59 protein-coding genes and 1 riboswitch (2 of these 60 running past the window's edge) are annotated in these 57,671 nt (G+C 37.2%); of the genes, 13 read left to right on the top strand and 46 right to left on the bottom strand.

Annotation, left to right across the window (positions count from 1 at the left end; all coding sequences use genetic code 11):
* The 9 genes from SPK86_RS06585 to SPK86_RS06545 form a co-directional block, all read right to left on the bottom strand.
* Nucleotides 1-403, bottom strand: partial view of a methionine ABC transporter permease gene (locus tag SPK86_RS06585; RefSeq protein WP_330948936.1) — the 5' portion only. 266 nt of this gene lie to the left of the window's left edge; 403 of the gene's 669 nt are visible here — the first part of the coding sequence; its start codon is at nucleotides 401-403; its stop codon lies beyond the left edge, outside the window.
* Nucleotides 393-1,424, bottom strand: a complete 1,032-nt coding sequence (locus SPK86_RS06580) for a methionine ABC transporter ATP-binding protein (protein WP_330948935.1) — start codon at nucleotides 1,422-1,424, stop codon at nucleotides 393-395. The genes SPK86_RS06585 and SPK86_RS06580 overlap by 11 nt, the downstream gene beginning before the upstream one ends.
* A 106-nt stretch (nucleotides 1,425-1,530) precedes the next feature.
* Nucleotides 1,531-1,640: riboswitch (SAM riboswitch) on the bottom strand.
* A 67-nt stretch (nucleotides 1,641-1,707) separates the two neighbouring features.
* A complete protein-coding gene (locus SPK86_RS06575) occupies nucleotides 1,708-2,028 on the bottom strand; it encodes a thioredoxin family protein (protein ID WP_284141720.1) in 321 nt (106 codons plus the stop codon).
* A gap of 111 nt (nucleotides 2,029-2,139) precedes the next feature.
* Nucleotides 2,140-2,490, bottom strand: a complete 351-nt coding sequence (locus SPK86_RS06570; RefSeq protein ID WP_330948934.1) for a toprim domain-containing protein — start codon at nucleotides 2,488-2,490, stop codon at nucleotides 2,140-2,142.
* A 100-nt stretch (nucleotides 2,491-2,590) separates the two neighbouring features.
* Nucleotides 2,591-2,974, bottom strand: a complete 384-nt coding sequence (gcvH, locus tag SPK86_RS06565; protein WP_284141718.1) for a glycine cleavage system protein GcvH — start codon at nucleotides 2,972-2,974, stop codon at nucleotides 2,591-2,593.
* Nucleotides 2,975-3,144: 170 nt separating this feature from the next.
* Entirely contained in the window at nucleotides 3,145-3,504 is a 360-nt protein-coding gene (locus SPK86_RS06560) for an arsenate reductase family protein (protein WP_284141717.1), read from the bottom strand.
* Nucleotides 3,505-3,705: 201 nt separating this feature from the next.
* Nucleotides 3,706-5,490 (bottom strand): acyl-CoA dehydrogenase family protein, encoded by a 1,785-nt coding sequence (locus tag SPK86_RS06555; RefSeq protein ID WP_330948933.1) that lies wholly within the window; start codon nucleotides 5,488-5,490, stop codon nucleotides 3,706-3,708.
* Nucleotides 5,491-5,534: 44 nt separating this feature from the next.
* Complete coding sequence (locus SPK86_RS06550) at nucleotides 5,535-6,710, bottom strand: acetyl-CoA C-acetyltransferase (RefSeq protein WP_330948932.1); 1,176 nt, start codon at nucleotides 6,708-6,710, stop codon at nucleotides 5,535-5,537.
* 17 nt (nucleotides 6,711-6,727) lie between these two features.
* Nucleotides 6,728-9,127 (bottom strand): 3-hydroxyacyl-CoA dehydrogenase/enoyl-CoA hydratase family protein, encoded by a 2,400-nt coding sequence (locus SPK86_RS06545; protein WP_330948931.1) that lies wholly within the window; start codon nucleotides 9,125-9,127, stop codon nucleotides 6,728-6,730.
* A gap of 249 nt (nucleotides 9,128-9,376) precedes the next feature.
* Between SPK86_RS06545 and SPK86_RS06540 the strand changes: the two genes are divergently transcribed.
* A complete protein-coding gene (locus tag SPK86_RS06540) occupies nucleotides 9,377-9,607 on the top strand; it encodes a hypothetical protein (protein WP_330948930.1) in 231 nt (76 codons plus the stop codon).
* 37 nt (nucleotides 9,608-9,644) lie between these two features.
* Entirely contained in the window at nucleotides 9,645-9,971 is a 327-nt protein-coding gene (locus SPK86_RS06535) for a spore coat protein (RefSeq protein WP_284141731.1), read from the top strand.
* Between the two features lie 201 nt (nucleotides 9,972-10,172).
* Here SPK86_RS06535 and copZ read toward each other — a convergent pair whose 3' ends face one another.
* Genes copZ through SPK86_RS06520 form a run of 3 tightly spaced genes read right to left on the bottom strand, consistent with a single transcriptional unit; the run spans nucleotide 10,173 to nucleotide 13,101 of the window.
* On the bottom strand, nucleotides 10,173-10,379 hold the full coding sequence (gene copZ, locus SPK86_RS06530; RefSeq protein ID WP_284141730.1) for a copper chaperone CopZ: 207 nt from the start codon (nucleotides 10,377-10,379) through the stop codon (nucleotides 10,173-10,175).
* Nucleotides 10,380-10,398: 19 nt separating this feature from the next.
* Nucleotides 10,399-12,786 carry a heavy metal translocating P-type ATPase gene (locus SPK86_RS06525; protein WP_330948929.1) on the bottom strand — a complete coding sequence of 796 codons (2,388 nt, stop codon included), beginning with the start codon at nucleotides 12,784-12,786 and terminating at the stop codon, nucleotides 10,399-10,401.
* A gap of 15 nt (nucleotides 12,787-12,801) precedes the next feature.
* The gene (locus SPK86_RS06520) at nucleotides 12,802-13,101 is read right to left on the bottom strand and encodes a metal-sensing transcriptional repressor (RefSeq protein ID WP_284141711.1); all 300 of its coding nucleotides are present in this window, start codon (nucleotides 13,099-13,101) and stop codon (nucleotides 12,802-12,804) included.
* A 212-nt stretch (nucleotides 13,102-13,313) separates the two neighbouring features.
* Here SPK86_RS06520 and SPK86_RS06515 point away from each other — a divergent pair, with 212 nt between their 5' ends.
* Genes SPK86_RS06515 through SPK86_RS06490 form a run of 6 tightly spaced genes read left to right on the top strand, consistent with a single transcriptional unit; the run spans nucleotide 13,314 to nucleotide 17,018 of the window.
* Nucleotides 13,314-14,255, top strand: a complete 942-nt coding sequence (locus SPK86_RS06515) for a metal ABC transporter solute-binding protein, Zn/Mn family (protein ID WP_330948928.1) — start codon at nucleotides 13,314-13,316, stop codon at nucleotides 14,253-14,255.
* A gap of 14 nt (nucleotides 14,256-14,269) precedes the next feature.
* The gene (locus SPK86_RS06510; RefSeq protein WP_284141709.1) at nucleotides 14,270-15,028 is read left to right on the top strand and encodes a metal ABC transporter ATP-binding protein; all 759 of its coding nucleotides are present in this window, start codon (nucleotides 14,270-14,272) and stop codon (nucleotides 15,026-15,028) included.
* Nucleotides 15,029-15,042: 14 nt separating this feature from the next.
* On the top strand, nucleotides 15,043-15,888 hold the full coding sequence (locus SPK86_RS06505; protein WP_330948927.1) for a metal ABC transporter permease: 846 nt from the start codon (nucleotides 15,043-15,045) through the stop codon (nucleotides 15,886-15,888).
* 4 nt (nucleotides 15,889-15,892) lie between these two features.
* Entirely contained in the window at nucleotides 15,893-16,306 is a 414-nt protein-coding gene (locus SPK86_RS06500) for a Fur family transcriptional regulator (RefSeq protein WP_284141707.1), read from the top strand.
* A complete protein-coding gene (locus SPK86_RS06495; RefSeq protein ID WP_284141706.1) occupies nucleotides 16,291-16,683 on the top strand; it encodes a fluoride efflux transporter FluC in 393 nt (130 codons plus the stop codon). The genes SPK86_RS06500 and SPK86_RS06495 overlap by 16 nt, the downstream gene beginning before the upstream one ends.
* On the top strand, nucleotides 16,680-17,018 hold the full coding sequence (locus SPK86_RS06490; RefSeq protein WP_330948926.1) for a fluoride efflux transporter FluC: 339 nt from the start codon (nucleotides 16,680-16,682) through the stop codon (nucleotides 17,016-17,018). The genes SPK86_RS06495 and SPK86_RS06490 overlap by 4 nt, the downstream gene beginning before the upstream one ends.
* A 406-nt stretch (nucleotides 17,019-17,424) precedes the next feature.
* On the opposite strand, the gene SPK86_RS06485 is transcribed toward SPK86_RS06490, so the two are convergent.
* Entirely contained in the window at nucleotides 17,425-18,513 is a 1,089-nt protein-coding gene (locus tag SPK86_RS06485; protein ID WP_284141704.1) for an NAD(P)-dependent alcohol dehydrogenase, read from the bottom strand.
* A gap of 137 nt (nucleotides 18,514-18,650) precedes the next feature.
* Between SPK86_RS06485 and SPK86_RS06480 the strand changes: the two genes are divergently transcribed.
* Entirely contained in the window at nucleotides 18,651-19,559 is a 909-nt protein-coding gene (locus SPK86_RS06480) for a LysR family transcriptional regulator (RefSeq protein WP_330948925.1), read from the top strand.
* A 438-nt stretch (nucleotides 19,560-19,997) separates the two neighbouring features.
* On the opposite strand, the gene SPK86_RS06475 is transcribed toward SPK86_RS06480, so the two are convergent.
* From SPK86_RS06475 to aceB, 9 genes are all read right to left on the bottom strand, one after another.
* The gene (locus SPK86_RS06475) at nucleotides 19,998-20,804 is read right to left on the bottom strand and encodes a VLRF1 family aeRF1-type release factor (protein ID WP_284141160.1); all 807 of its coding nucleotides are present in this window, start codon (nucleotides 20,802-20,804) and stop codon (nucleotides 19,998-20,000) included.
* Between the two features lie 94 nt (nucleotides 20,805-20,898).
* Nucleotides 20,899-21,837, bottom strand: coding sequence for an AAA family ATPase (locus SPK86_RS06470; RefSeq protein ID WP_330948924.1), 939 nt, complete (start codon nucleotides 21,835-21,837; stop codon nucleotides 20,899-20,901).
* Nucleotides 21,838-21,897: 60 nt separating this feature from the next.
* Nucleotides 21,898-23,091: a hypothetical protein gene (locus SPK86_RS06465; RefSeq protein ID WP_330948923.1), complete on the bottom strand. Its 1,194-nt coding sequence runs from the start codon at nucleotides 23,089-23,091 to the stop codon at nucleotides 21,898-21,900.
* Entirely contained in the window at nucleotides 23,042-24,289 is a 1,248-nt protein-coding gene (locus SPK86_RS06460; RefSeq protein ID WP_330948922.1) for a DUF58 domain-containing protein, read from the bottom strand. Before SPK86_RS06460 ends, SPK86_RS06465 begins: the two co-directional genes overlap by 50 nt.
* Nucleotides 24,290-24,494: 205 nt before the next feature.
* A complete protein-coding gene (locus SPK86_RS06455) occupies nucleotides 24,495-25,982 on the bottom strand; it encodes a BCCT family transporter (RefSeq protein ID WP_330948921.1) in 1,488 nt (495 codons plus the stop codon).
* A gap of 348 nt (nucleotides 25,983-26,330) precedes the next feature.
* The gene (locus SPK86_RS06450; RefSeq protein WP_330948920.1) at nucleotides 26,331-26,909 is read right to left on the bottom strand and encodes a nitroreductase family protein; all 579 of its coding nucleotides are present in this window, start codon (nucleotides 26,907-26,909) and stop codon (nucleotides 26,331-26,333) included.
* A gap of 193 nt (nucleotides 26,910-27,102) precedes the next feature.
* The gene (locus tag SPK86_RS06445) at nucleotides 27,103-28,269 is read right to left on the bottom strand and encodes a C40 family peptidase (protein ID WP_330948919.1); all 1,167 of its coding nucleotides are present in this window, start codon (nucleotides 28,267-28,269) and stop codon (nucleotides 27,103-27,105) included.
* A 370-nt stretch (nucleotides 28,270-28,639) separates the two neighbouring features.
* Nucleotides 28,640-29,917 (bottom strand): isocitrate lyase, encoded by a 1,278-nt coding sequence (aceA, locus tag SPK86_RS06440; RefSeq protein WP_284141153.1) that lies wholly within the window; start codon nucleotides 29,915-29,917, stop codon nucleotides 28,640-28,642.
* Nucleotides 29,914-31,518 carry a malate synthase A gene (gene aceB / locus SPK86_RS06435; protein WP_330948918.1) on the bottom strand — a complete coding sequence of 535 codons (1,605 nt, stop codon included), beginning with the start codon at nucleotides 31,516-31,518 and terminating at the stop codon, nucleotides 29,914-29,916. Before aceB ends, aceA begins: the two co-directional genes overlap by 4 nt.
* Nucleotides 31,519-31,866: 348 nt before the next feature.
* Between aceB and SPK86_RS06430 the strand changes: the two genes are divergently transcribed.
* On the top strand, nucleotides 31,867-32,898 hold the full coding sequence (locus SPK86_RS06430) for an FUSC family protein (RefSeq protein WP_284141151.1): 1,032 nt from the start codon (nucleotides 31,867-31,869) through the stop codon (nucleotides 32,896-32,898).
* 103 nt (nucleotides 32,899-33,001) lie between these two features.
* Here SPK86_RS06430 and SPK86_RS06425 read toward each other — a convergent pair whose 3' ends face one another.
* The 6 genes from SPK86_RS06425 to SPK86_RS06400 form a co-directional block, all read right to left on the bottom strand.
* The gene (locus SPK86_RS06425; protein ID WP_284141150.1) at nucleotides 33,002-33,640 is read right to left on the bottom strand and encodes a response regulator; all 639 of its coding nucleotides are present in this window, start codon (nucleotides 33,638-33,640) and stop codon (nucleotides 33,002-33,004) included.
* 2 nt (nucleotides 33,641-33,642) lie between these two features.
* Nucleotides 33,643-34,674 carry a sensor histidine kinase gene (locus tag SPK86_RS06420; RefSeq protein ID WP_330948917.1) on the bottom strand — a complete coding sequence of 344 codons (1,032 nt, stop codon included), beginning with the start codon at nucleotides 34,672-34,674 and terminating at the stop codon, nucleotides 33,643-33,645.
* On the bottom strand, nucleotides 34,671-35,402 hold the full coding sequence (gene liaF, locus SPK86_RS06415; RefSeq protein WP_330948916.1) for a cell wall-active antibiotics response protein LiaF: 732 nt from the start codon (nucleotides 35,400-35,402) through the stop codon (nucleotides 34,671-34,673). The genes SPK86_RS06420 and liaF overlap by 4 nt, the downstream gene beginning before the upstream one ends.
* Before the next feature lie 157 nt (nucleotides 35,403-35,559).
* Nucleotides 35,560-36,201 (bottom strand): PspA/IM30 family protein, encoded by a 642-nt coding sequence (locus tag SPK86_RS06410; RefSeq protein ID WP_284141147.1) that lies wholly within the window; start codon nucleotides 36,199-36,201, stop codon nucleotides 35,560-35,562.
* Nucleotides 36,202-36,215: 14 nt separating this feature from the next.
* Nucleotides 36,216-36,563 (bottom strand): lmo0954 family membrane protein, encoded by a 348-nt coding sequence (locus SPK86_RS06405; protein ID WP_284141146.1) that lies wholly within the window; start codon nucleotides 36,561-36,563, stop codon nucleotides 36,216-36,218.
* Between the two features lie 155 nt (nucleotides 36,564-36,718).
* Nucleotides 36,719-37,303, bottom strand: a complete 585-nt coding sequence (locus SPK86_RS06400; protein WP_284141145.1) for a DUF1836 domain-containing protein — start codon at nucleotides 37,301-37,303, stop codon at nucleotides 36,719-36,721.
* A 138-nt stretch (nucleotides 37,304-37,441) separates the two neighbouring features.
* Here SPK86_RS06400 and trhA point away from each other — a divergent pair, with 138 nt between their 5' ends.
* The gene (trhA, locus tag SPK86_RS06395; RefSeq protein ID WP_284141144.1) at nucleotides 37,442-38,089 is read left to right on the top strand and encodes a PAQR family membrane homeostasis protein TrhA; all 648 of its coding nucleotides are present in this window, start codon (nucleotides 37,442-37,444) and stop codon (nucleotides 38,087-38,089) included.
* Between the two features lie 399 nt (nucleotides 38,090-38,488).
* Here trhA and SPK86_RS06390 read toward each other — a convergent pair whose 3' ends face one another.
* From SPK86_RS06390 to SPK86_RS06340, 11 genes are all read right to left on the bottom strand, one after another.
* A complete protein-coding gene (locus tag SPK86_RS06390) occupies nucleotides 38,489-39,544 on the bottom strand; it encodes a M42 family metallopeptidase (RefSeq protein WP_284141143.1) in 1,056 nt (351 codons plus the stop codon).
* A gap of 91 nt (nucleotides 39,545-39,635) precedes the next feature.
* Nucleotides 39,636-40,274 (bottom strand): arylformamidase, encoded by a 639-nt coding sequence (gene kynB / locus SPK86_RS06385; RefSeq protein WP_284141142.1) that lies wholly within the window; start codon nucleotides 40,272-40,274, stop codon nucleotides 39,636-39,638.
* A gap of 13 nt (nucleotides 40,275-40,287) precedes the next feature.
* The gene (locus SPK86_RS06380; protein WP_284141141.1) at nucleotides 40,288-41,631 is read right to left on the bottom strand and encodes a sodium-dependent transporter; all 1,344 of its coding nucleotides are present in this window, start codon (nucleotides 41,629-41,631) and stop codon (nucleotides 40,288-40,290) included.
* A gap of 46 nt (nucleotides 41,632-41,677) precedes the next feature.
* Nucleotides 41,678-42,532 carry a tryptophan 2,3-dioxygenase gene (gene kynA, locus SPK86_RS06375; protein WP_284141140.1) on the bottom strand — a complete coding sequence of 285 codons (855 nt, stop codon included), beginning with the start codon at nucleotides 42,530-42,532 and terminating at the stop codon, nucleotides 41,678-41,680.
* A 46-nt stretch (nucleotides 42,533-42,578) separates the two neighbouring features.
* Nucleotides 42,579-43,862, bottom strand: a complete 1,284-nt coding sequence (gene kynU, locus SPK86_RS06370) for a kynureninase (protein WP_330948915.1) — start codon at nucleotides 43,860-43,862, stop codon at nucleotides 42,579-42,581.
* A gap of 131 nt (nucleotides 43,863-43,993) precedes the next feature.
* On the bottom strand, nucleotides 43,994-46,024 hold the full coding sequence (locus SPK86_RS06365; protein ID WP_330948914.1) for a heavy metal translocating P-type ATPase: 2,031 nt from the start codon (nucleotides 46,022-46,024) through the stop codon (nucleotides 43,994-43,996).
* Nucleotides 46,025-46,047: 23 nt separating this feature from the next.
* Nucleotides 46,048-46,251 (bottom strand): SHOCT domain-containing protein, encoded by a 204-nt coding sequence (locus SPK86_RS06360; protein ID WP_284141137.1) that lies wholly within the window; start codon nucleotides 46,249-46,251, stop codon nucleotides 46,048-46,050.
* 283 nt (nucleotides 46,252-46,534) lie between these two features.
* Nucleotides 46,535-47,422, bottom strand: coding sequence for a tetratricopeptide repeat protein (locus SPK86_RS06355; protein WP_330948913.1), 888 nt, complete (start codon nucleotides 47,420-47,422; stop codon nucleotides 46,535-46,537).
* Nucleotides 47,423-47,818: 396 nt separating this feature from the next.
* Nucleotides 47,819-48,070, bottom strand: coding sequence for a hypothetical protein (locus SPK86_RS06350; RefSeq protein WP_284141135.1), 252 nt, complete (start codon nucleotides 48,068-48,070; stop codon nucleotides 47,819-47,821).
* A gap of 406 nt (nucleotides 48,071-48,476) precedes the next feature.
* The gene (locus SPK86_RS06345) at nucleotides 48,477-48,677 is read right to left on the bottom strand and encodes a hypothetical protein (protein WP_284141134.1); all 201 of its coding nucleotides are present in this window, start codon (nucleotides 48,675-48,677) and stop codon (nucleotides 48,477-48,479) included.
* Between the two features lie 511 nt (nucleotides 48,678-49,188).
* A complete protein-coding gene (locus SPK86_RS06340) occupies nucleotides 49,189-49,374 on the bottom strand; it encodes a YolD-like family protein (protein WP_330948912.1) in 186 nt (61 codons plus the stop codon).
* Nucleotides 49,375-49,815: 441 nt separating this feature from the next.
* Here SPK86_RS06340 and SPK86_RS06335 point away from each other — a divergent pair, with 441 nt between their 5' ends.
* Together SPK86_RS06335 and SPK86_RS06330 are read left to right on the top strand one after the other, a co-directional pair.
* Entirely contained in the window at nucleotides 49,816-51,465 is a 1,650-nt protein-coding gene (locus tag SPK86_RS06335) for an AAA family ATPase (protein ID WP_330948911.1), read from the top strand.
* 57 nt (nucleotides 51,466-51,522) lie between these two features.
* Complete coding sequence (locus SPK86_RS06330; protein WP_330948910.1) at nucleotides 51,523-52,377, top strand: DNA adenine methylase; 855 nt, start codon at nucleotides 51,523-51,525, stop codon at nucleotides 52,375-52,377.
* 89 nt (nucleotides 52,378-52,466) lie between these two features.
* On the opposite strand, the gene SPK86_RS06325 is transcribed toward SPK86_RS06330, so the two are convergent.
* The 7 genes from SPK86_RS06325 to SPK86_RS06295 all read right to left on the bottom strand — a co-directional run.
* Nucleotides 52,467-53,408, bottom strand: a complete 942-nt coding sequence (locus SPK86_RS06325) for a peptidoglycan recognition protein family protein (protein WP_330948909.1) — start codon at nucleotides 53,406-53,408, stop codon at nucleotides 52,467-52,469.
* Complete coding sequence (locus SPK86_RS06320) at nucleotides 53,408-53,662, bottom strand: holin (RefSeq protein WP_330948908.1); 255 nt, start codon at nucleotides 53,660-53,662, stop codon at nucleotides 53,408-53,410. The genes SPK86_RS06325 and SPK86_RS06320 overlap by 1 nt, the downstream gene beginning before the upstream one ends.
* 33 nt (nucleotides 53,663-53,695) lie before the next feature.
* Nucleotides 53,696-53,926 (bottom strand): BhlA/UviB family holin-like peptide, encoded by a 231-nt coding sequence (locus SPK86_RS06315; RefSeq protein WP_443089762.1) that lies wholly within the window; start codon nucleotides 53,924-53,926, stop codon nucleotides 53,696-53,698.
* 74 nt (nucleotides 53,927-54,000) lie between these two features.
* A complete protein-coding gene (locus SPK86_RS06310) occupies nucleotides 54,001-54,516 on the bottom strand; it encodes a hypothetical protein (RefSeq protein WP_330948907.1) in 516 nt (171 codons plus the stop codon).
* A 68-nt stretch (nucleotides 54,517-54,584) separates the two neighbouring features.
* Entirely contained in the window at nucleotides 54,585-54,806 is a 222-nt protein-coding gene (locus tag SPK86_RS06305) for a hypothetical protein (protein WP_330948906.1), read from the bottom strand.
* A complete protein-coding gene (locus tag SPK86_RS06300; RefSeq protein ID WP_330948905.1) occupies nucleotides 54,803-55,228 on the bottom strand; it encodes a DUF1617 family protein in 426 nt (141 codons plus the stop codon). The genes SPK86_RS06305 and SPK86_RS06300 overlap by 4 nt, the downstream gene beginning before the upstream one ends.
* Nucleotides 55,225-57,671, bottom strand: partial view of a phage tail spike protein gene (locus SPK86_RS06295; protein WP_330948904.1) — the 3' portion only. It continues 541 nt past the right edge of the window; only the last 2,447 of its 2,988 coding nucleotides appear in the window; its start codon lies off the right edge, out of view; the stop codon is at nucleotides 55,225-55,227. The genes SPK86_RS06300 and SPK86_RS06295 overlap by 4 nt, the downstream gene beginning before the upstream one ends.

The raw sequence follows: 57,671 nt of genomic DNA, 5'->3' as shown, positions 1-57,671 counted from the left end.
TTTTAGCTCCCATTGCTTTCGAAGCTTCAACAACTCCTTTATCTACCTCCTTCAAGGCGATCTCCACTAATCTGCCATAAAAAGGAGCTGCACCAATAATAAGTGCAGGTAACGCTGCATTCGGTCCACGGATTGTTCCCATTAAAAAGTTAGTAAATGGAATTAAAAGCAATATTAATATAATGAAAGGAATAGCGCGAAAGATATTTACAAAGGAAGCAACAATTAAGTTAATAAATTTATTTTCCCATATCCCGCCTCGCATCGTGAGATAAAGCAGAAGTCCAAGTAAGATTCCGAAAATAAAGGTCCCCACTAAAGCAAGGATGGTCATATAAAATGTTTCATAGGTTGCCTGCCACAGTTCTTCTAGCTTCAAGGCAGGAAACAAATTAGTGAGCATCGCGAATCACCTCCACTTCGACGGAAGTATTTTTCTGGATAAAGGTAACTGCTTCTTCCATATCAGAAGAATCCCCTTTTAATTGAACAAATAATGTTCCATATGCTCCGCGCTGTGTTTGTGTTATTTTTCCTTGTAAAATATTAATATCAATTGGATATGCTTTTGCCACCTGACTAATCAGCGCCTGATTTGTTGTTTCACCGATAAAATGAAGGCGGATTATTTTTCCTTCATTGTATGTGTTTATTAAATGGTGAATGGACTCACTTTCATCTGCTACTCCCATTACTTGCTCTACGAATTTTTTCGTGACCGTTTGCTGTGGATGCAAAAATACGTCTAACACATCACCTTGCTCTACGATGCGCCCGTTTTCCATGACAGCTACACGGTTACAGATTTTACGAATAACATGCATTTCATGAGTAATTAAAATAATCGTTAATCCAAGCTTTTCATTGATATCAACTAATAAATCAAGAATCGCGTTCGTTGTTTCTGGATCTAGTGCAGATGTAGCTTCATCACAAAGTAATAGCTTCGGCTTGTTTGCTAATGCTCTCGCGATTCCGACCCGTTGCTTTTGACCGCCACTTAATTGGGAAGGATATGCGTTTTCTTTACCTGATAAGCCAACAAGATCGATTAGCTCTTGCACTCGCTTCTCGCGTTCTGCAGTAGGAAAACCCGCAATTTCCAATGGAAATGCGATATTGTCCTTTACTGTTCGCGACCAAAGTAAATTAAAATGCTGAAAGATCATGCCGATATCCTGTCTAGCTATACGTAAATCCTTTTTATTTAATTGCGTTATTTCTTGATTATTGATTTGAATCGATCCTTCGGTTGGTTCTTCAAGTCGATTTAAAAGACGGATAAACGTACTTTTTCCTGCGCCACTGTATCCAATAACACCAAAAATTTCTCCTTCTTGAATGTCTAGGCTTAGCTGATCAACGGCGGTTATTTGCTTATTATCGAATGTAAATATTTTTTGTAATCCCTTAATCGAGATCATATAATCCCTCCTCTTCTACGCCTTTACGTTCTATTATGCCCAACTAACGAAAAAACGCCCTTCTGTAAGAGAACAGAAAGACGTTTCGCTATATCATCTTTACGTTCTCTCATCTTCCAAAGCCGAAGCCTTGCAGGAATTAGCACCGTTCCAGACAGATGTCTGAAGGTTGCCGCGGTTTCAATGGGCCTGTCCCTCCACCGCTCTTGATAAGAGATAATCGCTATTTAATTTTTAATGGATAATTCACATATTAGCATCATTGGTTCCGTACGTCAACCAATTATTTTTCTTCTTTCGTAAATAATGTCGGTTCATACGTTAACAAATACGAATATAGATTGGATATCGATTGAAATGCATACACTTTTTCCTTTACTTCATTCTTATCTTTAATCAGTAAACAAGGAACACTTTCAATCTGATAATCATGCATAAATTCGGGATATAACGAGGCGTTCATTTCATAGAAGATTGCTGTCTGATGGACACTTTCAATTTTTTCTAGCATCGCTCTCGCTACACTACAAGTGCCACAAAATGGTGTATATATATAAAGTAGATAATGGTCTTTTTTTAATGTTTCTTCTGTTACCTGTTTCAAATAATCACCCTAGTAATTAATCTATCTAAAAAAACGTCAAACAGTGGGAGTTCGTACATTCCCCTCTTTATTTAGAAGTATTGTATCGTATGTGAAATGACAAAGTACTACCTAAAGAAGAAAGCTTAAATCAATCGCAATATGCTTTGTAGCCAATGCAGCTGCTAAAATCGCTCTAGGTGTATTCGCTACTTCGCGATATTCACTACTCGTGAATATATCAATGGCATGAGGCAATTCTTGCTTTAATTGCTTACGAAGCTTCCAGCCTGACTCATCCTCATCAACTAAAATATACACTTCTTTATTATCTAAATCATAGCTATCCATAAGGTCATCAAATTTCTCAACACCAAGCGTTCCATTTGTACAAATGATCTTTACCGCTTCTGTAATAAGCTTTTCAATCTGCCTTTTATCTGTCAAGCCTTCCACAATAATTACCTTTTCCGAATGATGCATTGTTCGCACCTCTTTGTTACATAATATTGTCCCCCAAAAAGGCGAATAAGGCTGACTGTAGTCCTTAGAACCTTAGTCAGCCTTATATAATGACTAGAAATTAGTCTTCTTCCGTTACCGCTTGATATTGCTCTGCGGATAAGAGGTCATCGAACTCTCCCTCATTAGAAGGCTCAATTACGATCATCCATGCTTTTTCATATGGTGATTCGTTCACAAGCTCGGGGCTGTCCTCTAATTCTTCATTCACTTCCACTACTTTACCACTTAGTGGCGCATAAAGCTCAGAAACGGTTTTTACAGATTCCACACTTCCGAATGGTTCATCTGCTTCAATCTCATCTCCTACTTCAGGAAGTTCGACAAATACAATGTCCCCTAGTTCGTCTTGCGCAAAATAAGTAATACCAATACGTACTTTTCCGTCTTCTTTTTTAACCCATTCATGTTCTTCTGAATATAATAAATCCTTTGGTAAACTCATTAAAATCCCTCCGTTAATTCATTGCAATTTTACTATACTAGGTTATGATATTTATTGCTAGCAATTCATCTTCAAGAAAAAGACATCCGTTTTTCTTGAAATTTACTTCAGCACTTTCTCCCTCTATGTCATCGCTTAGGGGAGGTTGTTGCCCATTACATGGAATAAAACTATTTTAACCACGTTGCCTCATACGTCTCTTCCTTAAAACCAACGGTAACTTTTTTACCATCAGTCACAATAGGACGCTTAATTAGCATACCATCAGTTGCAAGGATAGAAGCCATTTCTTCGTCACTTGCCCCAGCAATTTTTTCTTTTATGTTTAGCTCACGATATTTTTTTCCACTCGTATTGAAAAACTTTCGTGCTGGAAGCTCACTGTTTGATATGAGCTGTAGAAGTTCATCCTTACTTGGTGGATGCTCTACAATATGTATTGCTTCATAATCAATCTGATGCGTATCAAACCATTTTTTCGCCTTTTTACACGTACTACAATTCGGATACCAATAAAACGTTAAAACCATCGTTATCCCTCCTTTCTTATATGTAGGTTTCTCATATTATAGCAAATAATAAAAGCAGTGACGAAAAATATACTTAGCTGCCGTTTAATACAGAAAGAGCAGAGCTACGTAACCCAAATAAAACCCATCCATAATTATCATTTCCTAGTCAGTTAAAAAGCTATTGCTAACCAATTGATTAGCAATAGCTTCTTTCTCATCTTATACAATATATTTTTCTTCGGAAATAATCGCTTTCGCAATTTCACGTTTTTTCGCAATCACATTGATTGGGGTATGACGTGTTAGCTTGCGTAAAGAAGAAAGCATCATTCGTAAATTATCTCCCGCTTCCACAGCAATTAGAATTTCTTTTGCAGCTGCCTCAATTCGATTAAATGCTTCCTGCACATAAACCTCTGTATAAAGCAGCTTTTGATTATTCTTCTCCAAACCAGACGCGCTTATCGCTTTTTCCGTCCGTAAGACAGCTGACTCCATGTTGTACACTTCCGCTGCCATATCCGCAAGATTTGCAAGGATTTCCTGCTCCTGCTCAAGCTTTTGCATATACTTTTGTGCGGCAAGTCCTGCCCCTAACAGCACAATCTTTTTCGCATGACGTAATAAATATTTTTCTTGCTCTAATGGCTCTGTTCCAACTTCCTCTGGCATCATCATCATAAGCTCTTCTTGTAAGCCCTGTGCTTTTTGAAGCAATGGAAGCTCACCTTTCATTGCCTTTTTCAATAATGTTCCTGGTACAAGAAGACGATTAATCTCGTTTGTTCCTTCAAAAATACGGTTAATGCGGGAATCACGATACATACGCTCCACTTCATATTCCTGCATAAACCCATAGCCCCCATGAAGCTGCACTGCTTCATCTGCTACAAAGTCGAGGCATTCTGTTGCCATATATTTATTCATTGAGCATTCAATTTGATATTCTGCAATCGCCTTCGCAATTTCTCTTCCATCCTTCAATTGTTCATCGGTTAAAGCGCCCATCCGTTGTTCAAATAGACCTACGGTACGATAAACCGCACTTTCATTGGCATAAATGCTAGCAGCCATTGTTGCAAGCTTTTCTTGCGTTAGTCGAAAGCTAGAAATTGCTGTTCCGAATTGTTTTCTTTCATTCACATATTTAACAGCTAACTCTAATCCTCGTTTCGCGCCGCCAACTCCGCCAATTGCAAGCTTATAGCGTCCTACATTTAAAATGTTAAAGGCAATTTTGTGGCCTTTCCCTTTTTCACCGAGTAAATTCTCTACTGGTACTTCTGCATCTTCTAATACTAACGTTCTTGTAGACGAGCTCTTGATCCCCATTTTCTTTTCTTCTGGCCCAGTCGAAACACCAGGGAAATCACGCTCAACAATAAATGCTGAAAAATGCTCACCATTAATTTTTGCATAAACAATAAACACATCAGCAAACGCAGAGTTCGTAATCCACTGCTTTTCTCCATTTAAAAGGTAATGTGTACCTGCATCATTAAGCTTTGCCGTTGCTTTTGCTCCTAATGCATCTGATCCGGAGCCTGGCTCTGTTAAAGCATAAGCTGCAATTAATTCACCAGTGGCAAGCTTCGGTAAATATTTTTTCTTTTGTGCTTCATCGCCGAAAAAGACAATCGGTAATGAACCAATTCCAACATGAGCTCCATGGGTAATTGAAAATCCACCAGCACGTGCGAACTTTTCAGTTATAAGGGATGAACTAATTTTATCTAATCCCAGACCATCATATTCTTCTGGCACATCTGCACCTAACAAACCTAGTTCTCCGGCTTTTTTGAGCAGGTCTACGGAATGCTCAAATTCATGATTTTCAAGCTTATCGACAAGTGGGAGCACTTCTCCGACAACGAAATCCTCTGTTGTTTTAGCAATCATCTTATGTTCATCTGTAAAATCCTCTGGTGTAATAACATCATCACCTGATAAATCTTCTACTAAAAACGCGCCACCTTTAAAAAGCTTTTCCTTTGTTTCACTCATTATAATCTTCCTCTCCTCATGAAATAAGTTGAAATAGCATGCAATTAAAGTAGCTCAAACACCCCTGCTGCACCCATTCCGCCACCAATACACATTGTGACAACTCCAAATTGAACATTTCGACGCTTCATCTCGTGCATTAATGATAATGTAAGCTTTGTTCCTGTCATTCCAAGCGGATGCCCAAGTGCAATCGCGCCCCCATTTACATTCACTATTTCTGGTTTTAGATCTAATGCTTGGATCACTCGAACTGACTGCGATGCAAATGCTTCATTTAATTCAAATAAACCGATGTCCTCTATTTGCAATCCAGCAAGCTTCACTGCCTTCGGTATCGCCTTTACAGGACCGACTCCCATAATTTCAGGTTCAACACCAGCAACAGCAAAGGAACGAAACTTAACAAATGGCTGATATCCTTCTGCTTTCGCTTTTTCATAGTCCATTACTAAAACAGATGCTGCCCCATCACTCATTTGTGAGGAGTTCCCTGCTGTAACAGAACCTTGCAAATGAAAAGCAGGTCGTAGCTTACCTAGCACTTCTATCGTCGTATCTGGACGTACACCTTCGTCCATTTCGAATAGCTTTTTTCTCGTTTCGATTTTATTATTTTTTCCAACAACCTGTTCTGTTACCTCAACCGGAACAATCTCTTCGTTAAATTTCCCTTCTTGGATCGCTAATGCTGCTCGTTTATGACTTTCAACTGCAAAGGCATCCTGTGCCTCCCTTGAAATTTGAAACCGATTCGCTACTTCTTCTGCTGTATAGCCCATCCCCATGTAATATCCTGGTGCATCCTCAACAAGCGTCGGGTTCGGCTTTATGACATGCCCACCCATTGGGATAAGACTCATAGATTCTGCCCCGCCAGCAATAATTGTATCGCTATGGCCAATCATAATGCGTTCAGCAGCATAAGCTATACTTTGTAATCCGGAAGAACAATAACGATTAATCGTTATTCCAGGAATGTCATGGCTTAACCCTGCAAGCCCTGCAATATTCCGTGCCATATTCATTCCTTGCTCAGCTTCTGGCATCGCACAGCCAATAATGACGTCATCAATATTTCCGTTATAATCACCTGCACGCTTTAATGTTTCTTTTATCGTTAATGCTGCTAGATCATCTGGTCTCGTATTGGCTAATGCCCCTTTATTCGCCTTCCCAACAGGGGTTCTTGCACCTGTAACGATTACTGCATCCTTCACCTTTCTTCCCCCTTTACTTAATTACGTAATGGTTTTCCTTTTAATAGCATGTGTTGCATACGTTGCTGTGTTTTTGGTTCTCCTATTAAACTAAGAAATGCTTCTCGTTCTAAGTCAAGCATTACTTGTTCGTCAATTAAAGTACCTGCTTTAATACGGCCTCCTGATAATACATAAGCAAGTTTCTCGGCTATTTTGACATCATGATCAGAAGCAAACCCACCAAATTGTAACGTTTTCGCACCAAGCAGCATGGCTGCATAACCAGCATCTCCAACAACAGGGATTTTTTCACGCATTGGCGCCTTGTAACCACTATTGGCTAATGCCAATACTTTTTGCTTTGCATCAAAAAGTAAGTGGTCAGGGTTTACACTAATTCCGTCCTCCTGACTTAGAAAGCCATTTTCACGCGCTTCCGCAGCAGATGTAGACACCTTAGCCATTGCTACCTTTTCAAAGACATTGTTCGCTACTTTTGAAAGATCAAAATCTACATCCTTTGGCATGTTCCGGAGCATTTTTAAGTAAAGCTCTTTTGTTCCGCCACCACCTGGGATTAATCCAACTCCAAATTCAACGAGCCCAATATAGGTTTCGGCAGATGCTTGAATTCGTGCGGCAGGTAACGAAACTTCTGCACCACCACCTAGCGTCATATTAAATGGTGCTGCAACAACTGGCTTATTGGCATACTTAATATTTGTCGCCATGTTCTGGAATTGCTTTACTACCATGTCTAATTCAAAAAAGTTATCATCCTGCGCTTCCATAAGCATCATTGCTAAGTTAGCGCCAACACAGAAGTTCTTCCCTTGGTTACCAATGACGAGCCCTTCATAATTTCGTTCTACTTCTTCAAGGGCAAAGTTAACCATTTGTATAATGTCCATTCCGATCGCATTACTTTGCGAATGGAATTCAAGCAATGCAACACCATCTCCAACATCAATTAAACTTGCTCCCGTATTCTTTTTAATGACCCCATGTGTGTCTTTTATTTGTTTTAAATGAATTTCTTTTTTATTTTTTTCTTGCTCAATATAGCTGCCGTTATGGAAATAATGGACATTGCCATTTTCTGCTTTATAAAATGCTTCATTGCCTTGGGCGAGAAACTTCTCTATCCATTCTGGGATAACAGCTCCTTCTTTTTGCATCCGCTCTACTGACTCACGCACACCAATTGCATCCCATGATTCAAATGGACCCATTTCCCAGCCAAAGCCCCATTTCATTGCTTGATCGATTGCTACAATATCATCTGCAATCGTTCCAACAAGCTCAGCAGAATAAAGTAATACGGGCTTTAAAATGGACCAAACAAGGTCACCTGCACGATCTCCTTCTGCATTTATAAGCGCTTTCATTTTTCGACGGGTTCCTTTTTGCTGCTTTGCCATTTCTGTCGCAGCTGTATGGAGCTTTCCTCTCGCTTCATATTCCATTGTTTCTGGATTAAGCTCAAGGATCACACTACCTTCTGCTCCTTTTTGTTTTAAGAAAAAGCCTTTTCCAGTTTTTGCTCCAAGCCAGCCTTTGTCTTGCATCTCCTTCATAAATGCCGGAATCTCAAAAACCGTTTTTTCTTCTCCGTCTACTTGCTCATGTACATTATTAGCAACATGGATAAATGTATCTAAGCCGACTACATCTAACGTTCGAAATGTTGCACTTTTCGGTCTTCCTATTAAAGGTCCAGTTACAGAATCTACTTCCCCAACGCGATAGTTTCCTTTCATCATTTCACGAACTGTAACAAGTAACCCATAAGTCCCGATTCGATTCGCAATAAAGTTCGGGGTATCCTTTGCTTCAACGACACCTTTTCCTAGCTGATCTTCGCCAAAACGCTTCATAAATTCGAGCACTTCTGGTGCTGTGTCTTTTGTTGGAATTACCTCTAATAATTTTAAATACCGTGGTGGATTAAAAAAGTGTGTACCTAAAAAGTGCTTACGAAAATCCTCTGAACAATCTGCTGCCATCGCCTCTACCGAAATCCCAGACGTGTTAGAGCTGACAATGGTTCCTTCACTACGATACTTATCTACATTTGCGAATACCTTTTTCTTTACTTCCAGGTTTTCCACAACAACTTCAATAATCCAATCTACTTCCGCTAGCTTCTCGAAATCATCTTCCATATTGCCTACTTCAATTAAATCTAAGGTTTTTTTAGATGTTATTGGTGACGGTTTTTGCTTTACTAATGCTTGCTTGCTTTGTTCAGCAATTCGATTGCGTACCACTTTATCTTCGAATGTTAACCCCTTTGCTTGTTCCTTCTCCGTTAACGCACGAGGTACAATATCAAGCATCAAAGTTGGTATGCCAATATTTGCTAAATGAGCTGCAATTCCAGACCCCATTACACCAGAGCCTAATACAGCGGCACGCTTGATTGATTGCTTCATGATTTCTCCCCCTATCTCATTTTGAATGAATACTCATTCATTTTTAAGCTAAAAATAAAAGATAGCTTCTCCTATCCACTTATATTCTATAATAAATTATTTTCTGATATTTCGCAATAACAATTCATAAAAAAAGATGCTTTTAATCTATTTTCAAATTGGAACATCATGAGGTATGCAAGCGTGAAAGAACAGATGCATAAATACAACGCAGCATCACACACTATAAAAAAATGGAGGTGTTAGAAAATGCAACCATACGGATCGACACAGCAACCACCACAAATAATTAGTACAAAAGATCTCTCGTACATCAGTGATATGCTTTCATGGAATTTAGGCGCTTTTAAAAAAGCAAATTTTTATGCCACGCAATGTCAAAACCCAGAAGTGAAGGAAGCTATTGAACAAGCAGGCAAATTGCACCAACAGCATTATGAAAGACTCTTAGTGCATTTAAATCAGCAGCAAATCAATTAACATAACCTAAACAAGTAGGAGGAAGCCTATGCAACAAATGGATCCACAACAACAAAAAATCCAAAATCCAGAAACGCCAATTGCGAAAACCTCACAAATGAATGAACGTGACATGATTAATGATATGCTTGCCACAGAAAAATATATGACAAGCTCCTATAATATCGCTTTGTACGAAGCAAGTAATCAAGCCTACTATCAACTTTTGCAGCAAATATTGACCGAAACCCAAGATTGTCAGCGAAACCTTTTTAATCAAATGTTTCAGCAGGGCTGGTATAGTTTAGAAAAAGCAGATCAACAAAAGGTGATGCAAACACATCAGCAATTTTCAGGGTATACGACGCAATTTCCATATCAATAAATAAAGATACGTCGCTACAGCATCTACCTCAACAACAAAAGTCGGTACCTGACATTGTACAATTGTGCAGGAACCGACTTTTTATCTCATCTTACGCTTTTGTAAAATGAATCTTCAAAAGTGGATTTCTTTTTCCACTTACACGCGTTGGCCTTGCCTCATCAGCTATAGATAATGTTACCACCGCGAACATAGAATACATTAAACAATTACATCATAGCCTTGATCTTCAATCGCTTCTTTCATTTTTTCGATCGTAATATGTGCGTCATCATAAACGACATCCACTTTACCTGTATCTAAATGCACTTCCACTCCAGTTACACCTTCTAATTGTTCAAGTGCGTTGTGCACCGCCTTTTCACAATGTCCACAAGTCATTCCTTTTACAATTAATGTTGTTTGCATCATTCATTCTCCTTTTTATTTACTTTATTTTTACTCGCTTTAAACGAAGCGAGTTAGACACAACACTTACAGAACTAAAAGCCATTGCTGCCCCGGCAATCCAAGGAGCGAGTAATCCTACCGCTGCAATCGGTATTCCCGCAGTATTGTAGGCAAATGCCCAAAATAAGTTTTGGCGGATATTACGAATCGTCGCATGACTTAGCTTGATTGCTTTCGGAATTAATAATAATTCCCCGCCAAGGATTGTTACATCAGCTGCTTCTATGGCAACCTCTGTTCCAGTACCGATGGCAATTCCAATATCAGCAGTTGCCAATGCTGGCGCATCATTAATACCGTCTCCTACCATCGCAACCTTTTTCCCAGCTTGCTGTACTTCCTTTACTTTTGCAGCTTTTTCTTCTGGTAATACTTGCGCAATAACATAATCAATGCCAACCTGCTTTGCAATTGCATTTGCAGTTCGTTCATTGTCCCCTGTTAACATGATAACGTCCAAGCCTTGTTGTTTCAAATCATTAATCGCAGTTTTAGCAGATTCCTTTATTGTATCCGCAACAGCAATCATACCACAATATTTTTTATCAACAGCAATGAGCATTACTGTTTTCCCATCCAATTCTAACTGCTGGAGCTCCGTTTCACCAGCATCAACAAGGATACCTTGATCTTGCATAAGCTTTCTTGTGCCAACAAGTACATCTTTTTCATTTACTGTTGCATGAATCCCATGTCCAGGAATTGCACGAAACATATCAGCTTCCATTAAAGAAACTTCTTGTTGCTTCCCATAATTAACGATTGCCTCTGATAACGGATGCTCCGAAGCTTTCTCCGCGCTTACAATGAGCTGTAATGTAGAAGCATCCCCAATATAATCGGTTACTTCTGGTTTTCCTTTTGTAATAGTCCCTGTTTTATCAAAAATAATCGCATCAAGCTGATGTGTTCTTTCAAGATGCTCTCCACCCTTGAATAAGATGCCACTCTCGGCTGCCTTTCCAGTACCTACCATGATTGAAGTAGGTGTTGCAAGGCCGAGTGCACATGGACAGGCAATAACTAGAACAGCAATAGCAGCTGTTAATGCATGCTCAAAATCTCCTGGTGCAGCAACTGTTATCCAAATAATAAACGTTAAAATAGCAATCCCAACAACGATAGGTACAAAATATCCTGAGATAATGTCTGCTAAACGTTGAATCGGTGCCTTGGAGCCTTGAGCATCCTCTACCGCTTTTACAATGGAAGCAAGCGCTGTATCCTTTCCAACCTTTGTTGCTTCCATTTCAATCAGGCCATTTTTGTTGATCGTCGCACCAATAACAACAGCCCCTGTTTCCTTATCAACTGGGATAGACTCCCCAGTAATCATCGATTCATCGACTGCTGTTTGTCCTTTAAGAACGATACCATCAACAGGAATCTTTTCCCCTGGCTTCACGATGATACGCTCTCCGACAACAACCTCTTCTACCGGTAGAAGCATTTCTTCATCATTACGAATGACACGCGCTTTTTTAGCTTGTAAATTAAGAAGTTTTGATATTGCTTGCGTCGTTCTTCCTTTTGCATTTGCTTCTAAATATTTTCCAAATAAAATCAAGGTAATTAAAATGGCACTTGTTTCAAAATACAAATGCGGCATATACGTCGGGTTTCCTAATGTCTTTATTGCTTCATACAAGCTATAAAAGAAAGCTGCACTTGTACCTAAAGCAACTAATACGTCCATGTTGGCACTTTTATTTCGAAGATTAAGATAAGCTCCTCGATAAAATTGCCAACCAATAATAAATTGCACGGGGGCAGCTAACGCAAATTGAAACCATGGATTCATAAATAAAGCTGGTAGTGCAAGTCCAAAAAGATGATCCAGCATCGTTACGAGTAAAGGAATGGAAAGCAATGCAGAAATGATCAGCTTTCTTTTCATTTGCTTTAATTCCTGTTCTTTGCGTGATTTCCTATCGCTGCTAGCTGCTTTTCTTTTCGCATCATAACCAAGCTTTTGAATTTTTCCTATCAATGCATCTTCGTCAATCAAACTTGGATTATAATCAATCGAGGCGGTTTCTCCCGCTAAGTTTACCGTAGCCAGCTTAACACCCTGTTGTTTGTTTAAGACTTTTTCAATTCGAGCAGAGCAGGCTGCACAAGTCATTCCATATACATCAAATTCAATCTTATCTGTTTCAACACCATAACCGAGCTTTTCAATTTTTTCCGTTATTGACTGTATATCTGTTCCCGCTGGATCATAGTCAATAGTCGCTTTTTCGGTCGTTAAATTAACCTTGGCATCTACTCCATCCATTTTATTGAGCACCTTTTCAATACGCGATGAGCAGGCAGCACAGGTCATCCCGGTTACACCAATTGTTACATGTTTTTCTTTTGACAAAACGAATCCCTCCTTCTACTTTGAGAATTGCTTTACAACTTCCATCAGCTCATCAATCGCTGCTTCTCCTTCTCCTGATTTAATCGCGCTAGAAACACAGTGCTTTGTATGGCGTTCAAGCAACGAATAGCCTACCTTGTTTAAGGCAGCGTTAATGGCACTTATTTGTACTAAAATATCTACACAATAACGATCTTCTTCAATCATTTTCTGGACCCCACGAACTTGCCCTTCTACACGCTTTAATCGATTTACAATCGCTTGCTTTTCTTTATCTGTACGGGGGGTAACCGGTTTTTTTTCGATATGCTCCATTTAAACAGCATCCCTTTCGTATTCTTTTTTATACTATACCCCCCTATTGTATTTTAGTCAATAGTTTTGCTTCAAAAATAATATGATTCTTCATAATCGGAATCATTCCTATTTACAAATCGGAATCATTACGCTATTATAGAAAACGAGTTTTATTGCATTACATTCATTAAATAAGTTAAACCTATGAAAAAGAAAGGAACTCTCAAAATATGAAATTCAGCTATGGTCTATTCAGTATTTTATTCATTTTACTCGTTATTACTGGTTGCTCAGCTAATGATAAGTCAGCGAATCAAGACGATGAGCTAACCATTTATACATCCATTTATCCTATCCAATATATTGTCGAGCGGTTAGGCGAAGAAACAGTCAACGTGCAATCGGTATACCCACCAGGGGTAGATGCCCATACATATGAGCCTACTTCAAAAGATATTGCAGCTATCGCAAAAGGAGATGCATTTATCTATCTTGGCGCAGGGTTGGAAGGCTTTGCAGAAACTGCAGCAGATGCACTGGCACAGGAAAATGTAACGTCTATCGAGCTTGGCGCGCATGAAGAATTGTTCCATACGACGATGGATAAAGAGGAAGAACATACGGAAGAAGATCACGGACACGATCACGGAGACCATGATCCACACATATGGCTTGATCCGATTCGCATGAAAGAAATGTCTGCCATTGTTGCAGATGCCTTAATTACTTTAAATCCACAGGAAGAAGAAATGTATGCAACTAATTTGCAGGCATTAAACAAGGATTTAGAAGTATTAGATGAGCAATATTCCAAGGTATTAACAAATAAACAGCAAAAGAAATTACTCGTCGCTCACAAAGCCTTTGGATATTGGGAAGAACGGTATGGTATTGAACAAATCGCAATTAGTGGTATATCCTCTAGCGAGGAGCCTTCACAAAAAGATTTAGTCCGTATCGTCGAACAAGCAGAAAAATATCAGCTTGATTATATAATCTTTGAGCAAAATACGTCGAACCGCGTATCCGAAATTATTCAAACACAAATTGGTGCAAAAGCATTAACAATTCATAACCTCGCCGTATTAACAGAGTTAGATACTGAACAAAATGCGGATTATTTTTCTTTAATGGAAAAAAACTTAAAAACATTGGATGAAGCATTACAATAGAGAGGATTTTTAATATGGGAGCACCATTAATCACCTTAAAAGACGTTTCCTTTTCTTATGATGACAAGGAAATTTTAAGCAAGGTCAATTTTCAAATTAACAAAGGATCTTTTTTAGGTTTAATTGGACCAAATGGTGGCGGGAAGACAACATTAACGAAATTAATTCTTGGCCTGATCAAACCAGATCATGGCGAGATTTTCTTATTCGGAATGCCCATCTCTAACTTCAAGGATTGGAATCGCATTGGTTTTGTTTCGCAAAAAGCGAATTCCTTCAATAAAGGTTTTCCAGCAACTGTCTTTGAAGTTGTTGCTATGGGATTAACTGCAAAAATTGGTTATTTAAAATTTTTCAAGCGGTCGCATAAGCAGCAAGTACTTCACGCGATTGAACAAGTTGGAATGCAGGATTATGCCTATGAAAATATCGGGAATTTATCTGGTGGTCAGCAGCAGCGTGTCTTTATCGCACGTTCACTTGTTAGCGAGCCTGAGCTGTTGATCCTCGATGAACCAACGGTAGGCGTTGATTATGAAAATGTACAGCGTTTTTATGAGCTACTTCACGAGTTAAATAAAGCACACGGGATTACATTATTGCTCGTCACACATGACACTGGCACTATGACTGAATATGCGACAGATATTGCCTGCTTAAATAAGACATTGCATTTTCATGGAAATCCGAATGAATATGCTGCTTTAAAGGAAACAGACCTGTCTAGAATCTATGGTCATCAAGTAAGCATTGTCACACACGACCATGAGTAATTGGGGGAACAATTATGCTAACTGATTTTATTCAATATGATTTTTTAAGAAATACATTCTTCACCGGATTATTAATCGGAATTATTGCACCACTGCTTGGTACATTTATTGTTGTTCGCAGGCTATCATTAATTGCCGATGCACTATCCCATGTTACCTTGGCGGGAATTGCGTTCGGGTTGTTTTTAGAAAAGAAATTTGCCATCACATTTATTACGCCATTGTATAGTGGAATGGCGTTCTCTGTTATTGGCTCTGTTTTTATCGAAAAGCTTCGCGCTGTTTACAAGGCATATCAGGAGATTGCTATCCCCATTATTCTGTCTGGTGGCGTTGGCTTAAGTGTCATTTTTATATCGTTAGCAAATGGATTTAATACGGATTTATTCAATTATCTATTCGGTTCTGTTTCTGCGGTGAGTCAAAAAGACTTCTTATCTATTTTAGGTATTTCGATCGTTATCATTCTTATTATTTGGCTGTTTTATAAAGAGCTTGTTACACTTTCATTTGATGAAGAGCATGCAACCGTTTCTGGAATACATGCAAAGCACATTCATTTATTGTTTATTGTGTTAACCGCACTTGTCATAGCTGCTTCCATCCGTATTGTTGGTGTGCTTCTTGTATCTGCATTAATGACGCTTCCTGTTGCTGCAAGCATGCGTCTAGCAAAAGGATTTAAACAAATGCTCGTATTATCCATCATTTTCGGTGAGGCAGCTGTTATAATAGGATTAATTTCTGGGTACTACTTTAGTATTCCTCCAGGGGGAACGATTGTCGTCGTTTCGATCATAATTTTACTTGCTTCTATCTTTCTTAAACGAGTTTCTTTTACTTTAAAAAGGGCGGGGTAAAGAAATGAATATACATGATGCAATGACTTTATTAAAGGAAAAAGGATATAAAACGACTGGGAAACGAAAAGAAATATTAGACTATTTCTCACACGCTGATGGATATCGAACAGCAAAGGACCTCATTCAATTTATGGAAAAATCATACGAAGGCATTAGCTTTGATACGATTTATCGTAATCTACATCTTTTTTGTGATATGGGTATTTTAGAGGCAACGGAATTAAAGGGAGAAAAGCATTTTCGAATCGCGTGCTCTCATCATCATCACCATCATTTTATTTGTAGTGATTGTGGGAAAACGAAAGAAATTAATCTTTGTCCAATGGATGAATTAGAGGGAGCGCTTCCTAATTACATCATCGAGGATCATAAATTTGAAATATATGGAGTCTGTCCAAATTGTCGCAACACATAAAACCGACTTTATTACTAGCTGTTGGGGCTGGAGGAATGATTGGTGCTGCTGGCCGCTATGGTATATCGACCATATTTCAGCCAATTGATGGATTTCCTTTTCCAACGCTCCTTGCTAATTTAGTAGGATGTTTTTTATTAAGCTATTTACTCTATTTCCCTCCATTTAAGCGCTCGGTGTCTTCAATCTGGAGCACTGTCATTACGGTCGGAATATTAGGGGCATTTACAACCTTTTCTACCTTTGCGGTTGAAACGGTCCTGTTAGCCAAAGAAAATATGCTGCTTGCTGTAAGCTATGTATTTATCAGTATTATTGGTGGACTACTCTTATGTTTTGCCGGTTTTTCACTCGCTCAAAGGTGGGGAAGTAAATGAGCTTCATACTCGTAATGATTGGTGGATTTTTTGGCAGTATTTTTCGCTATTACATCTCACTCAAAACAACGAAAAAATGGCTTGGAACATGGATTGCAAATATTAGTGGCTCTTTATTATTAGCTATTCTATTCAAGCTCCATGTAAGTGCACAAATTCCCGAATGGACATGGCCATTACTAGGCATTGGTTTTTGCGGTTCATATACAACCTTTTCTACCTTTGGAAATGAGACATTGCAGTTTTTGCTTGCGAAAAAATATTTCGCTGCAAGCGGTTATGTCATGTTATCGTTAGCGTCTTCTTTACTTGTTGTTTATATAACTGTTCATTAAACGTTAGTTGAGTAGATAAACTTCATATAATAGAATAACTGCCTCCTGTCAAACAGAGACAGTATAAAAATATCTGGCACCAATCTTTTCCTTATACTTTGTGTTATTCTTTTCCTCTAAACTATGATGTGTTCCTACAAAGTTGTATTAATAGCTCTTTTCTAATTCTACCATTTTGATAGTGCAGAATTTTTAAAGCTCTTCCTTATAATAAACAGTTTTAGTCATCCTGTAGCTGCCAGTAAATGTCCAAATCAGTTCAATTACAATCAGTGGGGATGAAAGAGCTTCCCCCACTGATTCTAGTTTCATCTTATTATTTTAACTGTCTATTACAAGGGAGCCATATCAAAAATACAAAATTTTATTTTTGTGTTATTAATATGAACCTTTTCTAACAGCGGCATTAATGAATTCGTAAAATCGGTTTTATTGCTTCACCTGATTTTGAAGCTTCAAAGGCTTCATTTATTTGGTCAAAATCATAGAACTTTACTAATTTATCAAAAGGAAATTGACCAACTTTATAATAGTCAATTAATAATGGTATAAAGACATTTGGTACTGCATCCCCTTCAATTACACCTACCATTGTTTTCCCTTCGGCCATTAAATCGTTATGAACATCAATACTCATTTCTGGTGTAACTCCAACGATTGCGGCAATCCCCAACGGACGTAATGCTTGTAAGCATTGGCGAACAACAGCTGGAACACCTGTAGTATCAACTGCATATTTACTTCCACCATTCGTTATAGCTTTAATTTCATTTACTACATCAGCTTTTGTTCCATTTAAAATATGTGTGGCTCCTAATTCTTTTGCCAGACTTAATCGTGATTCATGTACATCAATAGCAATAATTGTTTTGCATCCCACAATTTTTGCAGCCATAATCGCACTTAAACCAACTGCACCTGCACCATAAATGGCAATTGTCGAACCAAATTCTGGCTTAATTTTATTTAAAACAGTCCCTGCACCTGTTTGAATGCCACAGCCTAAGGGACCTAATAATGCTAAATCCACATCTTTATCAACCTTAATAACATTACGTTCATGGGCAACCGCAAATGTACCAAATGAAGATTGTCCAAAAAAGGTTGAAAGTGATTGACCATCTTTTGATAGCCGATGTGTGTAATCGTCATTAACACCGCCAAAATTCAAATCATTGAAAGTTTCACAAACTGTTGGATGACCTGTTAAACAGTTTTCGCAATGACCACAATGCGCAAAAGAGATTACAACGTGATCTCCTTTTTCTAAATGTTTGACCCCTTTACCAACTTCTTCTACAACCCCTGATCCTTCATGCCCAAGCACTGCAGGCAGTGGGGCAATTGCCGCATCTCGAGCAACAGCGTCTGTATGACAAACTCCTGTAGCAATAATTTTAACTAACACTTCATTTGCTTTTGGTGCTGCTAATTCTACTTCTTCAATAACAAAGTCTAGTCCTTGTCCATGGGTAACTGCTGCCTTAATTTTCATGTAAAAACACTCCTTTTAATCATTTTCAATAGTAAGGGAAAGGTTACACAGCATAAATATCGTAAACTTTAAATAATCTCGATACAATATATTTAAATGAATATATATATTCATTATGATTCATAAGGGGGATAATTATGCAATTACTACAACTACATTACTTTCTCACTGTTGCAAAGACTCAGCATATGTCTCAAGCAGCACTAGTATTAAATATTTCTCAATCATCCTTAAGTAAAACTATTGCTAGACTAGAAGATGAATTAGGAGTTTCTTTATTCGATAGAAAAGGAAAAAAAATCTTTTTAAATAGTTACGGAATTTTTTTTGCAAAAGAAGCTGAGCGTGCTTTAAGAATTTTAGAGGAGGCACATGAATCATTACAAGAAATGGCAGGAATAGAAGAAGATCGAGTATCTATTAGTGTAATGAGTTCTACTATTTTACCGTCTGTTTTTAAAAGTTTCTATGAACGTAGACCTAATGTCCGAATCTATCAATCCATACTACCTGATGCTGTAGCCAAGGAACGACTAATAAGTGGAGAAATTGAGTTAAGTGTTTCTAACACTCCAATCACTGGTCCAGATATTGAATGGCTACCCATCTTAAAAGAACGTTTAGATTTAATTGTTCCTAAAAATCATCGGCTAGCACAATTTGACGAAATAGATTTATTAGAAGCAAAAAATGAACGATTTATAGGTTATAAATCAGGGGTAGAATCGATGAGTATATATGAACAATGTTGCTTAAACGTTGGATTTAAACCAAACATTGTATTTGAGGGAACTGAAATGTCAATTGTTTTACAGCTTGTAAATGAAGGGCAAGGTATTTCATTTTATCCACAATATTCATTCTTAGGAAATCAATTGACCAATACAAAAATTATTCGGTTGAAAAATAACGATTGTTTTCAAATGGTCGGCTTTGCTTGGATCAAAAGAAGAAAGTATTCATATGTAGCTAAACAATTTCGGCACCATATGATTCAATCATTTACTGATATTAACAATAAAAACCAGCGAACAATCACATCTTAAAATCGGTGTACTCATCAACAAGTTGTGTTAAATAAAATTGCTGTCACTGTAACATCTTCCTTAAATAAGGTCCCAATATTACTTATGTTAATAAAAAATGCTCATCCTTTTGAATAACCATTAAAAATGTCAGCTTATTTATGTAGACTAATGCTCATTTAACTCATCTTCCGGTTTAAAGTGATTCTTTATTCAATAGGAAATCCCAATAATGTTTAGGATGTGATGTGATTTGATCTAGAATAGCGTTTGCTAATTTTAAAATCTTTAAAGTTCTGATCCACGTTTTTAGAACTCTCAATAGTTGTAAAAATTGTTTTTCTCTTTTCGTATTTTAAATCAAGCGAACGAACTATCGATTGTACAGTGGTAGTTCGTTTCCCATTCAAAAAAGCGCTAATCCTTTTTGGATCAACGCCTAATAAAAAAATCTCTGCTTCAAGAACCGTAAACTTCCTTCAGCACCTTTGTTTCCTCGTGATCGAGCATGTTTTTTTGAATTAAAGCTGTTACGTTTTTATTCATTTGCGCTTTCATTTCATTTGCTTCATCTGCTTCACCTAGAATATATATTTCCTCCCAGTGATGGTTCTTTGCCAGTTTATCAATCTTCGGTGCGATTTGCTTATACCAGCGTTGCTTATTCGCTTTAAATCTTGCAGCAAATTGCTCTTTCTGCAAATTACTCGACCCTGCTCCCGAAGTCGGAGCGGCTTTTCTTGGTCCTTGTTTAACCCGCCAATCATCTGTGTCAATATCTAACTGATACCATATCTTTTCCATTATTTCATTCAAAAACGTATCTATAATTTTAATTTCATCCTGCTGCACCAACACGATTCCTGCTTTTGGATATTGTGACATCATTTCTTTTAATTGTCCTAATTCCGGTGTTTCCTGCCAAGAAAAGGAGGTTTCAAGTCTTATTTGCACACGTTCAGCAAACCAAATTTCCTCATCCGCTGTTGCAAACAAGATGATGCCGCGCATCAAATGCTGCTCATACTCACGAATATATTTTTCTACCTTTTGTTTTACAAGCTGAAAATGTTGCAATTCTTCTTTATTGTTATCTTTCTCTAAGTACTGTTCAAAGTTTCGCATACCATTCTTAAAGTGAATCTTCCATTCTCCACCCTGTTGTTCGGGATCTGATGGATCCGTATTTAAATACATCGTAAATATTTTACTTGGGCTGTTTCGTTGAATCTTCTCCAACCGTTCGAGCATACTATTCCATTCCATGTATTTGCGCTCCTTTCAATGTTATCGTCTTTTTTTGTTTATCCGATATTTAAAAGACATAAACATGAAGGAGTTCTAGTTATATATTATATTTCTACTTACTCACCTGCTCTACCGGAACAGGAACTGCTTCGATTATTTCATTAACAATTTGCATGCGGGTTTTCTTAATGGATCCCTCCATTGTTAAAATGATACGGTGTGGAAAAACATAAGGAACTAATATTTTTACATCTGAGGGCGTGATATAATCTCGATTATCGATTGCTGCTCGTGCTTGCGCAGCACGCATTAATGCTAGCATGCCTCTTGGACTTACACCGAGTTCTACCTCAGGATGCTGTCTTGATTGGTGGACGAGAGCTAGCAAATAATCAGTGACAGCATCTGACACGTGCACATGCTTGATTTGCGCCTGTTGATGACGTATATCATCTAACGACAAGGTAGCTTTAATCGTTTCATATGGGTCAGTCGTTCGATATGTAGAAAGGATTTGCTTATCATCTTGAAGTGTTGGATATCCTAAATCAATTTGGAATAAAAATCGGTCTAACTGTGCTTCAGGCAAAGGGAACGTACCATAATTACTTTCTACCGGATTTTGGGTTGCGATAACGATAAACGGTCGTTGTATTGAAATCGTCTCTCCATCTATTGTGGCTTGATTTTCCTCCATTATTTCTAATAGACTGGATTGCGTTTTTGGCGTCGCCCGATTTATTTCGTCTGCTAATAGAACATTAGATGCAATGGGACCAACGCGCAATTCAAATTCCTGTGTTTTCGGATTAAAAAATCGAATCCCAGTTACATCACTTGGCAAAACATCTGGTGTAAATTGTACACGTCCAAATTTCCCATCCATCACCTTTGCAAAGCTTTTTGCCAGCTTTGTTTTTCCAGTACCAGGAACACTCTCTAATAAAACATGCCCCTGTGCTAACAGTGCAATATAAAGTAAATCAATTACTTCTTCTTTCCCAAAAATGACATCATTTAACATAGCTCGTGCTTTTTTGATTGCTTCCATATTCTCTTCCTCCTCTAGCTTAGGAACTTTCTATTTTAGTCCATACCTTATTGAAATCAGTTATTTCAATAACGCTTCTCCGTCAATAAGCTGTTTTTTCAATACAGCCATTTCCGCTTTGCTTACATCTTTTTCTCCATAACGAACCTTTTGATAAGTATCCGTATCGATGGAGACACCAATCCGATTAAACCATTCTTCAAGCGTTTCATACGCTTTTCGTCCACGACGGTGGTTTATTGCTTTTCGTTCAAAATCGACAATCATTTTTCTTACCGGATGGATGCGATATTGTTCCCATAACTTTTTCAAGCGCCCATTTCGTTTCTTTGCACTGGTAGAAGTAGCTTCCGCCTCATACGTTACGATAACGCCTCCTTCTGCTGCCAATCGCTCACTTCTGAACCTTTTGCGAACAGCCTTTACTACACTAAAGAGCAGGAATACAATGATCAAGCCGAGCAACGTTGCATAAAAAAAATCTAGCCAATTACCTTTGTCTGAGGCATTTTCGTTCATTATCATTTCTTCTGTTATTTGATCAGCATTGGAACTTTCAATTGGGATTTCTGGTTCTTTGAGTGGTTTTAATTCAATACCAAACGCGTCTAAAATACGAAAAGGAATACTTGCTATCCAAGCGATTACCATTATGAAGCCTTCCAATGCCTTGTCTATGATAGGAACCCCAAAGCCGTATAAAAATAAAAACAGACCCCCTACCACAGAAAGAATAAGTAATATTAACCAACCAATCCTTGTTGATAACAGCTGTTCCTTTGTACTTCTGTCTGCTTTTATATGACCACCCCAATACCCACTAACTAACAGGATAAGTGTAAGTCCAGTAAAGATGGCTATTTCCATGTACTGTAGCCACATTAATAAGATAATTGCCTCACAAAAAATAATCTTTATGTAAAGCATCTCATTTTCGAGATAGGCTTCATTTCGAAGCTTTATAAAACGCCATGTAAATAAGATAGGAAAAACAATACTCCATAGTAATGGATACGAAAGAAAATAGAAACAAAGCATGATTACTGGCGTCGTCACTATGTATATGGCATACGTATCAAAGTACGTGGAATACAAGGAATAGATGATCATTATGCCAACTAAACAGAATAAATAAGACCAGAATGGTATCCATTGATATCCATAATGGAGGATTGGTAGGAAGCATAGAAAAATAATGATCATTTCACTTATAAAGTGATACGCTCTCGTTATCATTGGTTGTTTCAGTTGCAACAGCTGTCTTCCCCCTTTCCAAAGGTTGAATAGATGCACCATCATCAAAAAGCTTTAATTGTAAAACGGATCCAAAATGATGCCAGCCCCTTATTACACGATGACTCTTTTCCGTTAACTCACCGATAATAATTAACGTATTTCTTCTTTCTCTACCTTGTCCCACATGATAAAGCATTTCACCAAAAGGAACAGTCATTGGCAGGCTATGAATCCGTGCAATCATTTCTAAACAATGCATATAATGCTTTTTTCCATCTCCTGCTAATGTATGAACGAACGGAACAGAACCAGGCTTTCTAGCATTAATAAACAGCTCATAAGAAAATCCTTTTTCCAATGCATAATGACACAGAAATGCAGTATAGGAAAGCAGCCTCTCCATATGGAGGAGACCTTCACGCTGCTGGTGATGCGAAGTATGTAAGTTAACAATAAATGTAATCGAATGGTCAATAACAGGTTCAAATACATTTGACTGTAGCTGTGTCGTTTTCATCGATGCGTTCCAATTTATTCGATGAAATGGATCGGATTGTTGGTAAGCTCTTGTGCCAATAATTGTTTGCACATCTTCAAAAGGAGATATTCGCGTTCGATGTGAACCATAGATTACCTGATCAATTAATGGAGCTCCAGCAACAGGAAGGAGCCGCGGATAGATAATAATTTCTGTATTTAAATATGGCTTATACTGAAGATTTACTTTTCCAAAATTAAATAAATGTGGAAATACAAATGAAATATTCGTTAGCTTAGCTACTCCTCGTTGATTCGCTATAAATGGAAGCTGCACAACTGGATTACTATTTCCTTTTATAGAAAAAGGCAATTCAAAGTCTGCTAATTGTCCGCTTGTTTTATCCTTATAGGGCGAATCAATCTTTGCCGGCATTTGAAAGCGAAGCCGCCCATTTATATAAGGAAAAAATGATTGATTTCGAAAGACGATAAACATTGCTTCTTCCTCATCCGGAAACAACCGAATCGTTTGCCTCTTGTTTTGTAATTTTAATTTCTTTGCTACAACATTGTCGTACCATTTATTTAGGATGATATACGAAATTAGCAATACCGTTAATGCAAGCAACCAATATTGCTGAAAAATAACGCCAAGCACAAGCATCAACAGGCTAATGCTTAGTAAAAAATCCTTGTTTTTACTATAATCAACATCAAATACACTTTCCCAATCCAAGCCTTCTCCCCCTTCTGATAATGCATACGCTGAAAGCATGTATAAGTATATCTACTTTATATTTAGAAAAATGGAATAGTTCTTTCTATTATACATGTTGAATTTTGAAAAAACTACCACTTTTAAATGCAAGCTTGATCGTTCAACCAAATAAAAAAGCGCCTATCTCATGGACAGAAATAGACGCTTCTTTATGGATGTTCATTTAGTTTTTATTCGTTGTTTTTATCGTCTTTATAAACGAGGCAACAATCAAAAGCAAAATAATTGTAAATGGTAGAGCTGCGATTAACGAAGCTGTCTGCAATGCATCCAGTCCGCCCGCTAAAAGGAGAACAACCGCAATAGCAGTCATCAACACTCCCCAAATAATTTTAATAGGTAATGATGGATTCAAGCTACCATTTGAAGTCATACTCCCTAGAATATAGGTAGCCGAGTCAGCACTCGTTACTAAAAATGTGAACACTAATAAGATTGAGAGCATAGATAGCACATTTGAAAATGGTAAAGTTTCATAAAGCTTAAATAGTGCGACAGTAACATCACTATTAACTGCTTCAGCGATTTTTGTACCTTTAAACAAGTCGCTATAAATCGCTGTTCCTCCAAAGGCAGCAATCCATAAACAAGCAATAGCAGGCGGGACTACTAATACTCCAAATATAAACTCGCGAATCGTTCTTCCACGCGAAACCCTTGCTACAAAAGCACCTACAAATGGAGACCAAGCAATTACCCATGCCCAGTAGAAAATAGTCCAATCTCGTACCCATGTTCCTCCTTCATATGGAGTTAAACGCAGACTATATTCAATAAAATGAGATAAATAATCACCAATTCCTAATACGAGCGTATTTAAAATAAATACAGTTGGTCCGGCAAAAAATACGAACGCTAATAAAACGAGACAAAGACCTAAATTAATATTACTTAACCATTTAATTCCTCGATTTAGTCCAGTACTGGAAGATAGTAAATAGGTTATGAGCATGACGACAGCAATTGCTAATTGAACCCAAACAGAATTCGGTATATTAAAAACACTTTTTAACCCACCATTCATCTGTAAAATACCAAGTCCAAGAGAGGTAGCAATTCCCATTACCGTAGCGATCACAGCTAAGGAATCAATCGTATTACTCACTGCTTTATTTTTTCCGATGATTGGTTTAATGGAGTTAGAAACGAGTGCACTCTTTTCTTTTTTAAATTGAAGAAAAGCCATAATAAGACCAACGACTCCAAATACAGACCATTGACTAATTCCCCAATGAAAGTAAGCATAACCCATAGCAACTCTAGCAGCTTCTTCTGTCTGTGCTTTTAAATCAGAAAAGGGGGTAATAAAATAGTGACTCATTGGTTCTGCTACTCCCCAAAAAACTAAGCCAACTCCAAAACCAGCAGAAAAAAGCATGCCAATCCATGTGAAAAATGGATAGTCGGGTCTTGAATCGACAGGACCTAAACGAACCTTTCCATACTTACTAATCGAAATTCCAATTAAAAAGATAACAAAAATGAATACAGCTAATAAATAAAACCAACCAAAACTATTTGATGTAAAATTATACAATTTTTCTGCTACAGCTCCAAAGCCCACAGGAAATATTGCACCTAAAATAACTAAAATAGATACTACTATCGCAGAAACAATAAAGACGGGATTTTTATATGCACGATTCTTCATAGCCATTCCTTTCTAATCAACGCGTATTTAAAGAGTTAAAGAGAAGATAACATGAGGTATTTATACAATACCCGGCTTAAATAATCCTTAATCCTCTTTTTGTATATTTAGGCAGTTTTTTTATATTATAAAGGTGGATTTAAAAAGGGAAGCAATTTTATAAAAGAAGAAATCGAGATGCGTAGAATAGTATAGATTTTTGTTAGATTTGAGTTTTTGAATAGATAACGAGTAACTGCTTCTAATTTATCTTCGGAAATAAATTTTGCCATAGAAAAACTGCCCACCAAATTGTTAGAGGCTGTCTAACAATTGATGGGCACTTCACCTTCTCTTTACGGCTGTTAATTATTTAAATAAACCTTCAAAAACAAAGGTGTCAAATTCATTACGGGGCGAAGGAATTTCGCGTGCTTGAAATTGCTCAGGTAATGTATCCTTTTCACCTTGATAGCCGATTGCTACAACTGCATTGACTGTATATCCAGCTGGAATATTTAAAACTTCCTTTGCTTTCTCACGATCAAATCCACCCATACCATGTGTGATTAACCCTTTACGAGCAGCCTCTAGAGCAAAGAAACCCCATGCTGTTCCTGTGTCAAATGCATGTGTAGGATTTTTCCCTCCGAAGAGCTCTGCTTCTTCCTTCGAGATTACCGCCATTAATACAGAAGCATGCTTACACCATACTGTATTTGATTCATATATAAATGATAAGAACTTTTCTTTGTCTGCATCCTTTTTCGCGAAAACAAAACGCCAAGGTTGGACGTTTCCAGCTGATGGTGCCCAACGTGCTGCTTCAAATAAACTATACAGTACCTCATCAGAAACTTGCTTATCTTGAAACGCTCTTGGCGACCAACGCTTTATGTAGATTGGATCAATGTCATAAGTTGGCTTACGATAGTCATTTATATTCATTAAGAAATTCCCTCCACAAATGTAATTTATTTAAATTTACAAATTATATTATACCTTCAATAGTTACAAAAAAGAATCCTTTTACATAAAATAACCTTGTTATATTTCTTTTCTAGATTAGAACAAATTCCTTTTAACCACAACAAAAAAACACACTGGAAGTTAAACTTCCAATGCGCTCTAAATTTATATATTAGCGAACACGTCGTACATGTCCATTAAATTTGCTTTTCCAATAACCGCTTGTCATATCTGCAACTGCTACTCCAGTGGAATTTTGTGCACCGATAAATTTACCGCCACCAATATAGATTCCAACATGACCATTCGTCTTGTACGTGTTGAAGAATACGAGATCACCTGGCTGTGGCCCTGAAGTTACCTTACTTCCGACACCAGATAGTGCAGATGTACTTGATGGGATAGAAACGCCCGCTTTACTATATGCCCATGATACGAATCCGGAACAGTCAAATCCACCAGGTCTTTTACCTGCCCATACATACGGTGTACCAAGTACAGAATAGCCTGCACTTATCGCAGAATTAAAGCTTTTAGATGGTGCTAGGCTCTTACTTCCAAGCGTTGTTAGCTTTCCGCCACCACTCTGTGAGCTACTTACTTGTGGTGCAGTAGCTGAAGAAATACTGTTTCGAACTTGAGCTTCTAATGATGCAAGATTACTATCTTTTAACTGTAGCTTGTCTTTTTTCGCTTGTAAATCTTTTTTCTTCTGCTTAAGCTCTTGCTTCTTTGCTTCGTTTTGTTCTTTCTGCTCAAGAATTAATGTTTTCATACCTTCAAGTTCAACCTTCATATCTTCAAGGTTAGAAAGCTTTTTTTCAACATTTTCTTTATCTTTTTCGATTTGTGTCATTAATTCCTGATCTGATTCGGTAATTTTAGTAACTGCTGATACACGACTAATAAATTCACCGAAACTATTAGAACCGAATATTACATCTAGATAACCGATGTTACCACCGCTTTTTTGGTAAGAAACTGCGCGCTGTTTTAATATTTCATAACGCTTTGCAATAGCTTCTTCTAATTCTGCAACTTCTGCTTCTGTAGCAGCAATATCATCCGTCGTTTTCTTCATCGCTTTTTCATTTTCTTTAAGCGCTTTATCTGTACGAGAAATTTCATCGTTTAAATTTTCCAAATCAATTAAAATATCCGCAATATCTGCTTCAGCCTTTGATAGATTTGCTTTAATATTTGCACGTTGATCTTGTATTTTTTCTTGTTTTGTTTTTAAATCATGTAGCGTTTCAGCATGGATCGAATCTGTGAAAAAAGCACTACCTAATCCTACTACAGTAATTGTAGCAACCGTAATCATTGTCTTTTTTAACACGTTATTTTCCTCGCTTCCCCATGTCACATCTGCTGAAAATGCTAGAGTTTATATATGTATCTGTTTATAATCTATCAAAATATGTAGGCAGTATGTGATTCATTTTTATAATCTATTAACTTAGGCAATTAGAAGTATATCATCTAAAAATTTCACCTATGTTATGATAATGTTACAATTATATTTCAAAAGTGATGATTTCTGCGCAATTTTCATTCAGACACGCTACCAATGCTCTATCCTAACAGCATTCTTTCCATTCGCCAACATGAAATATTCGGGAAATAATTCGACATAAAGCGAATGTTTCATTCTAATATACTAGAAAAAGTAGAATTCCCTCCAACTCGGAATTCTACTTTTTCGGTTCTTAATACGTGAATTGTTCTTCTTCTGTCGAACCAGCTAATGCTGCTGTTGACGAGGTTCCTCCAGATATAATTTGGGCCACGTCATCAAAGTATCCTGTTCCTACCTCTTGTTGATGTCTTGTTGCAGTATAGCCATCTTTTTCACTTGCAAATTCAGCTTGCTGCAGCTCTGAATAAGCTGCCATTCCTTCTTCTTTATACTTGCGTGCCAACTCAAACATACTATGATTCAAAGCATGAAATCCTGCTAATGTAACAAATTGAAATTTATACCCTAGTTTCCCTAGTTCCTTCTGAAATGCAGCTATCGTCTTTTCATCCAGCTTTCGTTTCCAATTAAATGAAGGCGAGCAGTTATATGCTAGTAATTTATTTGGATATTCTGCATGAATGGCCTGCGCAAATTGTGCCGCTTCTTGTAAATTCGGCTCTGATGTTTCACACCAAATAAGATCTGCATATGGCGCATAAGCTAATCCTCTAGCAATTGCTTGCTCTAAGCCTGCTTGTGTTCGATAAAACCCTTCCGTCGTTCGTTCACCTGTCATAAACGGGTGGTCTGCTGGATCCATATCACTCGTAATCAATGCTGCTGCATTAGCATCCGTTCGGGCAATTACTAATGTCGGTGTTCCCATCACATCTGCCGCTAAACGCGCAGAAATAAGATTTCTTACGGCTGATTGTGTAGGAAGTAGCACCTTGCCGCCAAGATGTCCACACTTTTTCTCGGATGACAGCTGATCCTCGAAATGAACCGCTGCAGCCCCAGATTCAATCATCGCTTTCATTAATTCAAACACATTTAACTGCCCACCAAATCCAGCTTCTGCGTCGGCTATAATTGGTGCAAACCAATCAGTTTCAACTTGGTCATCGACGAAATTAATTTGATCTGCCCGTTGTAATGCTTGATTGATTCGTTTCACCACATGTGGAACACTATTCACTGGATAGAGACTTTGGTCTGGATACATATGACCAGATAAATTTGCATCTGCAGCCACTTGCCAGCCACTAAGATAAATAGCTTTTAATCCTGCCTTTACTTGCTGTACTGCTTGGTTCCCAGTTAATGCACCTAGCGCATGAACATAATCCATCTGTTGTAGCATATTCCACAGCTTATCTGCTCCTCTTTTAGCAAGAGTATATTCAATATCTAAAGATCCCCTAAGTCTTATCACCTCTTCAGCTGTATACGGTCTTTTAATCCCTTCCCATCTTTTGTCATTCTGCCAGCTTTGTTTTAATTGTGCTATACGTAAATCATTCATCCATTCTCTCCCCCTCTAATTAATTGCTCGTATGCAGGCAATGTTAAAAATTCCGTGAAACTATCCTCCTTGATCAGCTGCCTGCATATTCCCTCTGCTTCTTTAATAAAATGTGTATCTAATTTAGTTTCGTTTTTACATAGTGATTGAACTTCTGTTTGCATCATTTCAAAAACAAGTTCCAATGTAATTTTTCTGCCATCCTCAAGTATTCCTTTTTCATGACGAACCCATTGCCAAATTTGAGCTCTTGATATTTCCGCAGTAGCAGCATCCTCCATTAAGTGATTGATTGGTACTGCACCATAGCCTTGAAGCCAATACGTAGTATACTCAATCGCAACTCGTATATTTGTACGTAACCCCGCTTCTGTAATGCTTCCTGAAGGAAATTGGAGTAAGTCCGTTGCACCCACATCTACGTCTTCTCGTTTGATAAATAATTGATTAGGAGTCGGCATTCCTTCATTAAAAACTTCTTTTACCAGTTGAACCATTCCTGGATGCGCAACCCATGTACCATCGAATCCATCGTTTCTTTCACGTTCTTTATCTAATCGCACTTTCATAAATGCTTCCTTGTTTCGTACTTCATCATCTTTAACAGGAATTTGTGCAGCCATTCCACCTATTGCAGATGCATTTCGTTTATGACAGGTTTTTACCGCCAACTGTGTGTATGCACGCATAAAAGGTACATTCATTGTGATTTGATCCCGATTAGGTAGCAATAAATCAGGATCATCATGGAATTTTTTTATCACACTAAAAATATAATCCCATCTGCCACAATTCAATCCGGCAGCATGCTCATTTAACTCATATAAAATCTCATCCATCTCAAATGCTGCAGTAATTGTTTCAATTAATACAGTTGCCTTTATTGTTCCCTCTGGAAAACCTAACTCCTTTTGAGCAAAGATAAAAATGTCATTCCAGAGTCTTGCCTCAAGATGATTCTCTAGCTTAGGAAGATAAAAGTATGGTCCAGCTCCTTGCTTACATAACGCTTGTGCATTGTGATAAAAGAACAGACCAAAATCTACAAAGCTTGCTGCCATTGGCTTTCCTTCTACAAAAAGATGCTTTTCCTCTAAATGTAAGCCTCTCGGTCTTACCATCAATACAGCAGTTTCTTTATTTAAGGCGTAATGCTTTCCATTACTCCCTACAAAATCTATTTTCCTTCTGACAGCATCGATTAAATTTTGCTGTCCCTCGAGAATATTTCTCCAAGTCGGCGAGGTAGCATCTTCAAAATCTGCCATAAAGCCTGTTGCCCCAGAATTAAGCGCATTGATTATCATTTTACGATCAACAGGTCCTGTAATTTCTACCCGCCGATCTTGCAAATCTTTTGGAAGTGGAGCAACTTGCCAATCTCCTTCTCGAATGCTTTTGGTTTCTGGTAAAAAGTCTAACTGCTTTCCTTCTTTAATTTTTTGTTGAATCTGTTTTCGAATAGCGAGCAGATTTTTTCTGCGATCATTAAATCGGTTATGCAGACTTACTAAAAATTCTCTCGCTTCCTCTGTTAATACATCTTCACAATGTGAAAAAATTTCTCCCCTTATTTGTAACGAACTTTTCTCCAATAACATAACACCCCACCTTTTGATGTATAACAACATAACTTATTTTATTAATGTTATATAACAACTAACCCAAAAAAATTAATCCTTCCATTTTGCTAAGCAATACGCACAAACTAAAATGTACCCTCTTTCCTCCATCACACAACCACATTCTGCACAATGAACCGTTTGGATTAGCAATTGATTCACCCCCTTATATATAACAGATAAATTATTTTAATATTGTTATAATACAGTTTATGCATAAAATTGCAATAATGCAACCCCTTTTTTAAAAATATAGAAGCAATAGTTGCAATCTACGTTCTTTGTTGAAAAAATAGAGATAGTATTTCATATTGGAGGAAAGATAAAATGCGTTTTCGATTTGCAGGTGGACGAGTTGTCAAAACTGGTGTAGCGGTATTCCTAACGGCTTGGATCTGTCAGCTACTAAATTGGCCACCAGTATTTGCAGTAATAACAGCTATTGTTACACTAGAACCCACTGTTTCTGATTCCATCAAAAAGGGGATCATTCGTTTTCCCGCATCTGCGATAGGATCCGCCTATGCTGTTTTATTCATTTCCCTCTTCGGAAATTCACCAATTACCTATACCCTCGCAGCGGTATTTACCATTGCAACCTGTTACCGTTTAAAATTGCATGCGGGCTTACTTGTTGCAACATTAACAGCTGTTGCGATGATCGAGGTTATTCATAGTAACCTTTTCATTGCCTTCTTTATTCGATTAGCAACAACAACGATTGGACTACTTGTATCAACTGGTGTAAACATGTTTATTTTACCACCAGACTATACAAAGGAAATTTTAGAACGCATCCAATCCATTCGAAAGAAAACTGCGCAAAATATAGAGCGTGTATTCTCGAAAATTCTACGAATGAACGAGGATAATGATCAGATTGTTAAGCAAAGCTTAAAGGAAATGAATAAAACGTTTCAAAAAGCCGATTCCTTTATTCGTTATCAAAAAGAAGAAGCCACGTTTCATCCTTTAGTAGGCACAGAAAAAGACAAGTTTAAAAAGGCGCAGCTCCAGCTATCGGATTTACGACTTATTCATTACCATTTAAGTAATTTAATTAACACACCAATGCAATCTATTTCATGGACAGAAGAAGAGCGCTCCTTTTTACTCCATGCCATTGATATGTTAGTAGCTAGTTTAAATAATCCATCCCAATTTGATCCTTTACACCATCAGGTTACATTAAAACAAGTTACCGCGTTATTTTGGGAGGATAATGAGGAAATAACGAAGAACAACGCACAGCATCCAACCTATTTTCCTCCTGAGCTCATTATTCTTTATGAATTACTCGCTATTTTTAATGCCGTCAGTAGCTATTATGATAAAAATGATTCTCACCAAAAAACATGAAATGAAAAAGAGGCCCTACCAAGCGCGAGTGCTTGATGGGCCTCTTTTTTACCAAAACAAAAACCGCCTACAGGCGGAAATATACTATTTTACAATGAATAAATTATTTACGAGGGACGAGATCGTGATTAAATGCATAGATGACGGCTTGCGTACGGTCAGAAACCTCAAGCTTCGATAATATATTGCTTACATGAACCTTAACCGTTTTTAAGGCAATAAATAACTCATCGGCAATTTCCTGATTCGTTTTTCCGTGCGCCATCCATAATAACACTTCTTTTTCTCTTTCTGTCAATTGCTCATGCAATGCCATTGGACTTTGCTTTCGCATACGGTTCATCAGCTTGCCTGTTACCTCTGGCTCTAGCGTCGGTTGCCCTTGATAGGTTGCTCGGATCGCTGCAGCAATCTCACTTGCTTTTGAGGTTTTGAGCATATAACTCGTAGCTCCTGCCTCAAGTGCAGGATAGACTTTCTCATCATCTAAAAAACTCGTTACGATGATTATTTTTGCTTCTGGCCATTGTTCGATAATTTTTTTTGTTGCTTCTATTCCATCCATTTCTTTCATCACGAGATCAAGCAAAATAATATCCGGTTTTAATTGAAGCGCAAGCTGTACTGCTTCAGCCCCGTCATCCGCCTCTGCAATTACCTCCATGTCTCTCTGTGCTGAAAGATAGGAGGAAACACCGATTCTTACCATTTCATGATCATCGGCAAATAAAATTTTTATCATTTTCATTCACCCTTTTTTTGGATTGGGATTTTAACCTCGAGTCGTGTCCCTTCATCTGGAAGGCTAATAACTTTAAGCATTCCACCTACCTGGAGCGCTCTTTCATGCATATTGTTTAATCCATAGGAACTTGTCTTTACCTTTTTCAAATCAAAGCCAACACCATTATCAACAATACGCATAATCACCATTCCATCCCGTTCAATGAAAAGGACTTCTAATTTCGTAGCATTCGCATGTCGCAATGTATTAGAGATTGCTTCCTGTAGAATGCGAAACAATTGATCTTCAATTCCCTTTGCTATCTCCATATCCTCTATTTGCCAGTGAATGGACATCGGAACCTTTTGAGAAAGCTCTTGAAGCAGTTCTTCAATGCCTTCTTGGATCGACTTTCCTTTTAGTGGGACAGGACGCAAATGAAGCAACAACGCACGCATTTCCGATTGTGATTGATGAATGGCTTTTTCTATCAAATGTAGCTGCCGCTGCATTGTCGGTTCTATTGGTGCGTTCATTTCGTTTATTGTTGACATCATCATCGAAGCCGCGAACAACTGTTGACTAACCGAGTCATGAAGCTCTCTTGCAAGTCTATTCCGCTCTTGAACAACGATTTCTTGTAAGCTTTTTTCTCTTTCAACTGCATCAATAGTAGCTTGTCGCTGCGCTTGCTCTGTTTGATTACGAAGCTTTTCTTCTACACGCTCCAACGCTTGATCGATTTTTTTAAGTTGACCATCTTGTTCTCCTGGTCGAGATACTGGCTGTCCTTTTGCAAGCTCATCTAGCTGTCGAGCTATTCGTAAAGTCCGTTGGCGCCAATACCATCCAATCGACACACCGAAAACCGTACCAGCAACAATTGGGATACCAATGATAATATACAAAATAGGGACATCTGCTATTGTTTTATCAAGGAGAAATTGCCAATTATCTGTAGGGAATACGGTCGCTAGAACACCAAATACGAGCAAAATCAGTAATAAACTAAAAAATACCGACGTGAATACATGTCGTATGAAAATAGTCATATCCGCCTCACCTCAATATCTCCTGAAAATAAAGAGGTAACGATTTTCACACGAGGATATGTCGAAGCATAAGCTTCTGTCTGGTATAGTACGGATTGATTCATTAATTTCCAATGATGCTGTCCAAAAATATGTGCTCTTCCAAAAACAGCACTATGATGGATACTTACTTCCACTTCGTATGGAACATAGATTTCTAGATTTCCAATAAAGTGACGAATAGAAATAACAGCGGTATCCTCTGGAAGAACCGTGTTACTTAAGTCAATGATCCGATCACCAAAGCCGCCGTGAATATTCATATCATGCCATTTATATGCTTCGCTTTCTGTCGACTGCTCCCCGAATAATCGATGATTAAAAAGAGGCTTTATTTGAATAAGCTCTTCTTCTTGTTGTTCAGAAATAATAGTCCGATCTGGATGTAATTGCTGAGCTTCCTTCTTCGTTTTCATATAATCCATTACGAACAAAACAATGCCAGCTACAATTAAAAATCTTACAGCCAGCATATTAAGTACCGAAAATACGAATCCAATAACACCAAGCCAAAACACAACCTTGCCCCATACCTCATATAAGTGTTTCCGTCCAATATAGATGGCAAGTGCAGAAAAGAGTGCTGGAATCACCATTCCGCCATGGAAAAAGGCTAATTCTAAAATAAAAAGGGCTATCCCAATGATTATTATCCAATTTAGTGTATCTGTTGATAATCGATGAAACACGTGACTAGCCCTCCTTCAAATTAACTAAACAGGCGTACATGTACGCCTGTTTAGTATAGCATGAATTACTGGATTTCAACATGTACGTCCCATGTAACTGGCAGTAAATTGTCGATTGCGCATAGCTAAACTACAATGTGCTACTTAAGGTTTTTCTTTATTGTGCTATGTTTTTGTCATTTTCTTTGAGTTCTTGTTCTAGCTTTGCAATTTTACTATCAAATGTACTTCGATAATAGGAGCTGTTCACCTTGTATTCCAGATTCTCTATATACCGTTCCATTTCTGCAAACCGTGAAAAAGGCTTATCCGTTGTTTCTTCTAGCACACGGTTAATTTGCTGCTTGGCATTCGCGATATTTTCCCTTCCCATTAGCTCCATTCGCTTTAAATGCATATCCTTTAACTTATGCTTCATTTCTTCATATTTTTGTTCAAGTAAATCTAGCTGTTCCACTGCTTCCTCACGTGCTTGCTTCATTCGAACCGCACGCTCCTGGTATTCAGCATGCTCTCTCTCAGCAAAAGCTTGCATTTCCAGCTCCCCGGCTTTTTCTGCGATTGATGCTTGCTTGGCACGTTTTTCTGCATGATCTTGCGCTTTCAAAAATTCTCTTTCAAATTCCTCTTTTAAGCGATATTGACGTTCAATAAGCTTACGAACCTTTTCTTTTTCTTGCTCACTTTGACGTAGATACTGGTTTAGAGCGACAATTGGATTTTTTTGCTCCTTTTGATCTAAGAAATAATGTAAATCCGCGTTGATACTTTCCTTCATCCGTGTAAAGATACTCGTCATTAAAATCCTCTCCCTTATCGATTTAATTCCGCCCATTGGCGTTCAAAGTTTTTAAATGGATCATTATTATTTTCATCTATCACTACGGAATCATCCTGCTTCCATTGTTTGAAAATGACATACAAGACATATGCAGCAGCAATTCCGATAATAGAATAGATGTTAGACAAAGCAATACCGAGTACAAAAAGCCCAAGAATTGTCCACCCTATCTTTCCTCCAAATGATGGACTTTTCATGAATTGCTTAAAGATAACATATAGAAGCCAGATACCAAGTCCTAATAAAACCATCGGACCAAGGTTTACTAACAGTACAAAAAGCGCAACTAGGCCTCCGACAAATAATAGGAATTTTTTCACTGTTTGTTCCTCCTTTCCTTTCTTAATTCCATCTTATCGTCTAGCCTGTTACGGCGTAATGCACCTTAGGCATATTTCTTATAAGACCTGAGACGTATTTTAGAAAAAATTGCACAAAAAAATACTGTCACACCTTTTTAACAGGTGGACAGCATTTAGTCGTCTTTTTCATTTTGTGCAACCATTCCATCAACGAGCTTTTCCGCTGCTCTCCGATAGAAGCTACTAATGTTTGCAAAAGTTACAGCAAGTAACAATGTCTCTAAATAATCCTTATCCGTATCAGCTAGTTTTTCTACTTCGTTGGTCACTTCATCTGTGATGTCCGTTATATTTGATAAAACACGATTCTCATTTTGTTCAGAAAGCGCTAAAAAGCTCTCATAGAGGGCATCTGCTTGAAAATCTTCATGGGCTATCTTATCATTTAACCGTTCTAATAACTGTTTAATATCTCCGATAGACAGTGCGCCTTTCATATGATAAATAAGACTAATTAAGATCAAATGCTCTCTGGAGTACTTTTTGTTCTTCACCGGGATAAATAATTTCCCTTTTGCATAATTATTAATCATCGTTTTCGTTAATATCTTTTCTTCTTCATTTCTTTTTGAATCAGAAAATTGCTTTTCAAATAATTGAATAACCTGGTCCATATATAAATCAATATCAGGAATATCCTTTAAAGATAAATGATTATCCAACTTAAGAGAAGCCATTATTTCTTGTAAATTGTCCATGTAGTAACCCTCTCTTACGATTAATAGTCTCTATTATACAGAAAAAAACACCAAAAGTAAATCTTGACTACATGACGTTATACGTGTATTATTACATGTAGTATTAGAAACTACATCAAAACGTAAGGTGTGATAATAATGGGATTTCATATTCGAGAACCTATAAATGGGCTGACTCATTTATTTGGAGCAATTTTGTCCTTTGTTGGACTGTTAGCATTGGTAATCAAAGCAAGCATCGACACACAATCGACATTAGCAATTATTGCAGTTGGCATTTTTGGAATTAGCATGATCCTGTTATATGCCGCATCTGCAACGTATCATATGGTCATTGCCAAAGACAAAGTTATTGCCTGGCTTCGCCGTATTGATCACTCCATGATTTTTGTATTAATCGCAGGGACATATACACCAATTTGTTTAATAAGTCTTAACGGATCTACTGGTTGGATTCTGTTCGGTGTTATTCAAGGATTGGCTGTTCTCGGGATTATATTTAAATTAATCTGGTTCCATGCCCCAAGATGGCTGTCGACATCGATATACATTGTAATGGGCTGGATTGTTATCTTCTTTAGTGTTCCACTTGCATCCATTATTGGTGGAACTGGTATCTCCTTGCTAATAGCTGGCGGTATTTTTTATACGGTTGGTGGATTAATCTATTGGTTGAAGCCATCCTTTCTTGCCTTCAAGAATTGGGGATTCCATGAGATATTTCATATATTCATTATGCTTGGAAGCCTGTTTCACTTTATCTGTATTTTTGGATATGTATTGTAAATCAAGTTTGATTTCTAAAAACTAGATCTGCAACAAAAAATCTTTTGTTGAATGGTATAAAAAGTGAGGCAGAGATAAAACAATTTCCTATCAAAAATCCGACAAAATTATTGACTACAATAAATTAATGCAATTAAATGAATTTATTGGAAGTTGAAAAGGGTGAGACTCCTTGAAAAAGAAAAGCACTTTTTCTGCGTGCGATGTGTCGCTGCCGAAGCATTCCTTGTCCTGCGGGAACAGCACGAGCCGAAAATCCACACGGAAAAGCGAAATTTCTTTTCCGTGTTAGTTGAGGCCGTGCCCGTGGAAAGCGAACCCATTTTCAAACTAAAATGGAACTGTTCGGATATTGATACTAATGCTCTTGTTTTGTCTCATCTTCCTTTTTTAATGGAACTACTTTATCGGTTCTAATTCTGATTGTACATAATGATACAAAAGCTCCTCTGTACACTGAAGCGACGATTCATGTGTTCGTTCAAATGCATGGGAGGAATCAATTCCCGGTCCAACTAAGCCGTGAATAATATCATGTCCACTACGAATGGCCGCAGATGCATCTGATCCGTAATATGGATAAATATCTAGTTTGTAAGCAATGTCATTATCTGCTGCTAACCGCGTTAGCTTTTGGCGAAGGCCATAATGATAAGGACCACTTGCATCTTTCACACAAATTGAAACGGTGTATTCATCGGTCGATTGACCATCTCCAATTGCCCCCATATCCACTGCCAAATACTCTACGGTTTCAGGAGTAATATTGGAGTTCCCACCATAACCAATCTCCTCGTTATTTGAAATAAGAAAATGGGTGGTATATGGTAAGGTAATGCCTTCTGATTTGATGCGCTTTATAAGCTGAAGCAGGATGGCAACACTCGCCTTGTCATCTAAATGACGCGATTTAATAAAACCGTTTGCTGTTTGCTGGACACGAGGATCAAAAGAAACAAAATCGCCTACCTCGATACCTAGCGCACTTACTTCCGCAGCATTATTCACCTTTGCATCAATACGAACCTCCATATTCTCCTGATTACGTTCCGCTTTTCCTGCATCCTTATACACATGAACAGATGTTTGATGCATTAATATCGTCCCTGTAAAAGATTTACCGCTTGATGTATGTATCTCGCAATACTCGCCTTCAATGGAATTGTATTTAAAGCCACCAATTAAGTCCAAGCGAAGGCGACCATTACTTTTAATTTCCTTCACCATGGCTCCAAGTGTATCAACATGAGCTGTCAGCATACGATGCTGATCATCGCTCTTTCCTGGTATCGTTGCGATAAGACCGCCTTTGCGATTCCGCTTTGTTGCCACATGATACTTCTTCAAATGGTTTTCTACAAAAGCAATGACGTTATCTGTATAACCAGATGGGCTTGGTATAGCAACAAGCTCTTTAATTAGCTGTGTTGTTTCTTCGATATTTGGATAGTTCATAAAACAGACTCCCTTTCTTTTCACGCTTTCTTTCTATTTTATCGTGAATAGTGGATTACAACAATAACAAGGCTTTAATACCATGGCAACGCTATTCCTCTTCCAATGGACGAATAACTGCTCGCACTGGACTTCCATCCCCTCCATAAATAGCAAGCGGTAAAGCGATTAACTCATAATCACCTGGAGCAACATGCGTTAAAACAAGATTTTCTAAAATAGATACACCATGCTTAGATAGCGCATGATGTGCTGTTAACTCCTTGCTGTCCACTGGATCAACAGAAGGTGCTTCTATTCCAATCAGATGTATATGCTTTTCCTTTAAAAAGGGGCCCATATTTTCATGTAAAATAGGATAGGCTTCAGGAAAAACGTTAAAGCTTTCTCGTTCCTTCATGCGCAATAAGAGTCGGGACACCCCAGCTAAATCAAAGCTTTCTAGCTCCTCCTGACCGATTACATCCCAGTCCCGTACATCGATTACTCTTGCCTTGCCAATAAAGCGATTTATATCTAATTCATGTATTTTATCCCCGTGGTTATTAAAATGAAACGGAGCATCAACATGTGTTCCAGTATGAACACTCGTTGATATGCTTCCGACATTCACAGAACCACTTTGCTCCTTTGTACAGCTTAGCGCATATGTAAAAGGCGTATCTCCTGGCCAGACTGCGATATTATTTGTAAGTGGTTGCGATATATCAATCCATTTATTTTTATTCATGTTCTTATCCCCCTTATAACAGTCCAATTGTATGAAAAAACACAACCAGAATGGTGAGTGGTACAATCCAAGTCATTAAAAACCGCCATGCTTGATACAGACCTTTTGATGGCGCACTTCCCAAGTGGAACTCGCTTTCTACTAGCACCCGGTCCATACGATGAATAATGAAAATGGCGATTAACAAGCTACCAAATGGAAGTAAAATATTACTCACCAAAAAATCTGTTGCATCAAATATAGTAAAACCAACGATGGATACTTCATGAAGTAGACTAGAAGATAACGCGGATGGCAATGCAGCAATAAATACAATTGCCCCAAGGAGCCATGTAACCTTTTTTCTAGTTCGTTTCTTGTTCGCTGTAAATGCTGCGACAATAATTTCGTATAAGCTAAAGGAAGAAGTTAACGTAGCAAATAAAAACAACCATAAAAACAATACTAAAAATAGCTCACCAAATGGCAACTGTGAAAATACTGCGGGTAAGACAATAAATAACAGACCAGGCCCCTCCGTTGGCTCTAACCCGAAAGCAAAGACAACTGGAAATATTGCTAGGCCTGCTAATAGGGATACAAGTAAATTCATACTCACTACCGTCGCAGCAGAAGATGGCAAACGGACATCCTTTTTCAAATATGAGCTATACGTTACCATACAGGAAAAACCAACAGCAAGTGAAAAAAAGGATTGACCTAACGCATATAAAATCGCTTCTTTGTTAAGTCCTGAAAAATCAGGTGTTAGAAAAAAGGCAATTCCCTCCATTGCTCCTTCTAAAGTGATGGAACGAACAACGAGAATGATTAAGAAAATGAATAGCAATGGCATCATATACTTATTTGCCCGTTCAATGCCTGCGCTGACACCAAAAGAAACGACAATAATATTAATCAAAGTAAAAAGGAATAAGCCTACAATTGTAATCCACGGTGTTCCAATAATGCTTCCAAACAGCATACTAAAGTCCATACCCGTTGCAATAATGCCCCCAAAAAGCGCACGAATACTATAAATGAATACCCAGCCACCAACTACACTATAGAAAGAAAGTAACAAAAAACAACCTATAACTCCTAGCCTGCCAATCCAGACCCATGCTGTGTTAGGAGCTAGCTTTTTATATGCACTAACCGCTTCTAAGGAAGCACCTCTCCCAATAATAAATTCAGATATTAGCATCGGTAATCCGATTAATACCGTAAACAAAACAAATAATAAAAAGAACGCTCCGCCACCATTCATCCCAGTTACATAAGGAAATTTCCAAATCGCACCAAGTCCTACAGCCGCCCCGGCAGATGCGAGAATAAATCCTAGCTTGGAGGACCATTGATTATTCGGATGCTTCATTCGTCATCCCTCCTTCCACTTGCTTCCATAAAAATAAACCGCGTCGCTATAACGTTGTTCGAATATCCCAAAGCTCGGGAAAAAAGCGGTGATCAAGCACTTGTTTTAAATAGTGCACGCCACTCGAGCCGCCAGTTCCTGTTTTAAATCCAATAATTCGTTCTACCGTTTTCATATGTCTAAAACGCCATTGCTGTAGCCAATCTTCTATATCCACTAATTTCTCAGCCAACTGGTATAAGTCCCAATATGTATCCACGTCTTGGTAGACTTGCTTCCATGCCTCCTTCACAGAAGGATCACCTTCATAGACGTTTGCATAATCACGATTAATTAATGCTTCATTAATCGGAAACCCAGCCTGGTGCAACGCTTCTATTGAAACATCATAGATGCTTGGAGAATGGAAAGCTACTTTCAGTACGTCGTATACCCTGTTGTCGTTTTTATAGATTTGTAGTATTTTACTTGATTTATAGCCTAAGGCAAATTCTATTAATCGATATTGATAAGATTGAAATCCAGATGCTTTGCCAAGCGTATCACGAAACTCCATATATTCCGCTGGAGTTAAGGTTGCTAACACATCCCACGCTTGAATGATTTGTGATTGAATCTTCGTTACACGAGCAAGCATCTTAAATGAGGCCTGCATCTCACCTTTTTTAATCGCCTCAATCGCAGCGTGTAACTCATGAATAATAAGCTTCATCCAGAGTTCACTCACCTGATGAATAATGATAAATAACATTTCATCATGATGATCAGACAATCTTTTCTGACTAGACAAAATGCCATCAAGATGTAAATAATCACTATAGGTCATATCATTTTTAAAGTCTGTATGAATGCCCTTTTCATTTTCCAGTCGTTTATATAACTCAGAAATAGACTTTGACATGTGCTCATCAACTCCTCGATTCATTTATCCTTGCCAGCCTTTAAGCCTATGCAATCACATCTCGTTTATTTTCATACTGTAAGTATCGTTTTTCCTCCATGATCTTTTTTAAAATCTGCACTGCCCGCCATATTTCTTCAAAAGAATTATAAAGCGCAACAGGAGCAAGTCTTATCCCATTTGGAGAACGAAAATCAGGGACAACGTGTGAATCCTTTAATGCTTTACATATACGGGCTGCATCCTCATGCTCGATATACACATGCCCGCCTCTTTTAAAATCTTCCCTCGGATTTGCTATTTGAAAATGAAATGGAGCTAGCTCATGCTCGATTAATTGCATCATATAGTCTGTCATCTTTAATGATTTTCTTCTTACCTTTTCTAATCCTGCTTCGTGGAATAGTTGAAGTGACCCTAATAAAGGAGCTGCACTTAATAGATGGGGCGTGCCCATCTGAAATGCTCCAGCATGGGCTGCAGGAGTAAACCGATGCTCCATATCAAATTGCTTATCCTTTCTCGAACCAAACCAGCCTGCTAAGCCTGGCTGTTTGGAAAAATGGCGTTCATTTACATACATGCCACCGACAGCTCCAGGACCTCCATTCAAATGCTTATAATTACACCAACAGGCAAAATCAACACCCCAATCATGGAGCTGATGAGGAATGGCTCCGATGGAGTGACATAAATCAAATCCAATAACAATATCCCGCTCATGTGCTTCGCTAGTCAATCGTTCGATGTCTAATAGCTGACCACTTCGATAAAGCACACTTGGAAGGAGAATTAACGCAATATCCTCCTGCATCGCCTCGATAATATTATCCTCATTAAGCAGCCTTCCATCATTGCTCTTCACTTGCACTAAATGTTCCTCAGGTGACAACCCATGAAGCTGAAGCTGGCTTTTTAACGCATAGATATCTGTTGGGAAGTTTAGTTCATCTGCTACTATTTTATTTTTATTCCCTGTCGGTTTAAAAAATGTCGCGACAAGCTGATGCAAGTTAGCCGTTGCAGAGCCTGTTACAATGACTTCATCTGCCTTAGCGCCAAGAAGCGGCGCACTCATTTCACCGAGCTTCTCTGCATAGTAGAACCACGGTTCTTTTCCTTTCATCCAGCCATCAATTCCGTGTTCCTTCCAAGATGCTAATATTTCGAGTAACGACTTTTCTGCACGTTTCGAGAGTAATCCTAATGAATTGCCATCAAAATATATCGCATCCGCTTGTTTATAAAACGCAGCTTGAAAAAATGCCAGTTCATCTTCCTTATCCAATTGTTGGGCATATGCCTGTGTATAGTTATTATGCACCGTCATCCAAGACCCCCCCTACTGAATTTTCTGTATAATAACAATATATCGAACCTTTTCTTTCGTTGTCAATGTGGGCAGAAATTATCCAGAACGAAAAAAATCGGTTGACTAATCAACCGATTCTTCCTAATACCCTACGCCTTTAACAATTTTGCATTAATCGCAACAATTACAGTACTTAAACTCATGAGAACTGCTCCTACAGCAGGGCTTAATACAATTCCTAATGGTGCTAAAACACCTGCCGCAAGTGGAATAGCAACAATATTATAACCTGCTGCCCACCATAAATTCTGCACCATTTTCCGATATGTTTTCGTTGATAGATCGAGTAAAGAAACAACATCCATTGGATTACTTTTCACTAGCACAACATCTGCTGTCTCCATTGCAACATCTGTTCCTGCTCCAATTGCAATTCCTAAGTCAGCAGTCGCAAGGGCGGGTGCATCATTTACTCCATCTCCAGTCATTGCAACCTTCCAACCCTTATCTTTAATCTTTTTAATTTGATTTGCCTTATCATCAGGCAGCACTTCTGCATATACTTCATCAATTCCAACCTGCTTACTTACCCAATTGGCAACGTTCTTATTATCTCCAGTAAGCATAACAGAATGAATACCTTCTTCATTCAACTTTCCAATCGCTTCTTTAGCGGTATCACGCACCATATCTGCCAAAGCGATCATACCAATTAATTGCGATTCAACTAAGACAAATACAACTGTCTTCCCCTGTTCTGATAGCGCTTGATATTGTTCTTTGTCATAGCTGATTTGTTCCGCCTGCAAATAACCTGGACTAACGACATGTACTTGTTTTCCTGAAACGTTACCAGAAATCCCTTTTCCAGTAATAGATTTAAAATCGGATAGCTCTTGAAGCTCTTTTTCCTTGTCTTGTGCTGCTTTTACAATGCCTGTTGCAATTGGGTGCTCTGAGTTTTGTTCAAGACTCGCAGCCCATTGCAGTACATCTGCTTCCTCATAATCATGTACTGTAATCACGTCTGTTACACCAAATGCACCTTGTGTTAATGTTCCCGTTTTATCAAATACAACGGCATTTAAATTTCGCGCGCCTTCAAAGTTTGCACGGTTTCGAATAAGTAACCCTTTTTTAGCAGATATAGACGTGGAAACAGCTATCACAAGTGGAGCTGCCAGACCAAGCGCATGTGGACAAGTGATTACCATTACCGTAACCATACGTTCTAAAGCAACATCAAATGAATAGCCAAGCATAAACCAAATAGAAAATGTGATAACACCCGAACCAAGTGCAATATAGAACAACCATTTGGCCGCTCGATTCGTTAAATCCTCTGTTTTTGATTTAGAAGCTTGTGCCTCTTTTACAAGTGTAATCACTTGAGATAAATAGGAATCTTCCCCTATCTTTTCAACATGAATAACGAGCGATCCCTCTTTATTTATCGAACCGCCAATAACCGTATCACCTTGTTTTTTCTCAACTGGTACCGATTCACCAGTAAGCATCGCTTCATCGATTGCTGATGCACCTTTGACAATGGTTCCATCGACAGGAATCTTTTCGCCAGGCTTTACGAGCACTCGATCATGGTGCTGTAATTTACTCACTGGAACATCTTCTACCTTTTCATTATCATCAATCCTGTGTGCATCACTTGGCATTAATTTAACAAGTTCCTCTAATGCATTAGATGCACCCATAATAGAGCGCATCTCGATCCAATGACCGAGCAGCATGATGTCAACTAATGTAGCAAGCTCCCAGAAAAAATCTTTTCCTTCCCAGCCAAATACTGTTAAAGAACTATACGAATATGCAACGAATATAGCAATCCCTATTAGCGTCATCATACCTGGACTTTTTTGCTTGAGTTCATCAACCGCGCCTGTTAGAAATGGCCAACCGCCATAGAAAAATACGAATGATGCAAGAATAAACAAGATATATTGATCATAGGAAAAGCGCCAATCAACCCCTATAAAGCTTTGAATCATTGGAGAAAGAATTAATATCGGAATCGTAATTACAAGCGAAATAAAGAAGCGCTTTTTAAAGTCTGCGACCATATGGGCATGGTGCCCCCCATGCCCATGTCCATTAGAATGCTGTGCTTCTTCAGAATCATGCTTTTGAGTATCATGTGAATGCTTTTGTTCATGATTACTCATTTTATCCCCTCCTAGCATCTTTTTTATTTTTCCTTTAATTTTTCCTTTATCGCTTCAAATTCATCCATCGTTATTTCCCCTCTTGCTAACCGGTTCTTGGCAATGTCTAATGCACTATTCTCAGACTGTGCGGATGACTTATCCTTCATTATCCATACTAGTCCAAGGATAATGACAATAATTAAGAAAAACCATGTAAAACCAATACCACCAAATCCATGCATCATTTACTATCACTCCTTTTAATTAATACCCATAATAGAAAAACTTCACACACCATTTGAAGGTTCTAGCTTTTAATTTTAGTTTACCCATCAAATATCCAGTTTCTATGCAGAGAACCGTACGGGAAGTGATGTTTTAAAAAGAGACAATGATTTTTGGCGTTGGAGCTAGACACGACTATTATTCTATAAAGAATTATCCTCTAGACAACAAGTAAAAAACGAATGATCACTTACCGCGTGACCATTCGTTTTCAAAGATAAGGTAGCATTTTATATTCAGTTTTTAAGCATTCGATTCCAGGGCTTTTCGCATCCTTGTTTTATAAAGGATTGGTACTATCCAAGAATAGATAACAAATAACAAGGCTGTAAAAAAAACTATCATTGCTGGGACAAATAATTGAAGCACTGCCAAAAGCATGACCAAAACCATCGCACCTATAAAAACGATTGATCGTCGTCCGATTTTATCCACTAGCCGAAAAGGAGCAAATAAAGGGTGGGTCAATGAATCATGGCACGCTAATAAGGCAAGAATATTTGCATCTTCTTGTTGAAGTAATAAAGCTTGCTGATAACATTGCCTTGTTTTTTTCACCTCGCCTTTTAGTGCATGGAACATCCCCGTATAGACCAAGCTCTGAACTTCTTCTTCAGCTGATTCCATCACATTATTTATGTGTACTTGTTGAACTGTTGCATCATAGATTGCAACATAAAATTCACAGAGAAACTGGTTTACACGAATGTTTGATGGATTAATCTCTCTCGCTCGCTCTAATGCTGCAAGTGCCTTTTCTTCTTGTCCTGTTTGTAGCATCAATGCTCCATAGGACGTAATTAATTCACTATCTCTCGGAGTTAATTGAAGCGCTCTCAAAAAAGCTTCTTCTGCTTCTTCAAGTTTTCCTTCCCTATGGTAACTGAAACCGATAAGGTGCATTGCTTTGGATTCATCATATCCTAAATGTAATGCTTCCCGACAATATCCTCTTGCTTCTAAATAATTCCTTCGAGACATTTCCACGATTCCCATTTGAAAAAGCGCTGTAGCATTATCAGGGTCGTCTTCAAACACTTTATCTAATAAAGAAGCAACAGTCTCATATTTCCCAATATCTAGATAATGCTGGATCATTTCAGAATCATTTTCTATCCCTTTGAGTACCATTGACGAGCTCCCCCTTTGTCCCAATCAAGAATCCATTTTCCTTATAATTATCAATCAGTAATTAGAATTATGTATTGAAGCCTTTTTTCTTAAACACGAATGTAGGTAAAAATTCCTGTGTATTCTATTAAGTATATCGACCTATTCTATTGAATTATTAATAACTTAAATCTACTATTTACTTCTTTATAATAAAAGTTGAATAATAGTTACATTCTCATTTATTAAGTAAGACTAGCTTTATTTGTAACATCACAAAAAGACCATCTACTATTAGTAGACGGCCGTCAAAGCTAGACATGAAGATCAAACTGTATTAAATCCGTTTCAAAGAAACTACCCACAATTATTTAATGTAAAAAGTAAAGAAATTGCTTTTACGAAAAAACATCTTCTCTAATCTAAACGAGCAATTAAATTTTTGATTTCTTTTAAAAACAGTAATACTAAACCTATTAGTATAAAAGCAATGCTTAAAAAATATGGAATATTGACCATAATATCATCACGAACTTGCTTAAATTTCCCTGGTGGTTCACTCCATCCACCTATACTAGGCACATAATTAGCAATAGCAAGATGTATGATTCCGTACAAAAATACCCCTGAAATCAAAAACACAGCACCTAAAAAATCCGTTCTCTTCAATGTCTTCCCCCCCAAAATGGTTTAACTAATAATTTCCCAAGGTAAAACTTTTTTAGTGCTCTTCTATTCGGATACTTGTATAATGATTAAAAAAATCATCGTAAAAGCAAGTAAACTAAGCATATCATGTTTTACCATAATTTGTATTATGTTTTCAACCCTCAAGTCATTCGTTTGGAATTTTAAAATTAAAGCAAGATAAAGTGCAAGATTTTATTGCAGCTCGTTAAATTTCCCATCTTTTCTTACGCTAAAAATATAGTTTCGAATTTACACTTATTAGGATTCTCCTTATCAGCATAATGGTACTTCCCTTCTAGTCGTTAACGCTTCTTTCGTTTACTTTTTTCAGTATAAAAACAACCCAGTAGAATTTTTATACTAGGTTGTTTACTCTCTGGATTAACTAATTTTCTGTCTTTGTAAAAATTAATATAGCAGTATGTAATACTTTTTCTGATCCAAAAGCGCCCCCTTGAAAAACGGAGTTGAACTTAATGTCTTTTAAAGTAACTTTTGCATTTTGAGTTTCGTTAACAATAACCTTATTTAATTCTTCTTCAAGGTCATACGTGTTTTCTGCATATACCACTCTAGTAAACGTCAAATAATCACCTCCAAAATTCAATGTTCGACAGGAAAGGATAAAATCCTCTTTTTTAAACGATTCTTTGTTTAGGTTACCGCTCTTGTTATTTTCAAGAAATTATAACAATAAAAAAATCATCCTCTTTTAATAGAGAATGACTTCTAATCTTCTTATATAAATCTAAAACGCATTATTTTTCGTTCGCACCAATTTACAGTAGTATGTATTGGTGGAGACGGTGGGATACTCTGAATAAAATTTTGTTTAGTTTTAAAAATACGACAAAAGACTTGATACATTAGGCTTTTTAGCAGCTTATAAAAAAACCACTAAAACAATAATTTTATCGAAATAGTATCATAATTGTATCACGGAAGCAGAAATAATAGTTGTAAGTATAAAGAGGCGGATTAACTTCCCGTCTCTTTTCTAAATTATTGACACTCCCAATATATCCTTAAAAGCAATCTCTGTTAAGTACCCATCATCTACCCTCACGTACTTATGCAGCGCATCGATTGTAAGTAATTTACTTTTTTACTCTGTGATAATCGTGGTCGGCAAAGTATTCAATCTCCACAGTTATGTTATTTTTTTTAGCTTGCCTTAACTTAGCGTCAATCTCGATAAACTGCTGATCATCTAATATCGGCTTTTGTTTATGGTCTTGTTCCTCAAACAATTTATTTAATGCTTGCACATGCTCTGGCAACATGATTGATGTCTATTTGATCATATCTCATTCGTTAATAACTATTAACACCCCTTTTTCAAGAACGCTTGTTCCTAGTTTATCTCAAAACTAATGATCATAGTCTGTCAAAATTTATAACATAAAGAAGGATTAGATATAATTATGTCGAAATATTAGATAAAAGATAAAAGTCAATGAATATGAAGGAACAAAATCAATTATATGAAAAGGAGAGTGATTTCTTAGTTAAACTCATAAAGAGCAGAGACAAAGAATCATGAGAACAATAAAAAGTATAATTGTGACGCATAACGCTGCAATGGAAAGAGTTGAGTACGATTAGTAACTTAGTTATATCAACCAAAATAAAAGTTAATAATTTTTTAAGAATGTATTAGCAGGAAAATAGCCCTTGTTGTCGAATGCTGTAAAGTAGTATCTAAAATGTGAGGTGTAATAAACATGACAAACATACCCGATATTGCCTTAGATAAAATCTTAACCCCTAAAGAAAACAAGATTTCCAATAAGCAAATAATAGTCAGTAAGATTAAAGGCATAAGAGTTAATAAATTTAGAAATATGCAAGATAAACTTTTCACATTATCTGATAGAGTTACTCTATTTTCTGGACATAATGGTACTATGAAATCCACTTTAATTGGTCTATTTGTTCAGCCGTTTAATTCAGATGTTGTGGATCTTTACAATAACCCTTTAAAAACGCAATTTAGCAGTATTTTCAAACTATCTCCGGAATACGATAAAGAAAAATACGAGTATGATGTGTTTATAGAAGATATTGATGGGTTTGATTATAGGATCCCTGTCTATACTAAGCCAAGAAGTAAAGATAATCCCAACATTAGGATTGTGACTGGAGGAAATTCTAAGTACGATGGTAATTTAATATATAATACTAGTTATTTGAACTTAAATCGATTGTATTCTATTCAATCATCAAACGCTTCTCCAGATCCGATATATTTGAGTGAAGATGAAAAAGTATTTATTTCACGATTCTATAATGCTATTTTATTAAAACAATCATACAAACAGATGGAAACTATAAGGGATAAGACATTGAAGCAAACTTTTGGTCCAACAAATAGTACATATAATTACGAATCAATATCTTCTGGTGAAGATAATCTAGGTAGAATAGTACATAGTTTAATAGCATTCATGAGAATAGCAAAAGAAAATAAATCTAGTACTTATAACGGTATATTATGCATCGATGAAGTAGAAGCCAGTTTACATCCAGTAGCTCAAATCAATCTATTTAATTTTCTTTATAAATGGTCTGGGAAATATAGAGTTCAAATTTTACTAAATAGCCATTCTCTCTCTGTTATTAAGAACGCTTCGGATATGGCTAAAAAAGGTAAATTAATAACCACATATTATTTATCAACATTATATTCAAGTAATATAGATGTTCTGTACAACCCAGCATATGAAAGTATTTATAAAGAATTAACATTTGAATATACAGGTAAGAATGAGTTGCCTAAAATTGACATAATATGTGAGGACAAATTAGCAGAAAGATTTATAAGGTACATGGTTTCTAAACAAGACATTATTCGAAGAATTAATTTTATTGCTCATGATCAATCTGAGGGTTTTCCTTTTATGTTTCTTATAAAACTATCTAATAATGCAAGTAGTGTTTTGTCAGATGCCATTATTATTCTAGATGCCGATGTTCCTGACGCTGCAATAAGTAAAATAATAAAAAAAGATAAGTTTATTCAATTACCTAATAAAGCTCTAAAGCTTCCTATAGAAAAGTTATTAGTTCGTTATTTATGGTTAAAAGAAGTAGATGATCAAATCTTTACTAAGAAATTAAAGCAGCCAAGAGAATCAATTATTAATTCACTAATACAATCTAATATTAATATTCGAAGTGAAGATGATATTAAAAATATAGAGGTCAAACATTTCAAGAAATGGGTTAAAGATAATGATGACATAGTTAAGAAAGTATTTAATGCATTCTCAAAGGATGTTGAGGGGAGAGAGGAATTTGTAGATGAGTTAGTAAAAAAACTAAATAAAATATTCAATGTGAATGGTTATCCATTAATAAATTATAATAAATAAAAATAGCTGGCCAAGTATATTATTTTAGTTTATACTGTTTAAAAAGGGGGGATTATTTTGACCAGTATCTATTCTCCTTTAAGATACCCTGGCGGAAAGAATAAAACCTATAGCTATATAAAGCATTTAGTTGATATAAATGATATTAGCACCTATATTGAACCTTTTGCGGGAGGTTCAGCTGTAGCATTAAGATTATTAATTAATAACGACGTTAAAAATATTATAATAAATGATTTTGATAGAAGCGTTTATGTATTTTGGAAAGTACTAGTCAATAACCCGGAAGAATTAATAAACAGAATTACCAATACTGATATTACTATGGATGAATGGTACAAACAAAAGGAAATTCAACTTAACACTAGTAAGGCAGACGATGTATCGCTTGCATTTTCCACTTTATTCCTTAATAGAACTAATCGATCTGGTATAATAAAAGCAGGGGTAATTGGTGGCAAAAATCAAAATGGGCATTACAAAATGGATTGCAGATTTAATAAACAAGAAATTATTAATAGAATCAGGTTAATTTCTTCCTTTTCCAAGAGAATTAAAGTTACAAATATGGATGCAATAGATTTCATAGATTATGAAATCAGGCATACTAGGAAATCATTAACTTTTTTTGACCCTCCATATTACCATAAAGGTCCAGATCTATATACAAATTTTTATTCACATGAAGATCATGTAAAATTATCAAAAGTTATTAAACAGCAAATGAAAAATCGATACTGGATATTAACATATGATATTGCAGAAGAGATTGAAAAATTATACCATCAGTATGAATACAACAAATATTATTTAAATTATTCTATTGCAAAACCAACAAAAGGGCAAGAGTTCATATTTTTTTCTCGAAAATTGAACAAAGGAACTTTGGAAAATTATTTAAATATTGTTTAGTAGCTCTCACGTGATAATGTGAGAGCCTTTTTTATCTTCCATTAGATAATTACTATATTCTAATAGTCATTAATATTCCTTTTGTTTTACTATTCAACTTTTATATACTTACTACTTGCTGTCACGTAATAAGTAGCACCTTTACTGTTTTTAACTTTATATTGATAACCCTTTCCAACCTTAACTTTGGAAACAATAGTCGGAAAACCATACCCCTTTTTAAGATAACCAGCAACGTGAGCATCAGACCAACTGGCTTTATTGTAAAAGCGTAATTGACCGTTATGAATTGATTCTACACGTTTACCAATATAAGTCGGTTTAGGCTTGCTTGCTGGTTTTCCTTTACGCATTTTATTAAGCAACTCGATATTCTGTGCAGCTGTACCTTTATAATTTTTGATACCATAATCAGCAGCATATTTTTTACGTGCCTTAAAGCTTGAGTTTTTTCCAATGCTATTAAGGTAATCGACTATGGAGTCTCCTTTGTAGGTAGTTACCTTATCTGACTTAACTTCTTGTTTAGGTGGAACATAGGTGTTTTCTTTACTATTATCAAGTCGCTTCTTAAACCCTGTCCATTGATCAAGCAAACGTCTAGGGCAGTTCTTTCCAGACCAATGCTTATGCGTTACGACTTTCTCAATGCTAATGGTATGTTCATTCATTAGCTGTTGAATAAGCCACACAGCATTAGATACTGCTTTTCCAAAGTCGCCATCTTCATTCTCACAAATTTCAATTCCAATTGATTTACGATTCCCTGTACCGTTTCCTCCGTCCCCTGCATGCCAACCATGCTCATTGAGAGGTAAGTGTTGATAGACCTCTTTATCGTCTACAGTAAAATGCCACCCAACAGTACGTCCGCCTGCACCATTTAACAAATAACGACTGTGCATTTCAGCATCTGCACCTTTATTGGTGTTAGCTGTATTATGCACAGTGATGTATTCGGGATTCATTTTCCCGCCTGGTCGCTGATTCGTTTGGCTTTCAGGAATAAACTTCTGAATAATATTCACCATTACTTAGCATCTCCTTTACTATTTTTACCTAACTCAAACAAACCAACAGATGCCAACCCACTAATACCTCCTGCCCAAACACGTTCGCCGATAGCAGCATCAACAAAAAAAGCTACAGCACCTAATCCGATGCCAACAGCTACTGCTACTAATGGTAAGTACCTCTTATTAACATTTGTTGCTCTTTTTACTGCTTCGACTCCCCCAACTGTAACTGGTGCGATCACCGTTGCAATTGTTAATATTTCCATCATAATTAACTCCTCCTTTTAATTAATAAAGACCCATTACCTAGGTGGTAACCGATCTTCTATATCATCTAATTTTGTAATTACGATATCGTACTTACTACTAAACCCTTTCAATATTTCATTCTGATCGTCAATTGTCTTATACAGCTTCTTCTCTCTATCTGCTGCTTCTTTTCTACTCGAGTAAAACAACCAAACAAAAAGGACCGCAAATGGTCCTTGTGTTAAAAAATATTGCAATATATTTTCAATAGCCATTCCCTCCATGTTCGACCCCCTGTTCTCTTTTTAAAAGCAAAAAGCACTATAAGTGAGTGTAAATTATTATTTATTTCTATCTATTAATATCTTTTCCTAATCCAAGCAATAGACCAAGTCATTTCACCGTTTACTTCAGAATAGTTTTCTACTTCGATTTCTCTAATTCCACTTTCATTTATTTTTAGTTTAGGATTAATATTATTTCCCACTTGATCAAAGGTAGCTACCTCGGGTTTTGCATCTATAATCATCACTGTACTAGGGTCCAAATCCTCTATGCCTTTTATATCGTTACTTAGATAAACTTTGTTATTTCCATCAACTTTTTCTTTTCCACGTGCATAATATACTGGAGGGGTTTCTTGTAAAAGTTCGGTAATTTTATTTTTTATTTCTTTATCTATCTTATTATTAATTATAGATTTAATCATAAAATAACCCGCCCCAATAATTAAACCTGTAGCTATTGTAATTACAAGTCCGAGTTGAGCTAAAGTTTGCCCCATAAAATGTCTTGAATACTCATCTATAAGACTTAACATTTCGTATAAATTTTCATATTTACTTTCAAGTTCTTCAATGCGACTTTCTAACATTTTTTTCTCCTCCTCAATTACTAAATTCGACAAGGAGAAAGAAAGTCCTGCAAATAAAAAACAACGCCTTATTTGACGTTTGCAAGGTCAAGCTTTTCATTGAGTTTTTTCCTAACCACTACCTGTAACGCATCCATGCTCTCGTTGTCTTGGTATTCTTTTGCAGTCAGAGGCACATAGCCACTTAAATGTATTGATCGTTGCTCATCATGCCCACTAAAATTAACGTGGACACCACTCATCTTGCCTTCTGCATAGTTAACGTTTACTCCTGAAATTTGGATAATCATTCCTGTTCATCCTCCTTTTCAAATTGATCTAGTAGATAATCATAAGCGGCTGCATCTTCACCACTAAGTTCTTTGTCGCATTCTTCAAGCACGCGCTTTACAACTTTCAACATCCGTTCATTGTCTGCACCCTCAATGACCATGTATTCATCAAACAGTTCAATGCGATCATTTTTAAAGCCCTCAACATTTTTTAGTTGATATCCTTTGCCATCAGTTGTTTTTAAAGGGTTACCTTCAGCATCTAAATGGCAATGTTCCTTCAGTAACTCTTGTTCTTGTTCAGCGAATTCTTGCAGCCGATTAGATAACATTTTAATAAACTTTGTTCGATGCCTGGATGGTTTTGCTTTTAGCTTTAAGTCATACAAAAAATTAATAACCTGCGTTAACATCTTATTTTCAATTTTAATTTGCATCATGCCACTCCTTCTAATTTGTCTACTCTAGCTTTAAGTAGTTGATTCTCCATTTTGAGCCAATTGATATCGTCAACATTTATATTGACTAACTCCGACAACTCCTGAATCGCTTTTGTATTCAGACTATTCATCTGATACTGATCAACACCAGTTTGATCGTGATTTAACACTTCGTATGGCGTTTGATATCCAGCTCCGATTACATACCCGTATCGTAACTTTGTGATGCCACTCTCTACGTCCGTTATTTTTCGGTACTGGTAAATTACCGAGTTATTAATAATATCTAAAGCTGATCCTGTCCATTTTGTAATGTCTTGTTTACTGTCGATAGTAGACTGAGCAGTAAATTTATCAGCTCTTATTTCCACAAACGTACTTGCTTGACCAGGCTTAGTTGCTCTTACATGATAATCTGTCTGCAGATAGACGATTCCTGCTGCTGCTCTAACCACCACATACCCACCATTCGACATAAAAACACCGTTATTACCTGCAGTATAATTTCCATTTGCAATAACAGACCCCTGTGCGTGTAGAGTTTGTAATCTTACATCGCGATAGATATCAGACAGCCCTTTATTTACAACTCTCAACTCACCATCGCAACCGATGTATGCATTTGCTGATTGAGTAACAAAAGAATAACCTCGAATTTGAGCAGCATAGATATCTCGATATATTGGATTTCCTGTGGTACCTTCTACATAGCCTTTATTCACGACATGCATCACGCTGTCTGTTCCCATCCATAAGCTTGTAGTAGTTGTTGTAAAAGCTGTGCCGTAAATATTCGCAGCTCTTAATGGTCTAAAGATAACCGACCCACTTTCCGCAAATCCTAATGATGTAATCCGTACTTCGCCATCCGTGCCAATATACCCATTAGCATTGGGACCAAACCTTAAACCTAATGCACGAATTGGTCTATAAACATAGCTTCCAGGGGCCCCATCTGAAGGTACTTCATTGACTCTTACAATCCTTACTTCATACCCATCTGCAGGTGCAACATATGCATTTGAATATGTCGTTCCTAGTGCTGCAGATGTAACTAATAATTCATCTGCTCGAAATCTAACGGAACCACTACCGTTATATCCATAAATCCCATCTGGACTGATATTGACGTACTGGGCATTACTCTTAGTTAATTTAATGTTGCCACCAATAATCTCCATCCAGTCTGTACCAGCAGATGATCGAAACTTACTACCATATATATCAATACCTCTTATAACTCCAGCATTAATCTTGTCAGCTGATAAATCATGGACTTTTGCGTTTGTAATAGAACCATCTTCAATTTGCAAAGTGCCGACTGCTGCTGTTCCTATCTTTGCTCGACTTACTGCAAGATTTTGTATAGCAGCATTACCTACAGCTAAGTTAGCAATCTTAGTGACAGTAACTGAACCATCTGCTAATTTTTCAGCATCAACCGCTAAGTCTGCAATGAGTTCTTTAGTTATACTCCCGAATAATATATCATCAGTAATTATGCGCACAGTCGATGCACTGACCTGTACGCTAAAATCTCCTGGTGTTCCTCGAGTGTTTACAGATCTAATTTTGTAATACCAAACCTCATCGGTATTTACTTTGTGATCAAAACCGCTTGCTCGACCACGGTATAACAAATGTTTGCTATCGGGGACAAAGCCCATAATTTGTGAGCCATACACTTCGTAATGGCTGATATAAACTTTACTATCGTAATCCCAATGTAATTGTACAGCTTGAAATGACCCGGATGCTGATACATTAACAGGTGTGCCCGGTTTAATATCCGGATAACTGCCATTGTCAATTGGCTTAGTTGGTCTTGGTTTCTTAACCGTTTCTTTTATATCCTCGACTTCTTTTAGCAACGGATCTGTCATATTTACAAATTTACCTACAATAAGTTTAACTTCTTTAATTTGCAATATGTCATATTCTAAACCTGTAATTTGAGATTGCAGTTCAATTGGCTTGTTATAGCTTCTGTCCAATATTGTTACAGTATCACCAAGACTAACTTTCTTGTCCGTTTCTATTATCGTAGCTTCGTGCATAATCTCTTTTAATTTCTGTTCTTGCAATGCTTGCCACGTAGCCCACAGCAAATCTTCTGGTGTGTCATAATCTTGATTACTAAAATGGCCAAACCGATGCTTCCTGACACCATTATGCAAATAACCATATTGCTGTAAAGCTTCTGGATCTCCTACCCATTTTTGTCCTTTAGGTTTATCTACTGGGTCACCATTCGCTTTTGACCAAACAACATTTTCAAAGGTAATGTACCTGGTATAGCCACCATTATCAGTTTCGAGAGATGCACCTTGTGCCCACAGAGCTGTTTTGATATAAGATAGTGTTTTTCTTTCAATTTGTTCAGCGTTGTAATCCGGTTCAACAATCAATCCATTGTCTGTTCCTAAACGCTGCACAATCCAAA

The sequence above is a fragment of the Virgibacillus sp. MG-45 genome (assembly GCF_036409425.1).
Lineage (GTDB): Bacteria > Bacillota > Bacilli > Bacillales > Amphibacillaceae > LDC-1.
Note: the sequence above shows the minus strand (reverse complement) of the source record. Positions and strands in the feature narration are given on the sequence as shown.

Excerpts from the sequence above, each read along its gene's own strand:
- SPK86_RS06580 (WP_330948935.1), bottom strand. The coding sequence starts at position 1,424 with ATGATCTCGATTAAGGGATTACAAAAAATATTTACATTCGATAATAAG.
- SPK86_RS06570 (WP_330948934.1), bottom strand. The coding sequence starts at position 2,490 with ATGCATCATTCGGAAAAGGTAATTATTGTGGAAGGCTTGACAGATAAA.
- gcvH (WP_284141718.1), bottom strand. The coding sequence starts at position 2,974 with ATGAGTTTACCAAAGGATTTATTATATTCAGAAGAACATGAATGGGTT.
- SPK86_RS06560 (WP_284141717.1), bottom strand. The coding sequence starts at position 3,504 with ATGGTTTTAACGTTTTATTGGTATCCGAATTGTAGTACGTGTAAAAAG.
- SPK86_RS06555 (WP_330948933.1), bottom strand. The coding sequence starts at position 5,490 with ATGAGTGAAACAAAGGAAAAGCTTTTTAAAGGTGGCGCGTTTTTAGTA.
- SPK86_RS06545 (WP_330948931.1), bottom strand. The coding sequence starts at position 9,127 with ATGAAGCAATCAATCAAGCGTGCCGCTGTATTAGGCTCTGGTGTAATG.
- SPK86_RS06540 (WP_330948930.1), top strand. The coding sequence starts at position 9,377 with ATGCAACCATACGGATCGACACAGCAACCACCACAAATAATTAGTACA.
- SPK86_RS06535 (WP_284141731.1), top strand. The coding sequence starts at position 9,645 with ATGGATCCACAACAACAAAAAATCCAAAATCCAGAAACGCCAATTGCG.
- copZ (WP_284141730.1), bottom strand. The coding sequence starts at position 10,379 with ATGCAAACAACATTAATTGTAAAAGGAATGACTTGTGGACATTGTGAA.
- SPK86_RS06520 (WP_284141711.1), bottom strand. The coding sequence starts at position 13,101 with ATGGAGCATATCGAAAAAAAACCGGTTACCCCCCGTACAGATAAAGAA.
- SPK86_RS06515 (WP_330948928.1), top strand. The coding sequence starts at position 13,314 with ATGAAATTCAGCTATGGTCTATTCAGTATTTTATTCATTTTACTCGTT.
- SPK86_RS06510 (WP_284141709.1), top strand. The coding sequence starts at position 14,270 with ATGGGAGCACCATTAATCACCTTAAAAGACGTTTCCTTTTCTTATGAT.
- SPK86_RS06505 (WP_330948927.1), top strand. The coding sequence starts at position 15,043 with ATGCTAACTGATTTTATTCAATATGATTTTTTAAGAAATACATTCTTC.
- SPK86_RS06500 (WP_284141707.1), top strand. The coding sequence starts at position 15,893 with ATGAATATACATGATGCAATGACTTTATTAAAGGAAAAAGGATATAAA.
- SPK86_RS06490 (WP_330948926.1), top strand. The coding sequence starts at position 16,680 with ATGAGCTTCATACTCGTAATGATTGGTGGATTTTTTGGCAGTATTTTT.
- SPK86_RS06485 (WP_284141704.1), bottom strand. The coding sequence starts at position 18,513 with ATGAAAATTAAGGCAGCAGTTACCCATGGACAAGGACTAGACTTTGTT.
- SPK86_RS06480 (WP_330948925.1), top strand. The coding sequence starts at position 18,651 with ATGCAATTACTACAACTACATTACTTTCTCACTGTTGCAAAGACTCAG.
- SPK86_RS06475 (WP_284141160.1), bottom strand. The coding sequence starts at position 20,804 with ATGGAATGGAATAGTATGCTCGAACGGTTGGAGAAGATTCAACGAAAC.
- SPK86_RS06470 (WP_330948924.1), bottom strand. The coding sequence starts at position 21,837 with ATGGAAGCAATCAAAAAAGCACGAGCTATGTTAAATGATGTCATTTTT.
- SPK86_RS06455 (WP_330948921.1), bottom strand. The coding sequence starts at position 25,982 with ATGAAGAATCGTGCATATAAAAATCCCGTCTTTATTGTTTCTGCGATA.
- SPK86_RS06450 (WP_330948920.1), bottom strand. The coding sequence starts at position 26,909 with ATGAATATAAATGACTATCGTAAGCCAACTTATGACATTGATCCAATC.
- aceA (WP_284141153.1), bottom strand. The coding sequence starts at position 29,917 with ATGAATGATTTACGTATAGCACAATTAAAACAAAGCTGGCAGAATGAC.
- aceB (WP_330948918.1), bottom strand. The coding sequence starts at position 31,518 with ATGTTATTGGAGAAAAGTTCGTTACAAATAAGGGGAGAAATTTTTTCA.
- SPK86_RS06430 (WP_284141151.1), top strand. The coding sequence starts at position 31,867 with ATGCGTTTTCGATTTGCAGGTGGACGAGTTGTCAAAACTGGTGTAGCG.
- SPK86_RS06425 (WP_284141150.1), bottom strand. The coding sequence starts at position 33,640 with ATGATAAAAATTTTATTTGCCGATGATCATGAAATGGTAAGAATCGGT.
- SPK86_RS06420 (WP_330948917.1), bottom strand. The coding sequence starts at position 34,674 with ATGACTATTTTCATACGACATGTATTCACGTCGGTATTTTTTAGTTTA.
- SPK86_RS06410 (WP_284141147.1), bottom strand. The coding sequence starts at position 36,201 with ATGACGAGTATCTTTACACGGATGAAGGAAAGTATCAACGCGGATTTA.
- SPK86_RS06400 (WP_284141145.1), bottom strand. The coding sequence starts at position 37,303 with ATGGACAATTTACAAGAAATAATGGCTTCTCTTAAGTTGGATAATCAT.
- trhA (WP_284141144.1), top strand. The coding sequence starts at position 37,442 with ATGGGATTTCATATTCGAGAACCTATAAATGGGCTGACTCATTTATTT.
- SPK86_RS06390 (WP_284141143.1), bottom strand. The coding sequence starts at position 39,544 with ATGAACTATCCAAATATCGAAGAAACAACACAGCTAATTAAAGAGCTT.
- kynB (WP_284141142.1), bottom strand. The coding sequence starts at position 40,274 with ATGAATAAAAATAAATGGATTGATATATCGCAACCACTTACAAATAAT.
- SPK86_RS06380 (WP_284141141.1), bottom strand. The coding sequence starts at position 41,631 with ATGAAGCATCCGAATAATCAATGGTCCTCCAAGCTAGGATTTATTCTC.
- kynA (WP_284141140.1), bottom strand. The coding sequence starts at position 42,532 with ATGTCAAAGTCTATTTCTGAGTTATATAAACGACTGGAAAATGAAAAG.
- kynU (WP_330948915.1), bottom strand. The coding sequence starts at position 43,862 with ATGACGGTGCATAATAACTATACACAGGCATATGCCCAACAATTGGAT.
- SPK86_RS06365 (WP_330948914.1), bottom strand. The coding sequence starts at position 46,024 with ATGAGTAATCATGAACAAAAGCATTCACATGATACTCAAAAGCATGAT.
- SPK86_RS06360 (WP_284141137.1), bottom strand. The coding sequence starts at position 46,251 with ATGATGCATGGATTTGGTGGTATTGGTTTTACATGGTTTTTCTTAATT.
- SPK86_RS06355 (WP_330948913.1), bottom strand. The coding sequence starts at position 47,422 with ATGGTACTCAAAGGGATAGAAAATGATTCTGAAATGATCCAGCATTAT.
- SPK86_RS06340 (WP_330948912.1), bottom strand. The coding sequence starts at position 49,374 with ATGTTGCCAGAGCATGTGCAAGCATTAAATAAATTGTTTGAGGAACAA.
- SPK86_RS06335 (WP_330948911.1), top strand. The coding sequence starts at position 49,816 with ATGACAAACATACCCGATATTGCCTTAGATAAAATCTTAACCCCTAAA.
- SPK86_RS06325 (WP_330948909.1), bottom strand. The coding sequence starts at position 53,408 with ATGGTGAATATTATTCAGAAGTTTATTCCTGAAAGCCAAACGAATCAG.
- SPK86_RS06320 (WP_330948908.1), bottom strand. The coding sequence starts at position 53,662 with ATGATGGAAATATTAACAATTGCAACGGTGATCGCACCAGTTACAGTT.
- SPK86_RS06315 (WP_443089762.1), bottom strand. The coding sequence starts at position 53,926 with ATGGAGGGAATGGCTATTGAAAATATATTGCAATATTTTTTAACACAA.
- SPK86_RS06310 (WP_330948907.1), bottom strand. The coding sequence starts at position 54,516 with ATGTTAGAAAGTCGCATTGAAGAACTTGAAAGTAAATATGAAAATTTA.
- SPK86_RS06305 (WP_330948906.1), bottom strand. The coding sequence starts at position 54,806 with ATGATTATCCAAATTTCAGGAGTAAACGTTAACTATGCAGAAGGCAAG.
- SPK86_RS06300 (WP_330948905.1), bottom strand. The coding sequence starts at position 55,228 with ATGATGCAAATTAAAATTGAAAATAAGATGTTAACGCAGGTTATTAAT.